Origin of the sequence: Mannheimia massilioguelmaensis (assembly GCF_000940515.1) — a bacterium.
In the GTDB taxonomy this organism is placed as follows: domain Bacteria; phylum Pseudomonadota; class Gammaproteobacteria; order Enterobacterales; family Pasteurellaceae; genus Basfia; species Basfia bettyae.
Genome location: NZ_CDQL01000003.1, coordinates 57672 through 115342 on the forward strand (window position 1 = coordinate 57672; position 57671 = coordinate 115342).

50 protein-coding genes and 1 pseudogene (2 of these 51 cut by a window edge) are annotated in these 57671 nt (G+C 36.6%); 27 read left to right on the forward strand and 24 right to left on the reverse strand.

What is annotated here, in order from left to right; translation table 11 throughout:
- On the reverse strand, positions 1-172 hold the start of the coding sequence (locus BN1226_RS00565) for an MlaA family lipoprotein (RefSeq protein WP_044469565.1). The gene continues 575 nt to the left of window position 1, outside the view; the window shows 172 of its 747 coding nt (coding positions 1-172); its start codon is at positions 170-172; the stop codon falls past the left edge of the window.
- Between the two features lie 385 nt (positions 173-557).
- Here BN1226_RS00565 and carA point away from each other — a divergent pair, with 385 nt between their 5' ends.
- On the forward strand, positions 558-1685 hold the full coding sequence (gene carA / locus BN1226_RS00570; protein ID WP_044469566.1) for a glutamine-hydrolyzing carbamoyl-phosphate synthase small subunit: 1128 nt from the start codon (positions 558-560) through the stop codon (positions 1683-1685).
- A gap of 83 nt (positions 1686-1768) precedes the next feature.
- Complete coding sequence (gene carB / locus BN1226_RS00575; protein WP_044469567.1) at positions 1769-4981, forward strand: carbamoyl-phosphate synthase large subunit; 3213 nt, start codon at positions 1769-1771, stop codon at positions 4979-4981.
- A 92-nt stretch (positions 4982-5073) separates the two neighbouring features.
- Here carB and BN1226_RS00580 read toward each other — a convergent pair whose 3' ends face one another.
- The 4 genes from BN1226_RS00580 to BN1226_RS00595 all read right to left on the reverse strand — a co-directional run bounded on the left by BN1226_RS00580 (position 5074) and on the right by BN1226_RS00595 (position 10454).
- Positions 5074-6147 (reverse strand): tartrate dehydrogenase, encoded by a 1074-nt coding sequence (locus BN1226_RS00580; protein ID WP_044469568.1) that lies wholly within the window; start codon positions 6145-6147, stop codon positions 5074-5076.
- 140 nt (positions 6148-6287) lie between these two features.
- A complete protein-coding gene (gene metE / locus BN1226_RS00585; protein ID WP_044469569.1) occupies positions 6288-8561 on the reverse strand; it encodes a 5-methyltetrahydropteroyltriglutamate--homocysteine S-methyltransferase in 2274 nt (757 codons plus the stop codon).
- A gap of 26 nt (positions 8562-8587) precedes the next feature.
- Positions 8588-9469: a methylenetetrahydrofolate reductase gene (gene metF, locus BN1226_RS00590; protein WP_044469570.1), complete on the reverse strand. Its 882-nt coding sequence runs from the start codon at positions 9467-9469 to the stop codon at positions 8588-8590.
- Positions 9470-9638: 169 nt separating this feature from the next.
- Positions 9639-10454: a Cof-type HAD-IIB family hydrolase gene (locus BN1226_RS00595; RefSeq protein ID WP_044469571.1), complete on the reverse strand. Its 816-nt coding sequence runs from the start codon at positions 10452-10454 to the stop codon at positions 9639-9641.
- 131 nt (positions 10455-10585) lie between these two features.
- Here BN1226_RS00595 and BN1226_RS00600 point away from each other — a divergent pair, with 131 nt between their 5' ends.
- Both BN1226_RS00600 and nfuA read left to right on the forward strand, forming a co-directional pair.
- Positions 10586-11263 carry a DNA utilization protein GntX gene (locus BN1226_RS00600; RefSeq protein ID WP_044469572.1) on the forward strand — a complete coding sequence of 226 codons (678 nt, stop codon included), beginning with the start codon at positions 10586-10588 and terminating at the stop codon, positions 11261-11263.
- Between the two features lie 92 nt (positions 11264-11355).
- Positions 11356-11940: a Fe-S biogenesis protein NfuA gene (nfuA, locus tag BN1226_RS00605; RefSeq protein ID WP_005760893.1), complete on the forward strand. Its 585-nt coding sequence runs from the start codon at positions 11356-11358 to the stop codon at positions 11938-11940.
- Here the strand turns inward: nfuA and BN1226_RS00610 are convergent.
- The 7 genes from BN1226_RS00610 to BN1226_RS00640 all read right to left on the reverse strand — a co-directional run bounded on the left by BN1226_RS00610 (position 11937) and on the right by BN1226_RS00640 (position 16217).
- Complete coding sequence (locus BN1226_RS00610; RefSeq protein WP_044469573.1) at positions 11937-12371, reverse strand: SoxR reducing system RseC family protein; 435 nt, start codon at positions 12369-12371, stop codon at positions 11937-11939. The genes nfuA and BN1226_RS00610 overlap by 4 nt on opposite strands.
- Before the next feature lie 7 nt (positions 12372-12378).
- Positions 12379-13317: a sigma-E factor regulatory protein RseB gene (gene rseB, locus BN1226_RS00615; protein ID WP_044469574.1), complete on the reverse strand. Its 939-nt coding sequence runs from the start codon at positions 13315-13317 to the stop codon at positions 12379-12381.
- Between the two features lie 83 nt (positions 13318-13400).
- Positions 13401-13958, reverse strand: a complete 558-nt coding sequence (locus BN1226_RS00620) for a sigma-E factor negative regulatory protein (protein ID WP_044469575.1) — start codon at positions 13956-13958, stop codon at positions 13401-13403.
- 27 nt (positions 13959-13985) lie between these two features.
- A complete protein-coding gene (gene rpoE / locus BN1226_RS00625; protein ID WP_044469576.1) occupies positions 13986-14561 on the reverse strand; it encodes an RNA polymerase sigma factor RpoE in 576 nt (191 codons plus the stop codon).
- A 123-nt stretch (positions 14562-14684) separates the two neighbouring features.
- Positions 14685-14945, reverse strand: coding sequence for an FAD assembly factor SdhE (locus tag BN1226_RS00630; RefSeq protein ID WP_044469664.1), 261 nt, complete (start codon positions 14943-14945; stop codon positions 14685-14687).
- Between the two features lie 72 nt (positions 14946-15017).
- On the reverse strand, positions 15018-15398 hold the full coding sequence (crcB, locus tag BN1226_RS00635) for a fluoride efflux transporter CrcB (protein ID WP_044469577.1): 381 nt from the start codon (positions 15396-15398) through the stop codon (positions 15018-15020).
- Positions 15399-16217 (reverse strand): Cof-type HAD-IIB family hydrolase, encoded by an 819-nt coding sequence (locus BN1226_RS00640; RefSeq protein WP_044469578.1) that lies wholly within the window; start codon positions 16215-16217, stop codon positions 15399-15401. It lies immediately after the preceding gene.
- A 251-nt stretch (positions 16218-16468) separates the two neighbouring features.
- On the opposite strand from BN1226_RS00640, the gene ilvG reads away from it, so the two are divergent.
- The 7 genes from ilvG (at position 16469) to BN1226_RS00675 (ending at position 25978) form a co-directional block, all read left to right on the forward strand.
- Positions 16469-18121, forward strand: a complete 1653-nt coding sequence (ilvG, locus tag BN1226_RS00645; RefSeq protein ID WP_044469579.1) for an acetolactate synthase 2 catalytic subunit — start codon at positions 16469-16471, stop codon at positions 18119-18121.
- A 62-nt stretch (positions 18122-18183) separates the two neighbouring features.
- Positions 18184-18462, forward strand: coding sequence for an acetolactate synthase 2 small subunit (gene ilvM / locus BN1226_RS00650; protein WP_044469580.1), 279 nt, complete (start codon positions 18184-18186; stop codon positions 18460-18462).
- Positions 18463-18518: 56 nt separating this feature from the next.
- Entirely contained in the window at positions 18519-20366 is a 1848-nt protein-coding gene (ilvD, locus tag BN1226_RS00655; protein ID WP_044469581.1) for a dihydroxy-acid dehydratase, read from the forward strand.
- A 72-nt stretch (positions 20367-20438) separates the two neighbouring features.
- Positions 20439-21986 carry a threonine ammonia-lyase, biosynthetic gene (ilvA, locus tag BN1226_RS00660; protein ID WP_044469665.1) on the forward strand — a complete coding sequence of 516 codons (1548 nt, stop codon included), beginning with the start codon at positions 20439-20441 and terminating at the stop codon, positions 21984-21986.
- A 374-nt stretch (positions 21987-22360) separates the two neighbouring features.
- Positions 22361-23902, forward strand: coding sequence for a YjjI family glycine radical enzyme (locus BN1226_RS00665; RefSeq protein ID WP_005760747.1), 1542 nt, complete (start codon positions 22361-22363; stop codon positions 23900-23902).
- Between the two features lie 11 nt (positions 23903-23913).
- Positions 23914-24702, forward strand: a complete 789-nt coding sequence (locus BN1226_RS00670) for a 4Fe-4S cluster-binding domain-containing protein (protein ID WP_044469582.1) — start codon at positions 23914-23916, stop codon at positions 24700-24702.
- A 19-nt stretch (positions 24703-24721) separates the two neighbouring features.
- On the forward strand, positions 24722-25978 hold the full coding sequence (locus BN1226_RS00675; protein WP_044469583.1) for a NupC/NupG family nucleoside CNT transporter: 1257 nt from the start codon (positions 24722-24724) through the stop codon (positions 25976-25978).
- 125 nt (positions 25979-26103) lie between these two features.
- Here the strand turns inward: BN1226_RS00675 and BN1226_RS00680 are convergent, their stop codons facing one another.
- Positions 26104-27156 (reverse strand): ABC transporter substrate-binding protein, encoded by a 1053-nt coding sequence (locus BN1226_RS00680; protein ID WP_044469584.1) that lies wholly within the window; start codon positions 27154-27156, stop codon positions 26104-26106.
- 221 nt (positions 27157-27377) lie between these two features.
- Between BN1226_RS00680 and BN1226_RS00685 the strand changes: the two genes are divergently transcribed.
- The 4 genes from BN1226_RS00685 to nadE all read left to right on the forward strand — a co-directional run bounded on the left by BN1226_RS00685 (position 27378) and on the right by nadE (position 34665).
- Positions 27378-28673 (forward strand): NAD(P)/FAD-dependent oxidoreductase, encoded by a 1296-nt coding sequence (locus BN1226_RS00685; protein WP_044469585.1) that lies wholly within the window; start codon positions 27378-27380, stop codon positions 28671-28673.
- Positions 28674-29047: 374 nt separating this feature from the next.
- A complete protein-coding gene (locus BN1226_RS00690; protein ID WP_052506664.1) occupies positions 29048-32203 on the forward strand; it encodes a TonB-dependent hemoglobin/transferrin/lactoferrin family receptor in 3156 nt (1051 codons plus the stop codon).
- A gap of 270 nt (positions 32204-32473) precedes the next feature.
- On the forward strand, positions 32474-33913 hold the full coding sequence (locus BN1226_RS00695; protein ID WP_044469586.1) for a nicotinate phosphoribosyltransferase: 1440 nt from the start codon (positions 32474-32476) through the stop codon (positions 33911-33913).
- Positions 33910-34665, forward strand: coding sequence for an NAD(+) synthase (gene nadE, locus BN1226_RS00700; RefSeq protein WP_044469587.1), 756 nt, complete (start codon positions 33910-33912; stop codon positions 34663-34665). Before BN1226_RS00695 ends, nadE begins: the two co-directional genes overlap by 4 nt.
- A gap of 54 nt (positions 34666-34719) precedes the next feature.
- On the opposite strand, the gene greB is transcribed toward nadE, so the two are convergent.
- Positions 34720-35196, reverse strand: a complete 477-nt coding sequence (gene greB, locus BN1226_RS00705; RefSeq protein ID WP_044469588.1) for a transcription elongation factor GreB — start codon at positions 35194-35196, stop codon at positions 34720-34722.
- A gap of 124 nt (positions 35197-35320) precedes the next feature.
- Here greB and BN1226_RS00710 point away from each other — a divergent pair, with 124 nt between their 5' ends.
- Positions 35321-37657, forward strand: a complete 2337-nt coding sequence (locus BN1226_RS00710) for a Tex family protein (RefSeq protein WP_044469589.1) — start codon at positions 35321-35323, stop codon at positions 37655-37657.
- Between the two features lie 82 nt (positions 37658-37739).
- On the opposite strand, the gene BN1226_RS00715 is transcribed toward BN1226_RS00710, so the two are convergent.
- Genes BN1226_RS00715 through BN1226_RS00730 form a run of 4 tightly spaced genes read right to left on the reverse strand, consistent with a single transcriptional unit; the run spans position 37740 to position 40346 of the window.
- Positions 37740-38225 (reverse strand): YbaK/prolyl-tRNA synthetase associated domain-containing protein, encoded by a 486-nt coding sequence (locus tag BN1226_RS00715; protein WP_044469590.1) that lies wholly within the window; start codon positions 38223-38225, stop codon positions 37740-37742.
- Positions 38226-38235: 10 nt separating this feature from the next.
- On the reverse strand, positions 38236-39330 hold the full coding sequence (locus tag BN1226_RS00720; RefSeq protein WP_044469591.1) for a threonine synthase: 1095 nt from the start codon (positions 39328-39330) through the stop codon (positions 38236-38238).
- Between the two features lie 9 nt (positions 39331-39339).
- Positions 39340-39708: a RidA family protein gene (locus tag BN1226_RS00725; RefSeq protein WP_044469592.1), complete on the reverse strand. Its 369-nt coding sequence runs from the start codon at positions 39706-39708 to the stop codon at positions 39340-39342.
- Positions 39708-40346 (reverse strand): helix-turn-helix transcriptional regulator, encoded by a 639-nt coding sequence (locus BN1226_RS00730; protein ID WP_044469593.1) that lies wholly within the window; start codon positions 40344-40346, stop codon positions 39708-39710. The genes BN1226_RS00725 and BN1226_RS00730 overlap by 1 nt, the downstream gene beginning before the upstream one ends.
- Before the next feature lie 203 nt (positions 40347-40549).
- Here BN1226_RS00730 and BN1226_RS00735 point away from each other — a divergent pair, with 203 nt between their 5' ends.
- Positions 40550-41323, forward strand: coding sequence for an alpha/beta hydrolase (locus BN1226_RS00735; protein WP_044469594.1), 774 nt, complete (start codon positions 40550-40552; stop codon positions 41321-41323).
- A 49-nt stretch (positions 41324-41372) separates the two neighbouring features.
- On the opposite strand, the gene BN1226_RS00740 is transcribed toward BN1226_RS00735, so the two are convergent.
- The 3 genes from BN1226_RS00740 to BN1226_RS00750 all read right to left on the reverse strand — a co-directional run bounded on the left by BN1226_RS00740 (position 41373) and on the right by BN1226_RS00750 (position 42461).
- On the reverse strand, positions 41373-41666 hold the full coding sequence (locus BN1226_RS00740) for a hypothetical protein (RefSeq protein WP_044469595.1): 294 nt from the start codon (positions 41664-41666) through the stop codon (positions 41373-41375).
- A 3-nt stretch (positions 41667-41669) separates the two neighbouring features.
- A complete protein-coding gene (locus BN1226_RS00745) occupies positions 41670-42068 on the reverse strand; it encodes a phage holin family protein (protein ID WP_420835333.1) in 399 nt (132 codons plus the stop codon).
- A gap of 81 nt (positions 42069-42149) precedes the next feature.
- Entirely contained in the window at positions 42150-42461 is a 312-nt protein-coding gene (locus BN1226_RS00750; RefSeq protein ID WP_044469597.1) for an ElaB/YgaM/YqjD family protein, read from the reverse strand.
- A 462-nt stretch (positions 42462-42923) separates the two neighbouring features.
- Here BN1226_RS00750 and bioB point away from each other — a divergent pair, with 462 nt between their 5' ends.
- Both bioB and modC read left to right on the forward strand, forming a co-directional pair.
- Positions 42924-44006: a biotin synthase BioB gene (gene bioB, locus BN1226_RS00755; RefSeq protein WP_044469598.1), complete on the forward strand. Its 1083-nt coding sequence runs from the start codon at positions 42924-42926 to the stop codon at positions 44004-44006.
- Between the two features lie 9 nt (positions 44007-44015).
- Positions 44016-44702: pseudogene (gene modC, locus BN1226_RS00760) on the forward strand (molybdenum ABC transporter ATP-binding protein); the annotation flags it as partial.
- A gap of 69 nt (positions 44703-44771) precedes the next feature.
- On the opposite strand, the gene BN1226_RS00765 reads toward modC, so the two are convergent.
- Together BN1226_RS00765 and BN1226_RS00770 are read right to left on the reverse strand one after the other, a co-directional pair.
- A complete protein-coding gene (locus tag BN1226_RS00765; protein ID WP_044469600.1) occupies positions 44772-45554 on the reverse strand; it encodes a triose-phosphate isomerase in 783 nt (260 codons plus the stop codon).
- A 25-nt stretch (positions 45555-45579) separates the two neighbouring features.
- Positions 45580-46341, reverse strand: coding sequence for a DeoR/GlpR family DNA-binding transcription regulator (locus BN1226_RS00770; RefSeq protein ID WP_044469601.1), 762 nt, complete (start codon positions 46339-46341; stop codon positions 45580-45582).
- 206 nt (positions 46342-46547) lie between these two features.
- On the opposite strand from BN1226_RS00770, the gene pdxA reads away from it, so the two are divergent.
- The 6 genes from pdxA (at position 46548) to tkt (ending at position 53615) form a co-directional block, all read left to right on the forward strand.
- Positions 46548-47558, forward strand: a complete 1011-nt coding sequence (pdxA, locus tag BN1226_RS00775) for a 4-hydroxythreonine-4-phosphate dehydrogenase PdxA (protein ID WP_044469602.1) — start codon at positions 46548-46550, stop codon at positions 47556-47558.
- Between the two features lie 30 nt (positions 47559-47588).
- A complete protein-coding gene (locus tag BN1226_RS00780; RefSeq protein WP_044469603.1) occupies positions 47589-48941 on the forward strand; it encodes a four-carbon acid sugar kinase family protein in 1353 nt (450 codons plus the stop codon).
- A 21-nt stretch (positions 48942-48962) separates the two neighbouring features.
- Positions 48963-49412, forward strand: coding sequence for a ribose 5-phosphate isomerase B (rpiB, locus tag BN1226_RS00785; RefSeq protein WP_044469604.1), 450 nt, complete (start codon positions 48963-48965; stop codon positions 49410-49412).
- A gap of 80 nt (positions 49413-49492) precedes the next feature.
- Entirely contained in the window at positions 49493-50524 is a 1032-nt protein-coding gene (locus BN1226_RS00790) for a 2-keto-3-deoxygluconate permease (protein WP_044469605.1), read from the forward strand.
- 79 nt (positions 50525-50603) lie between these two features.
- A complete protein-coding gene (gene tal, locus BN1226_RS00795; RefSeq protein WP_044469606.1) occupies positions 50604-51557 on the forward strand; it encodes a transaldolase in 954 nt (317 codons plus the stop codon).
- Positions 51558-51617: 60 nt separating this feature from the next.
- Complete coding sequence (tkt, locus tag BN1226_RS00800) at positions 51618-53615, forward strand: transketolase (RefSeq protein WP_044469607.1); 1998 nt, start codon at positions 51618-51620, stop codon at positions 53613-53615.
- 78 nt (positions 53616-53693) lie between these two features.
- Here the strand turns inward: tkt and BN1226_RS00805 are convergent, their stop codons facing one another.
- Entirely contained in the window at positions 53694-54635 is a 942-nt protein-coding gene (locus BN1226_RS00805; protein WP_005761162.1) for a Dyp-type peroxidase, read from the reverse strand.
- 206 nt (positions 54636-54841) lie between these two features.
- Between BN1226_RS00805 and BN1226_RS00810 the strand changes: the two genes are divergently transcribed.
- Complete coding sequence (locus tag BN1226_RS00810) at positions 54842-56176, forward strand: cation:proton antiporter (RefSeq protein WP_044469608.1); 1335 nt, start codon at positions 54842-54844, stop codon at positions 56174-56176.
- A gap of 247 nt (positions 56177-56423) precedes the next feature.
- Positions 56424-57671, forward strand: the 5' portion of a protein-coding gene (locus BN1226_RS00815) for a ShlB/FhaC/HecB family hemolysin secretion/activation protein (RefSeq protein ID WP_044469609.1). Its footprint extends 498 nt past the window's final position; 1248 of the gene's 1746 nt are visible here — the first part of the coding sequence; the start codon lies at positions 56424-56426; the stop codon falls past the right edge of the window.

Sequence of the window (57671 nt, forward strand, 5' to 3'; positions counted from 1 at the left end):
CGGCAGGTTTTAATAGATAAGGGTCTAATACGTTATAATTGAAACCCCACATAGTGCGGTTAAAGCCTTCAAGTGGGTCTTGACGTTCACCTGTTTGTGCATCAAAGCTGGTACATCCAGTGAGTACCAATGATGCCAGAACAGAAGTCACCAGCAAGTGAGTTTTTTTCATTTTGTTAATCCTAAAATTAGAGGCTAAATAGTTTATAGATAACCACATTGTAAATGAGTTGAGAATAATCTACAAAAGAAATTCTATATGATTTTTAGTTCGATTAATTATGCAATAAGGCTTAATGCATAGGAAATTTGATATTAACTTAATTTACATGAATAAGGTTAATATAATTCACTCTAAAAAACACTTGTATATTCAATATATTTATGCAATATTTATGAATAAATATTTAATTTAGTGAATTTCATAATAAGAAAAATCTGGTATTTTCTATACGGCACCTGTCATTTCAGTTTAATCTGCGGTGAGTTTTTTTGAAATTTCTAACGAAAGAATATTGTTCCATACTCAATGATTAGTAATAAAGAGGTGATAGTTTATGTCTAAATCTGCAATTCTTGTTTTGGCCGATGGCAGCGTTTTCCATGGCACATCCATTGGTGCCGCTGGATACACCATTGGCGAAGTGGTGTTTAATACTGCAATGACTGGCTATCAAGAGGTGTTAACAGATCCGTCCTATTTTCAACAACTTATTACCTTAACCTATCCACATATTGGTAACACGGGGACCAATGAGGAGGATGTTGAATCTAATGCTGTATATGCTGCAGGTTTAATTATTCGAGATTTACCATTGACTCATAGTAATTTCCGTGCAAAACAAAGCCTATCCGAATATTTAAAAGCCAATAATGTTGTCGCCATTGCGGATATTGATACTCGTCGTTTAACCCGTTTATTGCGTGATAAAGGTGCGATGGCAGGTTGCATTTTAACCAGTGAAATTGATGAGAAAAAGGCTCTTGAACTTGCTTTAAGTTTTGGTTCTATGGCAGGCAAAGATTTAGCTCAGGAAGTAACCACTAAAGCCCCTTATCAGTGGACACAAGGTGAATGGAAATTAGGGCAAGGTTATGTGGAAGCCAGTCAGCCAGAATTTAACATTGTTGCCTATGATTTCGGAGTAAAACGTAATATTTTGCGTATGCTTGCTGAACGCGGTTGCAATATTACTGTTGTTCCTGCCAAAATGCCAGCCAAAGACGTGCTTGCCTTAAATCCAGACGGCATTTTCCTTTCTAATGGACCAGGGGATCCTGCGCCTTGTGATTACGCAATTAAATCAATTAAAACATTATTATCTACTAAAAAACCGATTTTCGGGATTTGTTTAGGTCACCAATTATTAGGGCTCGCTGTAGGCGGTAAAACCAAAAAAATGGCATTTGGACACCATGGTGCAAATCACCCTGTGCAAGATTTAAAAACTCAACAAGTCATTATTACTAGCCAAAACCATGGTTTTGAAGTGGATGAGAATAGTTTACCCGTGAATGTTAGCGTTACTCATCGTTCGTTATTTGACCATTCTGTGCAAGGTATCGAACTCACCGACCAAGTGGCATATTCCTTCCAAGGACACCCAGAAGCAAGTCCTGGTCCGCATGATGTTGCCTATTTGTTCGATAAATTTATCGCAGCCATGCGCGCGGCAAAAGCGTAAAGATGATTATAAGGGCGTATTGTACGCCCAATTCAGACGGCAAAGTGCGGTCGAAATTGAAAGAATTTTAGAGAGATAAGAAAATGCCAAAACGCAACGATATAAAAACAATCCTCATTATTGGTGCTGGTCCGATTGTGATCGGTCAGGCTTGTGAATTTGACTATTCGGGGGCGCAGGCGTGTAAAGCCTTGCGCGAAGAAGGCTACAAAGTGGTATTGGTGAACTCCAACCCAGCCACTATTATGACTGACCCGAATATGGCGGATGTGACTTACATTGAGCCAATTCAATGGCAAACCGTGGAAAAAATCATTGAGAAAGAACGCCCAGATGCGATTTTGCCAACTATGGGTGGTCAAACAGCGTTGAACTGCGCATTGGATTTATCCAAACATGGCGTATTGAAAAAATACAAGGTGGAATTGATTGGTGCCACAGAAGATGCCATCGACAAAGCGGAAGACCGTGGTCGTTTCAAAGAAGCCATGGCGAAAATTGGTTTAAATACGCCAAAATCTTTTGTCTGTCATAGTTTCGAAGAGGCTTGGGTTGCTCAAGTGGAGGTGGGTTTTCCAACTTTAATTCGTCCATCATTTACCATGGGCGGTTCTGGTGGTGGAATTGCTTATAATCGTGATGAGTTTCAAGCAATTTGTGAACGTGGTTTCGAAGCTTCGCCAACTCATGAATTACTCATTGAGCAATCTGTATTAGGTTGGAAAGAATATGAAATGGAAGTGGTGCGTGACAAAGTAGATAATTGTATTATCGTGTGTTCCATTGAAAACTTTGACCCAATGGGCGTGCATACGGGCGACTCTATTACAGTCGCACCAGCGCAAACTTTAACGGATAAAGAATACCAAATCATGCGTAATGCATCCCTTGCAGTATTGCGTGAAATTGGTGTGGATACTGGTGGTTCAAACGTACAATTTGCGATTAATCCTGAAAATGGCGAAATGATCGTGATTGAGATGAATCCTCGTGTAAGTCGTTCTTCGGCATTAGCCTCAAAAGCAACAGGTTTCCCAATTGCTAAGGTAGCTGCAAAATTAGCCGTGGGTTATACCTTAAACGAATTGCGCAATGACATCACAGGTGGTTTGATTCCCGCCTCATTTGAGCCTTCTATCGACTATGTGGTAACTAAAGTGCCACGTTTTGCCTTTGAAAAATTCCCGAAAGCCGATGACCGTTTAACTACCCAAATGAAATCTGTGGGTGAAGTGATGGCGATGGGGCGTACTTTCCAAGAATCTATTCAAAAAGCTCTACGTGGTTTGGAAACAGGTATCTGTGGTTTTAATTTAAAAACTGAAGATATGGAAAAATTACGCCATGAAATTTCCAATCCTGGTCCTGAACGGTTGCTTTATGTGGCGGATGCTTTTGGTATTGGTTGGTCCATCAAAGAAGTACATCACTATAGCAAAATTGACCCTTGGTTCTTAATCCAAATTCAAGATTTAGTGTTAGAAGAACTTGCTCTTGAGAAGAAAACCCTTGCTGATTTGAACCGTGATGAAATTTATCGCTTGAAACGCAAAGGTTTCTCTGACAAACGTATTGCGCAATTGGTGAAATCTGATGAAACTTCAGTGCGTAGCTTGCGTAATGCATTTAATGTTCATCCTGTGTATAAACGCGTAGATACTTGTGCGGGCGAATTTAATTCTGACACGGCTTATCTTTATTCAACGTATGAAGAAGAATGCGAAGCCAACCCAACCAATCGCAAAAAAGTGATGATTTTAGGTGGAGGTCCAAACCGTATCGGACAAGGTATTGAATTTGATTACTGCTGTGTACATGCCGCACTTGCTTTACGTGAAAGTGGTTTTGAAACCATTATGGTGAACTGCAATCCAGAAACCGTTTCTACTGATTTTGATACTTCTGATCGTTTGTATTTCGAACCTTTAACCTTGGAAGATGTGTTAGAAATTATTTATGTAGAACAACCTTGGGGCGTGATTGTGCATTACGGTGGTCAAACTCCATTAAAATTAGCTAATGCATTACATGCTAATGGAGTAAATATTATTGGAACTTCTGCAGACAGCATTGATGCGGCAGAAGACCGTGAACGCTTCCAAAAAATCCTTAATGATTTGCAATTAAGACAACCTGCAAACCGTACCGCACGTAATGCACAAGAGGCGGTTGGTTTGGCAAATGAAGTGGGTTATCCATTGGTGGTGCGTCCATCTTATGTACTCGGCGGTCGGGCAATGCAAATCGTGTATAACGATGAAGAACTCAATCGTTATATGCGCGAAGCTGTGTCGGTTTCCAATGACAGCCCAATTTTACTGGATCACTTCTTAAATAATGCCATTGAAGTGGATGTAGACTGTATTTGTGATGGTGAACAAGTGATTATCGGCGGCATTATGCAACATATTGAACAGGCAGGGATTCACTCAGGTGATTCTGCTTGCTCATTACCGCCATATTCCTTGAGTAAACCAATTCAAGATGAAATTCGTCGTCAAACTGTGGCAATGGCACATGCACTAAATGTTGTTGGTTTAATGAACGTTCAGTTTGCTGTACAAAAAGATGTGATTTATGTGCTTGAAGTGAACCCTCGCGCCAGCCGTACCGTGCCATTTGTTAGCAAAGCTACCAGCCAACCATTGGCGAAAATTGCTGCACGTGTGATGGCGGGCATGAGCTTAAAAGAACAAGGCATTCAAGGTGAAATAATTCCACAAGATTTCTTTGCGGTGAAAGAAGCGGTATTCCCATTCATTAAATTCCCTGGTGTGGACACTATCCTTGGGCCTGAAATGCGTTCAACAGGTGAAGTGATGGGTGTCGGTAAAACCTTTGCCGAAGCCTTCTTGAAAGCCCAAATTGGTGCTGGTGAGCGTATTCCTCGTACAGGTAAAGTGTTTGTCTCAGTGGATAATGATGATAAACCACGTTTATTACCAATTGTGAAACGCTTGCAAGAACAAGGTTATGGCTTGTGTGCGACTTTCGGTACCGCAAAATTCTTACATGAACATGGCATTACTGTACAAACCGTGAATAAAGTGCGTGAAGGGCGTCCACATATTGTTGATGCAATTAAGAATAATGAAATTGCACTCATTATCAATACGCTGGGAGGCATGTCAGAAAGTGTAGCAGATAGTGCATCAATCCGATCAAATGCGTTGAAACAAGGCTTGCCAATTTATACAACGATAGCCAGTGCTGATGCGATTAGTTTAAGTGTAGCAAATTTGCATATGCACGCGGTTTGTTCACTACAAAACTTGCATGCGAGCTTGCTCGTATAAGTTCAGTTAAATAAAAAGTGCGGTTAGAATTTTAAAAATTTTAACCGCACTTTGGGGTGTAAGGAACAGGCACGAGAGTTGTCTAGGTGAAATTATTTAGCGTAATGGTCAATCAGATATTTCACAATGGCATCACCGACTTGTGCCGTTTTTGCATTGCCACCTAAATCTGGGGTAAGTGTAGTTTTTTCTACCAGTAAATATTCAATCGCTTCAATTAAGTGTTCTGCCCATTGTTTATGTCCAAAGAATTCCAGTAATTGACTCGCTGACCACAGGGTGGCTAATGGGTTAGCAAGTTGTTTACCTGCAATATCTGGTGCTGAACCATGAATAGGTTCGAACATAGATGGATATTGGCGTTCAGGATTTAAGTTTGCTCCAGCGGCTAATCCCATACCACCAGAAATTGCCGCACCTAAATCAGTGAGAATATCGCCAAATAAGTTACTGGTGACAACCACTTCAAAACGTTCAGGATGGGTTACCATTAACATCGCTGCGGCATCGACTAAATAGGTTGCAGTTTTTACATCAGGGTAATCGGCTTTTACTTCATTAAAGATTTGATCCCAGAAAACCATGGAATAGTTTAAGGCATTAGATTTGCTGATGCTGGTAACTGATTTATTTTGTTTACGAGCTAATTCGAAAGCATAGCGAATAATGCGTTCACAACCTACTCGAGAGAATACGCTATCTTGAATAACTACTTCATGTGGTTTATTTTTGAATAACCAACTTCCTGTGCCTGAATATTCTCCTTCACTGTTTTCACGAATGAAGATCATATCAATATCTTTTTCAGTTTTCTCTTTAATGGGACAAGGCGCACCTTTTAATAATTTAACGGGGCGAACATTTACATATTGTTCAAAGTTTTTACGAATAGCTAATAACAACCCCCAAAGTGAAATATGGTCTGGTACGCCAGGATAACCTACAGCACCTAAAAATATGGCATCAAATTGACTCAGTTGTTCAATACCATCATCGTCCATCATTTTGCCAGTTTGAGAATAAAACTCACATCCCCAAGGAAAGTGTGTGAAGTCGAATTGAATGTTTGAATCCAGTTGAGAAATGCAGTTGAGTACTTTGACACCTTCAGTAAGCACTTCAGGTCCGATTCCATCACCTGCGATAACCGCAATTTTGTGTGCCATAGTCGGGCTCCTTATGTAAATTGATAACTCATAGTACTGCGAATAAGTTAGTTGGGCAAAAGGTTTGTTGCAAAAGTGCGGTATGATTTTAGAAAATTTTATATGAATGAAAAAGGCACGTATTGTTACGTGCCTAAGGTTTAATTTGTTAATTCTTGTCTAAGTTGTTTAGTAACTTTCACCATGACTTTTAATGCTTCAATGGTTTCTGACCAACCCCGAGTTTTTAAACCACAATCGGGGTTTACCCATAAACGTTCCGCAGGAATCACTTTTAATGCTTTACGTAACAGGTGTTCAATTTCATCGGTAGTCGGTATACGAGGGCTATGAATATCATAAACACCAGGACCGATATCATTAGGATAATGAAAATCTGCAAAAGCATTGAGTAGTTCCATATCCGAACGTGAGGTTTCGATAGTGATGACATCTGCATCTAGAGCTGCAATAGCAGGCAAAATATCATTAAACTCGGAATAACACATGTGAGTGTGAATTTGGGTACTATCTTCACAGCCAGATGAGGCAAGACGGAAAGCCTCCCCAGCCCATTGTAGATATTGTTGCCAATCAGCACGTTTTAGAGGTAACCCTTCACGAATTGCTGGTTCGTCAATTTGAATCACTTTAATACCTGCTTTTTCTAGATCTAATACTTCATCATTTAAGGCTAAAGCAATTTGTTTGCACACTGTAGCACGGCTAATATCATTACGTACAAATGACCATTGTAGAATTGTCACTGGCCCTGTGAGCATCCCTTTCATTGGTCGATGAGTGAGGCTCTGTGCATATTGCGACCAAGCTACAGTCATCGGTTGAGAACGCTGTACATCACCATAAATAATAGGTGGTTTTACACAACGAGAACCATAACTTTGTACCCAGCCGAATTTGGTGAAAGCAAAGCCTTCTAATAATTCACCGAAATATTCCACCATGTCATTTCGTTCAGGTTCACCATGCACTAATACATCAAGATCTAATTCTTCTTGTGCTTTTACTACCAGAGCAATTTCTTTTTTCATTGCAGCTTCATATTCACTAACCGAAATTTCTCCTTTTTTGAATTTAGCCCGAGCTTGACGAATATTTAAGGTTTGTGGGAATGAACCAATTGTGGTTGTTGGTAAATTTGGCAATTTTAACCAGGCCTGCTGTGCCTTAATTCGTTGTTGATAAGGTGATTTTCGTTGATCAGCATTTGCGGGTAAATTCGCAAGTCGTTCTGCAACCTCACAACGATGAATTAACTGGCTATGAGTACGTGCTTCAGCAGCACATTGGCTTTCGTTTAGTTCGGTTTGAACGCTACTCGGGCTTTCCACCAAGGCTTTTTTCAAAATGCTCAATTCTTGTACTTTTTGCAACCCGAAAGCGAGCCATTGGTATAGTTCAGGTTGTTTTTCCTGTAGTTGCGTTTCTATTGATAAATCATAAGGGCAATGAAGCAAAGAACAGGAACTAGAAATCCATAAACGTTCGCCTAATAATGCTTTAGCATCTTGTAAATGATCCAATATATGTGGCAGATTTGTTCGCCAGATATTACGACCATCAATAACACCAAGGGAAAGGATTTTTGGGTAATCCGCAAAAGCACTAAATTGTTTATGATCTCTAACCAAATCAATATGCAACCCTTCTACAGGTAAACTTTTTAGCAGTGGTGCATGTTCTGCAACTGAACCAAAGTAAGTAGCAAAAATTTTATTAATTTTGACCGCACTTAATTGTGCATAGGCTGTTTCATAAGCCTGTAACCATTCTGCGGGTAAATCTTGAGTGAGTGCTGGTTCATCAAACTGTACCCATTGTACACCTGCTTGGAGGAAAGCATTTAGTAAACTTTCATATACAGGTAATAGTTTATTCAATAAATCAAGACGATTAAAAGTCGCGCCTTTTTCCTTGCCTAACCATAGAAATGTGATAGGCCCGACTAAAGTTGGTTTGACTTGATAACCTAGCTGTTGAGCTTCATGAACTTGCTCAAGGTAATGGTTTGGATTCGCTTTAAATTGAGTGTCGGCATAGAATTCGGGTACTAAATAATGATAGTTAGTATCGAACCATTTGGTCATTTCAATGGCAAATTGTTGCTGATTGCCTCGGGCTAATTGGAAGTATTGATCTAAACTAAGTTGTTGGCTATCGAAACCAAAACGACCAGGAATCGCACCCGTAGCCACTTGTAAATCAAGCATATGATCATAAAAACTGAAGTCCCCTACAGTAACAAAATTTGCATTAGCTTGAGCTTGATGATACCAATTTTTCTCACGGATACTTTTTGCCACATAGCGTAAATCTTGTTCTGATAATTCTTTACGCCAATAACGTTCTTGCGCAAATTTAAGTTCACGTTTTGCTCCTACTCTAGGGAAACCTAGAAAATGTAATGTAGTCATTGTTTTTCCTCTATAAATATAATCAATTAATGTGGGCGAACACCTAAGGTATGGCAAATAGCATAGGTTAATTCACTACGGTTTAAGGTGTAAAAATGAAAGTCTTTAACGCCTTCTTGGGACAGGACTTTCACCATATCAATGGCAATACTTGCTGCAACTAAATTTCGTGTGGCAGGGTCGTTATCTAAACCCTCATACATTTTTGCAAGCCAATGGGGAATTCTGACATTAGTGGATTTCGCCATTTTGCCTAGTTGTTTAAAGTTAGTCACAGGTAAAATGCCAGGCACAATTTCAGCATCAATGCCAATGGTTACACAGCGATCACGAAAGCGTAGATAACTTTCTACATCAAAGAAAAATTGGGTAATAACATGATTCGCACCCGCATCAATTTTTCGTTTGAGATTGATTAAATCTGCTTGTGCGGATTTTGCATCAGGATGTACCTCTGGATAAGCAGCCACCGAAATATCAAAATCTGCAACAGAACGTAATAGTGCCACGAGATCTGCTGCATAAAAGGATTTTTTCTGATAGCCAGAGGGTTCATCACCACGTAATGCGACAATATGACGAATCCCATTATTCCAATAATCTTGAGCAATTTCTTTTAACTGTTCCGGACTTGCATCAATACCTGTTAAATGAGGAGCTGCTTCAATTCCTGCTTGTTGCTTAATGGATTTCACAACTTGATGAGTACGTTCTCGTTCTCCTGAATTTGCGCCATAGGTAACAGAAACAAATTTCGGTGATAAGGTTTTTAACCGATGAATTGAATTCCACAATAGTGTTTCCATTTCTGCATTTTTAGGTGGAAAGAATTCAAATGAAACATTAATATTGCCGTTTAGTTCAGAAATACATTGATTAAGAGTATTAATTTCCTTTGCATAACTCATTGAGGACCTCCATAGCGAATCAATGGTTATACAATAAGATGAACTTTATTATGCGTCAAATTCAACTTTTTCGAGTTTATTATGAATTTTATTAATGATAAAAGTGCGGTGATATTGACAAAAATTTAGAAAAATGGATATGAGATCGTCTCATATCCAATTAAAGTGATTATTCAGAAATAAGATTAGATTTTATCAGAAAATTATAAATGCCATCATTTTCAATGCGATCTGTAACATAATTAGCCACTTTTTTCAGATCTTCGTGTGCATTGCCCATAGCCACACCAACGCCAACCGTACTCAGCATTTCGAGATCATTTAAGCCATCACCAAATGCCATGACATTTTCCATTTGAAAGCCTAATTTTTTAATTGCAGCAGCAATACCACGAGCTTTTGAGCCTTCGGCATCAAACAGATCTACGGAGTCTTTATCCCAACGAACTACACGTAAGCCATCTAAAATGCCAGCGTTGGTCACTAATTCATCTTGGCTTTCATCATAGAAAGGTAATAATTGAAAGACTTCATGATGTTTAAAATAATCTTTATCCACAATGTAATCGGTTAAAATGGGATTAAGTGCGGATTGCTGTTTAGGATTAATCTCTGATACGGCGACATCATCGTCAGATACAAAGGCATAACTGATATTATGTGCATCAAAGAAATCTACTAATTTTTGCACTTTAGCTGTTGGAATGGGATGTTTTTCTATTTTTTGATCTTTAAAAACAGCCAATTGCCCATTCATAGTGACAAATAATTCAATGGGTTCTTCAGCAATTAACTGTTTAATTTTTGTGGGTAAACTACAACGTGAACGTCCCGTTGCGATAGCAGGAATAATGCCATTTTGTTTGAGTTTGCGAATAGCGGGAAGCACTGTATCAGGCAAAATATCCTCAAATTTCATAATCAATGTTTCATCAATATCAAAAAATACAATTTTAATTTGGTCACGTAAATTTGCTATTGTCATTATTTATCCTTTTTAATTAAAAATTTTTTTAGATTCTAACATCATTGTGATAGAGATCGAAAAAATTGTACATAAATTATGATGTTGCTCTCATTTTCACTATGCTTTAAATATTTCTTCTGGGAGTTTATATGAATTGGTTTGGATTTCGTTGTATTGTCTGTCATCGTTCCTTAGCCATTCCTTCGCATGGAATATGCAGTTATTGTCATCGTGAAATTAAACGTTTTAATTATTGTGGATGCTGTGGAGCACAATTGCCGATCAATACATTACATTGTGGTAATTGTTTAAGAAATATGCCGAGTTGGCATAGAATGGTCATTATTGGTAGTTATCAGCCACCATTATCAATACTTATTCATCAATTTAAATTTCAAGATTCTTTTCATTTTGACCGCACTTTAGTTCGCTTGTTATTTTTAGCAATCAGGGAAGCAAGATGTTCTCATGCTCTTCCCATGCCAGAAGTTATTTTACCCGTTCCATTACATCACTTACGACAATGGCAGCGTGGCTATAATCAAGCAGATCTATTGGCACAGCAATTAGCTAAATGGTTATCTATTCCCTATGATAATCAGTTACTTAAACGCATTAAACATACTCACACACAACGTGGTTTAACTGCGATAGCGCGGCGAAAAAATTTACTTAATGCGTTTTGTATAAATAAAGTTTGCCACTATAAATCGGTGGCATTAGTTGATGATGTTATTACTACTGGTGCAACACTAAATGAAATTGCAAAATTATTAAAGGGATACGGTGTTGAGCATATTCAAGTATGGGGATTAGCACGAGTATAAAAATTTGCATAAAAATGGATCTAAGCGTATTATTTCCGACTATGTTAGTCAGTTATAATGACTCGTGAGTGATTAATTTTGGGAATAATTTTATGCAACAAATTCAAATTACAGATGCGGCACAAGCACATTTTCGTAAATTATTAGATCAGCAAGAAGAAGGAACTAATATCCGTATTTTTGTGGTTAATCCTGGGACACCTAATGCGGAATGTGGGGTTTCGTATTGTCCAGCTAATGCAGTTGAAGAAACTGATACTGAAATGAAATATTCTACTTTTTCTGCTTTTGTAGATGAAGTGAGTTTACCTTTTTTAGAAGATGCGGAAATTGATTACGTAACGGAAGAATTAGGCACTCAATTAACTTTAAAAGCACCTAACGCTAAAATGCGTAAAGTGGCTGATGATGCACCGTTAATTGAACGTGTTGATTATGTCATTCAAACCCAAATTAATCCACAATTAGCTAGCCATGGTGGACGAATTACTTTAATTGAGATTACTGAACAAGGTGAGGCAATTTTACAATTTGGTGGTGGTTGTAATGGCTGTTCTATGGTGGATGTTACCTTGAAAGATGGTGTAGAAAAACAATTAATTAGTATGTTCCCTGGTGAATTGACTGCTGCGAAAGACGTGACTGAACACCAACGTGGAGAGCATTCTTATTACTAATTTATAACTCTCAGTAAAATCGGCTTAAATGCCGATTTTTTATTGATTTTTTTTGAATAGATGCTGACTGCAAAGAATGAAAGTGCGGTTAAAATAAAAATAAATAATGCACTTATCCATTCCTGGGTAAATAGTTGTTCGGCAATGAATGTGCTAAACAATAAAGTGATAAGCGGAACAACATAAACGAGTAACGCTGAAAAAATGAGTGAGCGTTCTTCTAAGCCTATTTCTACCTGTTGACCCACTTGTAATGGTGTAATGGTTTCTACGGTCAGAATATGTTCTGACATTTCTCCAGTAAGTTCAGAAAGTACTGAGGTTCCACAAGCCGTTTTTGCTGCACAGCTACCACAGGCACTTTTAGCCTGACATTTAACAGTGGCTTGGCCTGCTTGATAATTAATAACAATAGCACTTTCAGTTAGCATAATTTTCCTATTTGAGTTTAAGTTCTTCTACAATGCGTTTTGCTGTAGCAAGTGGAAGCTGACCAATAATCGTTACTTCTTTCGTATCAAGGTTCTCATTATAAATAGTAAAGGAACCTTGTTTCCACACCTGCTCTTTTTGTTCAGGCAAGGCATTATTAGACACATAAATTGTGAATGAGAATAACCCATCGCTATATAAACGACTTTCTATTTTGTCGTTATCGGTTTTCTCACTACTATAATTAATCACTTCAAAACCTTCTGGCAACCAACCGGTTTTCCAACTTAGTTTAGCTGTTGGTAATGGCGATTTATTCAAGGATTGAGGAATGGGTAATTTGTTTAAGAAAGCGAGTAATGGCTCTACTATTTGTTCACCAATATAGTAATTTACTACTCTGAACCGCTCTAATAAATTGCCATCCTGATCTAACATATCTGAACCTAATAGTAAATCAGTCTCTTCATCAATAAAGGCAATATATTGATAGCGGAAATTATCTTTAGGCATAATTCTGATGGTTTGGACTAATTTATCTGCAACACGATTACGACCCATATTCACAAAATCATAATATTGATTAATTTTATCGAAATTCGCATTAATTAAATTAGGTAAGTTATCAATAATTTGAGTGCCTTGAATAGAGAAAGGATGATAACTAGGATGAAAATAACTGATCATTCCATCACGCTGCACAATTTCTTCTTTACCGCCCTCAAGAGTCACTAAATGAGCATAAGATTTATCTTGAACGTTAATATGGCTGTAACGATAAGTATCAATATCTGCCCCGACTTTTTGCATATAAGAAAGTTCGTAATTTAGTTTATCTTTAGCTTGTTGCATATTAATGAGCCATTGTTGAGGAGTAATCCCCTGCGCCCAAGTTGTAAATGATAAACTGGAAGCAAACAAAAGTGCGGTAAGTTTTTTAAACATATTGACAGAACCCTTTCTGAAGAGAATAAATAAATTCACCACCTTGAAGGTGGTGAATTATTTGTATCATATATGAATATGGATTATTTATGGTTTTGAACTGAGTCTGCATACACACGACGTTGTAGTTCATAACTTTGTAACATCGCACCAATGCGTTTATTTTTTTGTTCAAGTTGCTCTTGTGTCACCGCATCTTTATTTGGTGCGTTATAACTTACTTCTTGTACATTATTGCTAAATGGTAAGGTTTGTAACACAGGCGTATCGTTAGCAGTTTGAGAAGGCGCTGAATTGAAGGATTGAACTCCTAATACGGCAACTAAACAAACACCTGCTGCAACAGCGACTTGAACCATTGGAGCAAATAACGTTTTGAATTTTTGCATAAATGGTAAGTTTTCAACTTCTTCTGGTGTCGGTTGTGAAACTTTTATTTCTGCTTCTTCAGCAATCAATGATTCCATTTTTGCAGTAAAATCAGCACCTAAGAAAATATTGCTTTCTTCACGCATCACTGAACGAATAACATGATAATTAGACCAACTTTGTTGTAACTCATTATCATTACATAATTCTACTGTGATATCCTGATCAACTTGTTCACCATCAATATATGCTGAAAGTAACTCTTTTTGCATTTTAAACTCCAACTCGTTTTTATTCATTTACCGTTGAATGAGTGGTTGAATTTTGCTTTCAAGGATTTCACGAGCTCGGAAAATACGTGAACGTACAGTTCCTACGGGGCAATCCATGATCTCAGCAATTTCTTCGTAACTTAACCCTTCCATTTCACGTAATGTTATGACAGTTTTTAATTCTTCTTGTAAACTGTTAATTGTTTCAAAAACAACACGTTTTAACTCTGCCGATAGCATTTCATTTTCGGGACTATCAATATCCCTTAAATTACTACCTATATCATAGGTTTCTGCTTCATCAGCCAAAATATCTTCAGTTGGCGGACGACGACCTTGAGCAGTTAAGTAATTCTTTGCAGTATTTACTGCGATTCTATACAGCCATGTGTAGAAAGCACTCTCGCCACGAAACGACTCAATAGAGCGATATGCTTTAATGAATGATTCTTGTACGACATCGGGAATATCATTGCGTGACACATAACGGGTTAATAAACCTGCCACTTTATTCTGATAACGAGAAACCAATAAATTAAAGGCTTTCTTATCCCCTTGCTGCACTCTTTCTACCAAAGCCTGATCTGTTAGCTGTTCAGCCATATAACCTCTTGTTAATAACAAGCTCTAATATCAAGACAGCAAGCTTAAGTATTAGGTTAGAGCTTGTGAAAATAGAAAAGTTCACAGAAATCTAAAAAAAGCTAAATATTCTTTAGCTATAAGTTAGCTTTCTATGACAACTCCTTGTTTTTCAAGGATTAAATTAATCATATTTTGTAATTCTGAATCTGTTGCTTGAGCACGTTTAAACAGCCAAGAAAATAGTTGTAAATCAGTACAACCAAGCAAGCGAACAAATGTTGCTTTTTGTTGCGCTGTTAACTGCTCAAATTGGTCCAGATAAAATGGCATAATAATTTTATCGAGTTCAAGCATTCCTCGACGACAATCCCATTCTAATCTTAATTTATCGTATTCAGCCATATTTTTCTCACCAAATAAAAATCGCAGCATTATAGCCTTAAATGGGTTTAAAACACTAGCATTTGACTAGTTTTAGTTTAACCAACGGACAATTAATATCCCAATACTTGTACAAATTAAACAACCTAAAAGATGCGATGATATTACTGCTAGTCCGATTAACCATTTGTGTTGAAAGAAGTTTTCAATAACTTCAGAGGAAAAAGAAGAAAAAGTGGTTAAGCTACCTAGAAAGCCAGTAATGATAAAAAGTCGCCATTCTTGGCTAAATTGTGGATATTGCCAAATCATTGCAATCAGTAAGCCGATAATAAAACAACCAAGATAATTAGCTATCAAGGTTCCAAAAGCAAAATCTACAAATAGTGGATTGAGTAGTAAACCGATTATCCAACGTAAAGATGCCCCTAATGCAGCACCTGAACTAATTAGTAATAAGGATTGCCAAATCATTTAAGAAATCCCGAAGATTGCACGGATATAGCTTGCTACCGATTCATTACTATTTGAACCGATGCGTTCATGATCAGGTAACTCACTGAATAATCTTGGATCGGCATTTTGCATAATACAGCCTTTGCCCACTTCACTGAGCATTTCTACATCATTCATACCATCGCCAAAAGCGATACAATCAGCTAGTTGATAATCACGTTGTTCAATTAAATGTGAAAGTGCGGTAGCTTTTGAGACATTTTTATTCATCACTTCTAAGCAAGTTGGTGTGGAATATACAATAGAAGTGAATTGACCAAAACGCATTTTCAATTCTTGCTCTAGTTCAGCCAAATCTTCAGCATTTTTCCCAATAAAGAAAACTTTTTCTGTATCCTGTCCGTGGTGTTTGCTGAAATCCACAATTTCATACATAAAACCAGAGGCTTGATGATATTTATGTAACATTGGAACATCTTTATTAATAAACCAATTATTATTTTGATAGCTATTTAAACATATGCGTGAAGTATCAAATTCCGTTTGCATTACTTCAAATGCTATGTCCTCTGGTAAGAAATTACTGTAGAGGCGGTTTCCTTGTAAATCATGGATTTGAGCACCGTTAGAGGTAATCATCGCTGCATTTTTAATTTTCATTCGGCTAAGAGTTGAAGCCACATCTGTGTAACCTCGTCCAGTGGCCATTACAATATCTATACCTTTCTTAGCCACTTTTTCAAGGGTATCTACAGTAAAATCGCCGACAATATGATTTGTATTAAGTAAAGTACCATCCATATCAGACACAATGGCACGAAATGGAAATTGTTGCATAATCCTAGCCTAAATTAATAATATTTTTTCTATCATAACAGAATAATGGTATTGAGTTTACTGTTATCTATTGAAATAAATCAGAATGAAATTGTGTAAAAACCTAACAATAATAAAATTTTCTAAAAAATGACCGCACTTTGATTAATAAAAGCACAACTAAATACTAGATTAAAGGTTAAATCTCGTTATAATGAAAAATCACACAACATAAAAAATACAACAATTAAAAAAATAAAATAGGAAGTAAAATGAATGGAGCAAATCTTGTAATTGAGTGTTTGAAAAAACATGGTGTTGATACCGTCTTTGGTTATCCTGGTGGGGCAATTATGCCGATCTATGATGCACTTTATGATGGCGGTATTAATCATTTATTATGTCGTAATGAGCAAGGCGCATCTATGGCAGCCATTGGTTATGCACGAGCTTCTGGTAAAACGGGCGTTTGTATTGCAACTTCTGGTCCTGGAGCCACTAATTTAATCACTGGATTAGGCGATGCGTTAATGGACTCAGTTCCTGTCGTTGCTATTACTGGCCAGGTTGCTAGTGCATTAATTGGCACTGATGCCTTTCAAGAAGCTGATGTATTAGGGCTTTCATTGGCTTGTACGAAACATAGTTTCATTGTACAAAATGTTGAAGAATTACCTAAAATTATTGCAAAAGCATTTAAAATTGCCCAAAGCGGCCGTCCTGGCCCTGTACTTATCGATATTCCTAAAGATGTGCAATTTGCTGAATCTTTAGCTCTTCCCGTTGTTTATGCTGTGGATAAACCCGCAGTACTTTCAAAACAAGATCTAGAAAGTGCGGTAGCTTTATTAAAAAATGCTAAACGTCCCGTGGCTTATATTGGCGGTGGTGTAGGTATGGCAAAAGCTGTTCCCGCGTTACGTGAATTTTTAAATATAACAAAAATGCCAAGTGTTTCAACTTTGAAAGGTTTGGGGGCAGTGCCTGCAGATAATCCTTATTATTTAGGGATGATAGGTATGCATGGTACTAAAGCTGCTAATTATGCTACTCAAGAAGCAGACTTGTTAGTGGTTCTCGGTGCTCGTTTTGATGATCGAGTAACAGGTAAATTATCTACTTTTGCAACAAATGCAAAAGTGATTCACGTGGATATTGACGCAGCAGAAATTAATAAATTACGTACTGCAACTGTTGCATTAAGAGGTAATTTGAATCAAGCCTTGAAAGCATTCAGCTTTGCTCTAGATATTGCACCTTGGTGTAAAGATGTTGAACGCTTAAAACAAGATTTTGGTTTTCAGTATGGTGAGAATGAAGGTGATCAAGATATTAATCCCTTATTCTTACTTCATCGTGTATCCCGTTTAAAAGATGAGAATGCGGTTGTCGTTACTGATGTGGGACAACACCAAATGTGGACAGCACAACATATGCAATTTACAAATCCTGAGAATTTTATTACTTCTGCTGGGTTTGGCACTATGGGATTTGGTTTGCCAGCTGCGATAGGTGCTCAAAAATCACGTTTACAGGATCAAGTGATTCTTGTTTCTGGTGATGGCTCTATTATGATGAATGTGCAGGAATTAGGAACAATTAAACGTGCACAAACCCCAGTAAAAATTCTATTAATGGATAATCAACGTCTGGGTATGGTTCGGCAATGGCAATCTTTATTCTTCCGTGGTCGTCATAGCTCAACAATTTTAGATGATAATCCTGATTTTGTAACTTTAGCCGCTGCCTTTGGCATTAAAGCCGAGCGGATTGAAAAGGCGAGCGATGTGAATGGGGCAATTGATCGTCTATTAGCAAGCAAAGAAGCCTATTTATTACATGTTTGCATCCATGAAGATGAAAATGTATGGCCTTTAGTTCCACCAGGTGCTTGTAATGCTGAAATGATCGAAGAAATGATCTAACCCTATTACTTAATTAAGAATTTTCTTTTTATTTACTGAATGGAATCAAGTTGGAGAAATCTATGAAAAATGAAATGACTATTGTTGCCAATCATTCCCCTGAAACTTTAGAACGTATTCTACGCGTCGTTCGTCATCGAGGCTTTACTGTAACAAATATGAGAATGAGTTTAGAGAGCGGTAAAATCTGGTTAGATTTGAGTATTCAAGGTGATCGCGATATGTGTTTATTAGCTCATCAGTTAGCTAAATTAGAGGATGTAATTGATGTGACTGCTGATGAAGAATGTGCTTTCGATGATGTTAACCATTCAGAGGTTAACTATAAAGACGTTGGATAAGTTTTTATTTTCCAGTTGAACTGGAATTACCTAACAAATTTACTTGGAGATTTTTTATGCCTAAATTACGTTCAGCGACCAGTACACAAGGTCGTAATATGGCAGGTGCACGAGCTTTATGGCGTGCAACAGGAATGAAAGAAAATGATTTTGGTAAACCTATTATTGCAGTGGTTAACTCATTTACTCAATTTGTACCTGGTCATGTACATTTGAAAGATATCGGGCAATTGGTGGCTCGAGAAATTGAAAAAGCAGGTGGTGTAGCTAAAGAGTTTAATACGATAGCAGTGGATGATGGTATTGCTATGGGGCATGGTGGCATGCTTTATTCATTGCCTAGTCGAGATTTAATTGCTGATAGTGTGGAATATATGGTAAATGCACATTGTGCTGATGCTATGGTATGTATTTCTAATTGTGACAAAATTACTCCAGGTATGTTAATGGCAGCAATGCGTTTAAATATTCCGACTATCTTTGTCTCAGGTGGACCAATGGAAGCGGGTAAAACTAAGCTTTCAGATAAATTAGTGAAATTAGATTTAATTGATGCAATGATTCAAAGTGCTGATGCGAATGTATCAGATGCTGATGTTGATGCTATTGAAAAATCAGCTTGCCCGACTTGTGGTGCTTGTTCTGGTATGTTTACTGCAAACTCAATGAACTGTTTAACAGAAGCACTAGGTTTAAGCTTGCCTGGTAATGGCTCAATGCTTGCTACTCATGCAGACCGTAAAGAATTATTCTTAAGAGCAGGTCGTGAAATTGTAGATATTTGTCGTCGTCATTATGAACAAGATGATTACAGCTTATTACCTCGTTCAATTGCGACTTTTGAAGCTTTTGAAAATGCTATGAGCTTGGATATTGCTATGGGGGGCTCAAGTAATACAGTTCTTCATTTGTTAGCTGTGGCCCAAGAGGCAGGTGTAAATTTCAAAATGGCGGATATTGACCGTTTATCTCGTGTAGTGCCTTGTTTAAGTAAAATTGCACCAAACACTAACAAATATCATATGGAAGATGTTCATCGTGCTGGTGGCATTATGGGTATTGTGGGTGAATTAGATCGTGCAGGGTTAATCCATAATCAAGTAAAAACTATTCTCGGGTTAACGATGGAAGAACAGTTAAATCAATATGATATTATGCGTAATAAAGATGCTGATTTACATAAATTCTTCCGTGCGGGTCCCGCAGGTATTCGTACCACAGAAGCTTTCTCACAAGATTGTCGTTGGGATACTGTGGATGATGATCGCCAGTCTGGTTGTATTCGTGATCGAGCACATGCCGTTACTGAAGAAGGGGGCTTAGCTGTATTATTCGGTAATATCGCAAAAGATGGTTGTATTGTTAAAACTGCGGGTGTGGATGAATCAATTTGGAAATTTACAGGTAAAGCGATTGTATTTGAAAGCCAAGAGGATGCTGTTGCGGGGATTTTAGGTGGTAAGGTGAAGGAAGGATATGTAGTGGTTATTCGTTACGAAGGCCCTAAAGGTGGTCCAGGTATGCAAGAAATGTTATATCCAACTAGCTACTTAAAATCCATGGGTTTAGGTAAAAAATGTGCCCTATTAACAGATGGTCGTTTCTCTGGTGGAACATCAGGATTATCAATTGGACATGCTTCTCCAGAGGCTGCTTCTGGTGGTGCGATTGGTTTAGTCAATGATGGCGATATTATTCAAATAGATATTCCAAATCGTTCAATTAACTTAGCAATTTCAGAGGAAGAAATGGTAGCACGCTACGCAGCAATGAAAGCTCGTGGTGATAAAGCATGGCAACCATTAAGTCGTAATCGTGAAGTTTCATTCGCCTTAAAAGTATTTGGGCATTTTGCCACTTCTGCGGATAAAGGTGCGGTACGAGATAAAACAATGTTGAAATAATCAACAAGAAAGGCAGGCTATGATGTCTGCCTTTATTATCGGAGATTTATGAATTTTAAAGGCTATATTGAAATGAAAAATTTATTAAGTAATCCTCAACCTAGTAATAGCGAATATGTGAACGCTATTGTTAAACTTGGCTCAAAAGTTTATGAAGCGGCAGTAGTTACGCCGCTACAAAAAATGGAAAAATTATCTGCACGCTTAAATAATCAGATTTGGATTAAACGTGAAGACCGTCAACCAGTTAATAGTTTTAAATTACGTGGTGCTTACGCCATGATTTCAAGTTTAACAGAAGCACAAAAACAAGCTGGGGTAATTACTGCTTCGGCTGGTAATCATGCACAAGGTGTGGCACTTTCTGCAAGTAAAATGGGGGTTAAAGCCTTAATTGTGATGCCACAAAATACCCCAAGTATTAAAGTTGATGCTGTGCGTGGTTTTGGTGGTGAAGTATTATTATACGGTGCTAACTTTGATGAAGCGAAAGCTAAAGCTATTGAGCTTTCCGACACTAAAAAAATGACCTTTATTCCCCCTTTTGATCACCCTTTAGTCATTGCTGGTCAAGGTACTCTTGCCATGGAAATGCTCCAACAAAATTCAGAATTGGATTATGTCTTTGTACAAGTCGGTGGTGGTGGTTTGGCTGCTGGGGTTGCCGTATTACTTAAACAGTTTTGTCCAGAAATTAAGGTCATTGGCGTAGAATCAAAAGATTCAGCTTGTTTAAAAGCTGCTTTAGAGAGCGGTCAGCCAACTAATTTAACGCATGTGGGCTTATTCGCAGATGGTGTTGCAGTTAAACGTATTGGTGATGAAACCTTCCGTGTATTACAAAAAAATCTTGATGATGTGGTACTCGTGGATAACGATGAAATTTGTGCGGCGATGAAAGATGCTTTTGAAAATGTGCGTGCCGTGTCAGAGCCTTCAGGTTCACTTAGCATTGCTGGAGCGAAAAAATATCTTAAACAGCATAATATTGAAGGTAAAAATGTTGCTGTAATTCTTTCAGGTGCAAACCTAAATTTCCATACGTTGCGTTATGTATCAGAACGTTGTGAAATTGGTGAAAATCACGAAGCTTTATTAGCGGTAACTATGCCTGAAAAAGCAGGAAGTTTCCTTGCTTTTCGTAAATTATTAGGTGATCGTGCAGTAACCGAATTTAGTTATCGTTATTCAGAACAACAAAAAGATGCTTGTATGTTTGTTGGGGTTCGCACAGCCAATGAAGCGGAGAAAGTGGAATTAGTAAAAGAACTTAGCCAACAAGGTTATAACGTAGAAGATATGTCAGATGACGATATTGCAAAAACTCATGTTCGTTATATGATGGGCGGGCGTGTTTCTCAAGCGGCTAATGAACATTTATATAGTTTTGAGTTTCCTGAACAAAAAGGTGCTTTGTTGAAATTTCTAGAAATTCTAGGAACAAGATGGAATATTTCATTGTTCCATTATCGAGCTCATGGGGCAGATTATGGAAATATTCTTGCAGGCTTTCAATTATTAGAACATGAGATTCATGCTTTTCAACAAGCATTAACTGAATTAGGCTATGTTTATCAGGATGTTTCCCATAGTAAGGCTTATCGCTATTTCCTAAGTTAATTATTTTTATAATATAAAAAATGTTCTGTGCCTTAGGTTACTACTATTATAGCAACCTAAGGCATAGATTTTTTATGCGTATTTATAGTAACTATCATCATTTTATTCTGAATAATTCCAAAATATTAATCAATTAGCACAAGCATTATACAAACATATTTGTTATCATAGCGCGCTAATCTGGGAAAATAAGTAGTCATATAAACAAGCGAATTTTTGCAGATTTTGAGTTCGATTATATTTGTGAAGTGAAGTAATCGTTTGCGTTATTCGCTTGATATATAAAGACCTAAAAATGTGATCTATGTCACAGTAATTAAAGAACAATTTAGATACAACTACACGACCAGAAAGCTAATTAAGGAGATTCCACTATGCAAGCTTCGTTACAAGATATTCTTGATGTGGTAAAAGCAAAAAATTTAACCTATCAACAAAAATTAATGAGTTTAGGAAATATTGCTGAACGTTTATTTAATCCAATTGAATTACTCGGCTATACAAAAGAAGAATGGGAATATATTGAAAATCAAATGATTTGTGATTTAAATGAGGGTTATGCGATTTATCGTCCTCGTTATATTCTTCCTGACTATAATGTTTATATGAAAAAAGGTTGTAAATTTCTAGATTTACCTCCTCCAACTAATTTAGATGAAGCCTTAGATGGTTTATTAATTATTTATTCACATGTTCCATCCATCACAACTTTCCCTGTTTATATTGGCCGCCTAGATGTATTGCTTGACCCGTTTATCACCGATGAAGAGCAAGATTACATCAAAATCAAACGTTTCTTAAATCATATTGATAAAACCATTGCAGATTCATTCTGCCATGCTAATGTTGGTCCTTATGATACCAAAGCGGGTCGCTTAATTTTAAAAGCCGTAATTGAGCTAGAAAATACCACACCAAATATGTCCATTCGTTATGATAAACAAAAAACTTCCCGTGAATTTGCTGAACTTGCAGCAAAAGCTTGCTTGCTAGTTTCTAAACCATCTTTTGCTAATGATGCTTACTATACTCAAGATTTAGGCGAAGAATATGGTATTGCTAGTTGCTATAATGCGTTACCAGAATGTGGCGGCGCTTATACTTTAACGCGTTTACGTTTAGGAACCATTGGACGTGCTTGTTCAAGTTTAGATGAAATGGTCAATGAATTATTACCTAAAGTGGCAAATCTAGCCCTTTCTACTATGGATAAACGTCATAAATTCTTAGTAGAACAAAGTAATTTCTTCGAAAGTAGCTTCTTAGTGCAAGAAGGTTTTATTAAGCGTACTAACTTTACTAGTATGATTGCTATTGTTGGGCTTGCTGATGCAGTTAATCACCTTCTTAAACAAGAGGGTTTGGATGAAACCTTTGGACAAAGCAAACGTGGTGATGAAATGGCAACCTTAATCATGGATAAGTTGCAATCCCTCAATGATGCTCACAAAGGACTTTATGTTGAACGCACCAATAATCAATATTTGTTACATGCTCAAGTCGGTGCTAATAATCATGAAGAAGATAAACTCAATACACCTGCCCACCGTATTCGTGTTGGTCAAGAGCCGACATTATTAGCGCATTTAAAACAATCTGCACCATTCCACAAATATTTCCCATCTGGTACAGGTGATTTATTTGCTTTCGATCAAACTTACACGGATCACTTAGATGCTGTGGTTGATATTATTGATGGTTCTTTTGCACAAGGTTATCGCTATATTACAACCTACCTAAAAAATACTGATTTGATTCGTGTAACAGGTTATCTCGTGAAGAAAAGCGAGGTAGAACGTTATCGTAAAGGCGAAGCAGTATTACGTGATACTACTTGGTATGGTGCGGGTACTGATGATTGTGCGAAAGTATTCGATCGTCAATTGCGTGACGAAGAAAATGTGAATGCGAAATAATTGAGCACATAATGACCGCACTTTCGGACATTTTTGTGCCACTACATCGTATTATTCCTTTTTCCAATGTGGAAGGACAAGGAAATCGCACAAGCATTTTTCTACAAGGTTGTAAGCTGAATTGCCTTTATTGCCATAATCCAGAAACGATTCCTCGTCATACGGAGGAGGCGAAACAAGTCAGCTTACAATATTTATACGATCAAGTGATGGAGGCTGTTCCCTTTATTCGAGGTGTTACCGTTTCAGGTGGCGAGCCAACCATCCATCACAAAAAATTAGTGCCATTATTTGAAGCCCTTCATCAGCAAGGGCTAACTTGCTATCTTGATAGCAGTGGCTTTTTTGAGTATGAGGTTATTAAACCACTCATTGAGGTGACGGATAAATTCCTATTTGATTTAAAAGGAGATGGTATTGGTTTACAAAGCCTTTGTTTTGATCGCAAAAATCAGCAAGGCAAAGTGCCCATCCAAGTTATTCCAACCCTTGAACGTATGAAACCTGAAAATTTGGCTCGCAATTTACAAAATTTATCGCAATTATTACCGCTCGGTAAAGTAGAAGAGGTGCGTTTAGTCTACCTAAACGACTTTTATGATGCGCATCATTTGATTCAAAAAGTGGCAAATTTACTCACTCCATATCCTCATGTATTACTCAAAATTATTCGAGTACATACTAAAGGGGCAAGGGATGAAGAAGGGCTGAAGCCTTTTGTGCCTACTATTGAACAGACAGATCAGTTAGCCACTTTTGCTAAACAGTGTGGAATTAGAAAAATCACTACTATTTATTAATTACTTATGGAGACCATATATGGATATATTGATCAGCGTTATCGGTATTTTCGTTCTACTTGCCCTCGGTGCATTATTATCAAATAATCGTCGAGCGATTAATTTTCGTACTGTATTTGGTGCATTAGCTATCCAAATCGGATTTGCAGCACTGATTCTTTATGTACCCGCAGGACGAGATGCATTGCTTGCAACGGCTAACGGCGTAAGCAAAGTGATCAATTACGGTAATGAAGGGATTTCTTTTGTGTTTGGTAATTTAGCCGATCCAACTAATAGCAGCATTGGCTTTGTTTTTGCAGTGAAAGTATTGCCTATTATTATTTTCTTTTCTGCATTAATTTCAATGCTCTATTATATCGGTGTGATGCAATGGGTAATCAAAATTATTGGTGGGGCTTTACAAAAAGTATTAGGAACTTCAAAAGCCGAGTCTATGTCAGCTGCCGCCAATATCTTCGTTGGGCAAACTGAAGCGCCTTTAGTCGTTAAGCCTTACATTAGTCGTATGACTGCATCTGAACTTTTTGCAATTATGGTTGGTGGGACAGCTTCTATCGCAGGTTCAGTAATGGCAGGTTATGCAGGAATGGGCGTTCCTCTCACTTATCTTATTGCAGCATCTTTTATGGCAGCACCCGCGGGCTTGTTGTTTGCGAAATTAATGTATCCACAAACTGAAAAGTTGGTGAGTGAAGTAGATGATAATATTGAGTTAGAAAAACCAAACAATATTGTTGAAGCTTTGGCAAATGGCGCAAGTTCAGGCGTCACATTAGCTATTAATGTTGGTGGTATGTTAATTGCTTTTATTGCAGTTATTGCTCTTCTTAATGGTTTAATTGGAGGCATTGGTAGTTGGTTCGGTTATGAAGATTTAACGTTGCAAATTTTACTTGGCTATCTCTTCCAACCATTAGCCTTTGTGATTGGTGTGCCATGGCAAGATGCAGATATTGCTGGCCAAATGATTGGTATGAAATTAGCGGTAAATGAGTTTGTTGGTTACCTTGAATTTGCAAAATATTTGCAACCTGATGCCATTGTACAATTAAGTGATAAAACTAAAGCAATTATTACCTTTGCATTATGTGGTTTCTCTAACTTTAGTGCGATAGCGATTCTCATCGGTGGTATTGGTAGTATGGCGCCTAATCGTCGTTCAGATATCGCTCGTCTTGGATTAAAATCAGTTATTGCAGGTACTTTAGCGAATTTAATGAGTGCAACTATTGCTGGTATCTTTATTGGTTTAAGTGGTGCTGCATTAGGTTAATGAAAGCATAATCAGAATTAATAAGATCCAAGTTTAGATAAAGATAAAAGTGCGGTAATAATTTTTAAAATTGTTACCGCACTTTTTCGTTATCGAGAGGTAAGAATAGTTTCTTTATCGAGAAGTTAATTAGTTTTTAATTGATTCCAATATTTTTCATAAATCTCTGTTGCATTGCCCACATCTGATTGAAAAATACCTTTTTCAATTTCTGTTGCAGGTGGAAAGAGTAAAGGATTATTTGCATTTTCAGCACTTAATAAAGCTTTTACACCTTCATTTGGCATTGAGAATCCCATTCTTTCTATAATCACTTTGGCATGTTCAGGGCGTAACATAAAGTCGATAAATTTATGTGCACCCTCAATATTACGTGCATTTTTAGGAATCGCATAGTTATCCATCCAGAAAATTGCGCCTTCTTTTGGATAGATAAATTTAATATCAGGGTTTTCTTTAGCTGCCATATAAGCAGAACCATTCCAAATCATCCCTAAATCAACTTCGCCTTGAATATAAGGCAATTCAGGCGTATCTGAATTAAATGCGGCAACATTTGGTAAAATTTTAGTTAATCGTTCATAAGCCGTTTTAATTTCATCTTCACTTTGTGTGTTAGGAGATTTTCCATCTAATAATAAAGCGATGTGGAACACCTCACGTGAATCAGCAGTTAATAACACTTTACCTTTAAATTGTTCTTTCCATAAATCGCCCCAGCTGGTGATTTGTTTTGGATCAATTACCGAAGTATTTACGGCAATACCCGTTAGACCATAAACGTAAGGTAAGGAAAATTTATTTTCAGGATCAAAATCTTTATGTAATAAGTTGGTTGGGATTTGTTTAACATTTTTCAATTTACTCTGATCAATTGGAGCAAGCATATTCTCTTTTATCATTTTACTGATGTAGTAACTTGAAGGAAAAACTAAATCGTATCCTGGTTTATCAGCCATTAATTTCAGTTTTGAAAACATTTCTTCATTGCTTTCAAAAGTTGAATAGTTGACTTTAATACCAGTTTCTTGGGTAAATTCGGCGACTAAATCTGATGGAATATAGTCTGTCCAGTTATAGATATACAACTCTTCTTGAGCTGCAAAGAGGGAAGTTGAGAAAAACGTTGCTGCAGTTACAAGCCATGCTCGGATTGAACGAGTGAATTGTTTTGTCATTTAAATGCCCTTATAGTGCGGTAACCAAAATAAAAATTTTTTAATTTCTCCTACTCTCTGTTCTCTAAAACATAATAAATCGGATTTTTACCGATCTAGAGTAAAATCGCGGCGAACTATAGCATACTTTACCTGTTTATGCCCCTAATTTATGAGCTATTGATTGACATCTGATCAGAGGATAGTAAGATTGCCGCAAAATTTATGGAGAATATGACTTTATGTTGGAATTTGCACATCAAGAACACATCAAAACTTATTATTATGATTCTCGTAATCAAGACATTAAGCAGCCTGCATTAACGGATCATCAATTGGCTGATGTTTGTGTGATCGGTGCGGGGTTTGGTGGGCTTTCCGCTGCATTAGAACTCGCTGAGCGTGGTAAAACGGTTATTGTGTTAGAGGGGGCTCGTATTGGCTTTGGTGCTTCAGGTCGAAGCGGTGGGCAAGCAATTAATGGCTTTGAAGATGGTATTGATGAATATGTGAAAGAACTCGGTTTGGAGCAAACTCGCAAATTATGGGAAATGTCTTTAGAAGCTATCGATATTATCGATGAGCGAGTGGCGAAATATAACATTCAATGTGATTGGAAAAAAGGTTATGCAACCCTGGCGTTAAATAATCGCCGTATGGATGATTTGATTGCTATTGAAAAAGCCAGCCATGAAACTTTTGGCTATAGCAATATGCAACTATGGGATAAAGCTCAACTTCAGCAACATCTTGGTAGTGATATTTATGTGGGTGGATTATATGACACCAATTCAGGTCATTTACACCCTCTCAATTATTGCTTAGGTTTGGCTAAAGCTTGTTTAGATCTTGGCGTACAAATCTATGAACAATCTCCTGTAATTGATTTAGAGATTAGCCCATCAAAAGTGGTGGTTAAAACAGATCGAGGAGTTGTCACTGCGGCTAATGTGGTTATTGCTACGAATGCTTATGTGGCTGATTTACCTTATCGTATTCAACATGGTACGGCACGAAAAATTCTTCCAGTTGAAAGTTTTATTATTGCTACTGAGCCTTTATCGCCATCCTTAGCTGATAGTGTTATTAATAATGGTATGTCAGTGTGTGATAACAATCTTTTATTAGATTATTACCGTTTAAGTGCGGATAATCGTTTATTATTTGGTAGTGACTCTAGTACTAATGTGGATATGGTGCAGGTCATGAGACAAAATATGCTACATGTCTTCCCACAATTAGAAAATGTCAAAATTGATTATGGTTGGGCGGGCCCCATTGATATGACTATAAACTCAAAACCTTGTTTTGGTCGTATTTCGCCAAATGTTTTTTATGCTCATGGTTACTCTGGTCATGGCGTTGCTTTAACGGGAATTGCAGGACGTGTGATTGCAGAAGCAATTGAGGGTGATGATACACGTTTTTCTGTTTTTGAAAGCTTAAAAGTACCTTCTATTTATGGCGGACGCATAATAAAAAATCTCGCTACTAAAATTGGTGTGAAATACTACAAATTATTAGATAAATATCGCTAGTGTTGTGTGTTTTTCAACCTTAAACAGTGAATAAAAACCTTATTAGTTTGATTAATAAGGTTTTTTATTTATCAATTGATTAATAATAGCTAGATTTCACGGTTCTTTTTCTTCTTTTTATATAAACTCTAGTTCTATTTAATAAAATCTTATAGATAAAATGAATAAAAAAATTTTTAATTTTTTTACCGCACTTTTAAAAAGTTCCCATTGTTTTTGTGATTAAGATCACGATTTGAATGATTTCTTATAACATTTCTTGCCTTATTTTTATAAATACATATGATTAGTATCGATAATTAATAGTGATATTGAGAATCGTTATATTTAAATATAACTAAATGGAATTTAAAAAGCGTTAAAAGGAATTATTTATGTTGATGAAGGGTAAACTTTCAACAATTACATTATGCATATTCAGTTATTGTCAATTTAGCTATGCAGACCATAGCACTTCAACAAGTTTAGATACCATTCAAGTTTCTGCCGAAGCACAATCCATACATGATGAAGTACAATCTCATAAAGTGGGTGAAACCGTAAAAACCGCAAAAACCTTGGCAAAACAACAAGTTGGTGATGCCAAAGATTTAGTACGTTATGATCCAGGCGTTACAGTGGTAGAAGCTGGGCGTTTTGGGCAAAGCGGTTTTGCGGTGCGCGGTGTAGAAGAAAACCGTGTTGCCATTCAAATTGATGGCTTAACACAAGCGGAAACCATTTCATCTCAAGGCTTTAAAGAATTATTTGAAGGTTATGGCAACTTTAATAACACCCGTAATAGTGCAGAAATAGAAACATTAAAACAAGTTACCATTCATAAAGGGGCGAATTCTATTAAAGCAGGTAGTGGAGCATTAGGGGGTTCTGTGGTTTTCGAAACTAAGGATGCACGTGATTTTTTAACAGAAAAGAATTATCACTTCTCTTATAAACGTGGTTATCAGTCAGCCTCTAATCAAAACCTCAATACCTTTACCGCCGCAGGGCGCTATAAATGGTTTGATTTTCTTGTGGTTCGCACAGAGCGTAAAGGCCATGAAGAAGAAAACTATGGCTATCGTTATTATGATGGCAATGTTCAAGGAAGACAACGAGAAAAAGCCGATCCTTATCGTCGTAAACTAGAAAGTACATTACTTAAATTATCATTTCAACCGAATGAAAATAACCGCTTAACCGTTGCCGCAGATTTATATGATGCCACCTCAAAAGGGCATGATTTTTCTTATACCTTAAAAAGTTCTAATCTCATCAAAGATTGTAAGGATGCGCATTGTATCGAAAAAGAATTGCGCCATACCAATGATCAAGTAAAACGTAAAAATTATTCATTTGTTTACGAAAATTATTCAAGCAATCCTTTCTATGACACACTACGGGTAGCTTATTCTAACCAACATATCCGCACACGTGCGAGAACAGATGATTATTGCGATGGTAATACCAATTGCCAAGGATTTAGTAACCCGTTAGGTTTACATTTTAATGAAAATAATCAATTAGTTGGCAATGATAATAAACCTGTAGAATATAAAAATACACCTGCAGTTATAAAGAAAGAAACGACCGTTGTAGAAAAAGTGTTTAAAGCAACGAGCCGTGATCGCTATTGGCATTTCGGATTACGTTCTGAAATTAGTGCATATCAAGAACTCTTAAAAAAACAATATAATACAAAACAAGTATCTTATGAAGCGTTACCCGTTAATGAAAAAGGTGAAGGTATCATTAAATATGAAGTAACTCAAAGTAAAGAAACTGCTCCAGCGGATAAGCATTTGACCATCAATGGTAAGACATATAAAGATGATGCGCTTCAATTTAGCCCAGTTCAATTTAATTCCACTTATACCTCTTTAATTTTAGCCTGTGATCAGGCTGGAGGAGTAAATTGTCAAAAAGATACGGTTGAAGCATTTGGATCAGATGGCACGATTAAACACTTGCCTTTTACCGTAGAAACCTTAGCTTCTGGAGAGAAAGTGGCTAAAATTACTGCTCAAAATGAAGAGAGTGCAGATACTGCACCAAGTTTAATCCTGCCTGTTGGAAAAGGTTATTTAGAAAATATTTGGACAGAACGTGATTTAAATACCATGACTCAACAAGTTAATCTAGATCTGACGAAATATCTTCAAATAGGTAGTACAGAACATAATTTATCTTATGGTGGGTTATGGTCTAACTCGAAAAAAGAAATGGTGAATCATTCAGGTGATAGCGTCATTACTAAAGGCTGGTGGGCGCTTTATCCAACTGATTGCCAAAATAGTACAGATAAATATAATTCTCTCTGTAATAATCGCAATACCTACTCTTTCTTGATTCCAGTGAAAACCAAAACCGTGGCATTGTATTTTGCTGATGATGCTCAAGTAAATCAATATTGGGGTTTTGATTGGGCATATCGTTATGACCGAATTAAACATTCACCTGAATATATTCCAGGGGTGACACCAAAAATTCCTGATGGCATGGTCAATGATTTATATACAAGAGAACCGAATTTTAATCGTTTAAACTATACCGATCCTGCAAATGATACCTTAAGAACAGCAAATGCCAATGCCAATATTCGTGAAATTGCGAAGCGGAAGAAATTTTCTGCTAGTTCTTATTCATTGGGGTTAACCCTCGATCCATTAGATTGGTTAAAAATTCAAGCAAAATATAGCAAAGGCTTCCGAGCCCCTGCTGGTGATGAAATTTATTTCACCTTCTTGCACCCTGATTTCTCTATTGAACCGAATAGAGACTTAGAAGCAGAAACTGCGAAAACCAAAGAATTAGCCTTTACTTTCTATAAACCTTTTGGTTATTTAATGGCAAGCGTGTTTCGTACAGATTATAACAACTACATTGATTTAGCCTTTAAATGTCGTAGTGGTGAAAATGGTTGTCGTCAATTAAGTGGGCGCGGTCTTGGTTATCCATTGTATAAAAATGTGAATAGACCAAGTGCCAAAGTGACGGGTTTTGAATTACAAAGTAAATTATTGCTAGGTGAAATTACACCAAGATTAACAGGTTTTAGTGTAGGTTATAAATTTACTTACCAAAAAGGCAAAATGGCATATGATCCAAACATTGACAAATATCGCCCAACGGATGGTTATATTCCGATGAATGCAATTCAGCCACCAACTTCGGTAATTAATTTAAGTTATGTTCATCCAGATAATTATTTTGGTGTGGATTTTTATATGACTCATGTAAGTCATAAAAAAGAAAAAGACACCTATAACCGTTATCACGGCGAACAGCAGGCTGCGAACAGTTATATGAAATGGCGTAGTGATGCATATACTTTATTTGATGTCGTCAGTTTTGTAAAACCAATTAAGAATCTTACTTTACAAGCGGGATTATATAATTTAACCAACCAAAAATACGCAACTTGGGATTCAATTCGTTCCATTAAACCGTTCGGTACCTCTAATTTGATTAATCAAAATACAGGTGCGGGAATAAATCGTTTTTATTCACCAGGCCGTAATTTCCGCTTAAGTGCAGAGATAACTTTCTAATAAAATTTTAGAAAAAGAGACCGCAGTTTATATAAGCCATTTGGAATGTTATTTCAAATGGCTTTTTAATTTATATCCGTAACATGTTGATTCATTAACTTATGAGCTAAGGCCATTTTCTGCTCTTTTTAGTCCGGAGCATAATTCTATTTTTGTATAATAATAAATTGATTTATTTTTACTATTAAGGTTTAATGTAGCGTATATGCTTTAATTTAGCGTATTAACTATATGTTCTCATAAAATAAATATACGTGCTAAGGAGGTGCTATGCAAAATAGCGCATTGATGATGGATTTTTATGCCCTCACCATGGCGAACAGTTATTTTGAGCAAGGTAGAAAAGATGAAATGGCTTACTTTGATTATTTCTTTCGCCGCGTACCTGATGAAGGTGGTTATGCCGTATTTGCAGGTTTAGAACAAGTCCTCTCTTATCTTGAGCAATTGCGTTTCACCGCTCAAGAAATTGATTTTTTACGTCATAAAAATCTCTTTTCCGAAAGTTTTCTTGATTATCTCAAGCAATTCCAGTTTCGTGGTGATGTTTGGGCGGTTAAAGAAGGCACGGTAGTTTTTCCACATGAACCTTTAGTCATTATCCGTGCGCCCATTATCCATTGTGCATTGATTGAAGCCTTTTTGTTATTTACCCTTAATCATCAAACGTTAATTGCGACCAAAGCAGCTCGTATTGTGAGTGTGGCACAAGGGCGTAAAGTTTTCGAACTCGGGGCAAGACGTGCACATGGTGGAGATGCAGCGCATTATGGTGCAAGAGCGGCTTATATTGCGGGGATAAATGGCACATCAAATGTGTATAGTGATTTTATCTGTGGTATTCCCTCATTAGGTACGATGGCACACGCTTATGTGCAAAGTTTTAATCATGAATACGACGCTTTTTTACAATATGTAAAAGATTATCCTGATAATAGCATATTGTTAGTAGATACTTATGATACCTTAAAACAAGGCATTCCTAATGCAATAAGAGTTCATAAAGAATATTTAGCTCCTCTTGGCTATTCTCTAAAAGGCATTCGTATTGATAGTGGTGACTTAGCTTACCTAAGTATTCAAGCACGTAAAATGTTAGATGAGGCAGGTTTAACCGAAACGCAAATTACCGTTTCCAATTCTCTAGATGAATATTCAATTAAAGACTTATTATCACAGGGCGCGAAAATTGATAATTTCGGTGTCGGTGAGCGTTTAATTACAGCGAAAAGCGAACCTGTATTTGGTGGTGTGTATAAAATTGTTGCTTTAGAAAAAGATGGAAAGCTTATCCCTAAAATTAAATTAAGCGAGACCTTGCAAAAAACTACAACTCCTGGGTTTAAAAATTTATGGCGTTTATATGATAAAAATCATAAAGCGATTGCTGATGTGATCACTTTACATGATGAAATGATTGAAGGCGGTCAACCTTATCGCTTATTTGACCCTGAATATACTTGGAAAACTAAGCAAGTCACCGATTTTGTTGCGGAACAAAAACTCTTACAGTGGTTTAGTCAAGGCAAGAGAATGATTGATTTTCCCACTTTAGAAGCCATCCGAACTTACTGTCAGCAAGAAATTCAATCTTTATGGGAAGAAGTGAGACGGCTAGAAAAACCTCATGGTTATTATGTGGATTTATCACAAGAACTCTGGACATTAAAACAAGAGCTTATTAAAAAACATTCAGGTAAACAAAAATGAAAACAGCAGCTTATGTAGATTATTTAGTCGCCTGGTTAGAAAACCAACGGACAGAACTTTATGGCATGGATGGTTATACTTTAGGCGTGAGTGGTGGTATTGATAGTGCGGTGTGTTTGCATTTATTAGCACGTACCAATGCCCCAATTCAAGCCTTAGTTTTACCCGCAGCGGTGAGCAGTCAAGAAGATGTAAATGATGCGCAAGCCGTCTTAAAAAGTGCGGGAGTTTCTGGGCAAATTATTTCCATTGCACCTTGGTATGATTTGATTATGGCACAATTACAACCTGCCTTATATGCAGAGCCTGAACGTGTAAACGTACTCAAAGGCAACTTAATGGCTCGTTTACGTATGATTGCTTTGTTTACCACGGCACAAAGTCATCGTTCTATCGTATTAGGCACAGATAATGCAGCGGAAATACTAACAGGATATTTTACCAAGTTTGGCGATGGTGCGGCGGATGTGTTACCTTTAGCAGAGTTACGCAAGGAACAAGTGTTTGAATTAGGGCGTTATCTTGGTGTGCCTAAATCAGTATTAGAGAAAAAGCCGAGTGCAGGCTTATGGGAAGGTCAAACCGATGAAGGTGAAATGGGCGTGACCTATGCAGAAATTGATGCTTATTTGCGTGGTGAACCTGTGAGTGAACAAGCCTTAAAACAAATCCAATTTTGGCATAATCGATCACATCATAAACGCATGTCACCCCCAAAACCCATGGGTTTAGATGAGTTTAAAGGTAAATAAATGATAAAAATGTCCCTTGTTTCCTAGGGACTTTTTTATGATTCTGACTAAGAATTATTTTTCATACCAAATCTTATTTACATACAATATCACCTTTCCTGAAGGTATTTCTACTCGCACTTCATCATCTATTTGTTTTCCAATTAATGCTCGAGCAACGGGCGAATCAATAGAAATCCAGTTTTTAGCAGGATCAAACTCATCACAACCAACAATGCGATATTGTTTCACTTCGCCTTCTTCATTTTCTAATTCAATCCAAGCGCCAAAGAACACTTTGCCCTCTTGTTTGGGATGATAATCTACAATCTGCAACACTTCTAAACGCTTAGAGAGAAAGCGAACTCGGCGATCAATTTCACGTAAACGACGTTTACCATAAATATATTCGGCATTTTCACTGCGATCCCCCATTGCTGCAGCTTCAGATACCGCTTGTGTAACTTTAGGCCGTTCATCTTTCCATAAATATTTCAGTTCTTGGTCGAGTACATTCCAGCCTGCTCGAGTAATGTAATTGGATTTAGCCATAATATTGATCAATTCCCTATAAAAGTGCGGTCAATTATACCTGAATTTTAATAAATATTTGAGCCACTCAGATAAAACCAGTATGCTATGCACAATTTTGTAACATGGAAATATTAGAAATACGATGTTAAACCAACAAATTAGTCAAATTATTGCAACAGAACTCACGGTTCAACCTCAACAAATTTTAGCCGCTATTCAATTACTTGATGATGGTAATACAATTCCATTTATTGCACGTTATCGTAAAGAGGTGACGGGGGGGTTAGATGATACCCAATTACGTCATTTTGAAACACGTTTAATTTATTTACGTGAATTGGAAGAGCGCCGCCAAACTATCCTGAAATCTATCAATGAGCAAGGTAAATTAACGGATGAATTGCGTGATAAAATTAATACCACACAAAGTAAAAATGAATTAGAAGATTTATATTTACCTTATAAACCCAAACGTCGTACTAAAGGTCAAGCCGCTATTGAAGCTGGGCTTGAACCTTTAGCAGATTTATTATGGACTGAGCCTAGTTGCGATCCTGAACAAGCAGCAGAAGGTTATATTGATGCAGATAAAGGCGTAATAGATAGTAAAGTTGCATTAGATGGCGCACGTTATATTTTGATGGAACGTTTTGCGGAAGATGCAGAATTATTGGCAAAAGTTCGTCAATATTTGCAAAAAAATGCGGTGATTGTTTCCAAAGTAATTGAAGGCAAAGAAACTGAAGGTGCAAAATTCCAAGATTATTTTGATCATCAAGAATTGCTAAAAAATGTGCCATCGCATCGAGCATTAGCTATGTTTCGTGGACGCAATGAGGGAATTTTACAACTTAGTCTAAATGCCGATCCTGATGCTGAGGAAGGCAGTCGTCATAGCTATTGTGAAGAAATTATTCGTGAACATTTAGCAGTACATTTAAGCAATCAGCCTGCGGATAAATGGCGTGAACAAGTGATAGCTTGGACATGGAAAATTAAAGTATCACTGCATTTAGAAACCGATTTGATGGGAGCATTACGTGATAAAGCAGAAGATGAGGCAATTGATGTTTTTGCTCGAAATCTGACTGCACTTTTAATGGCAGCTCCTGCGGGTGCGAAAACGACTATTGGTCTTGATCCGGGTTTACGTACAGGAGTTAAGGTTGCAGTGGTGGATAACACGGGTAAATTATTAGCAACAGACACCATTTATCCACATACAGGCCGTATGAATGAAGCTATGATTTCACTCTATCAATTAGGGAAAAAATATCAGGCTGAGTTAATCGCTATTGGTAATGGTACCGCTTCTCGTGAAACTGAACGCTTTGCTAAAGATGTGTTAAAACAATCCTCAGATTGGACCGCACAAACTGTGGTTGTCAGCGAAGCTGGAGCATCGGTTTATTCTGCTTCTGAATTTGCTGCAACAGAATTTCCTGAATTAGATGTCTCTTTACGAGGTGCAGTTTCAATTGCTCGTCGTTTACAAGATCCCCTTGCAGAGCTAGTGAAAATTGAACCCAAAGCAATTGGCGTGGGGCAATATCAACATGATGTGAACCAAACTCAATTAGCTCGTAAGCTTGATGCAGTGGTAGAGGATTGTGTAAATGCCGTAGGTGTCGATATTAACACGGCTTCTGCCCCCTTATTAACTCGTGTGGCGGGTATGAGCAAAGTGCTTGCACAAAATATTGTAGATTATCGAGATGAAAATGGTCGTTTTGATAGTCGCCAACAGCTTCTAAAAGTACCACGTTTAGGACCAAAAGCTTTTGAACAATGTGCTGGCTTTATGCGCATTGTTGATGGTAAAAATCCACTAGATGCTTCTGGTGTTCACCCTGAAGCTTATGCTGTGGTAGAAAAAATCCTACAAGCCACCGAACAATCTATTCAAGATTTAATGGGCAATGCCAATGCAGTTCGTCAGCTTGATGCAAAACAATTTACTGATGAACAATTTGGTTTGCCAACGGTTCAGGATATTTTTAAAGAACTTGAAAAACCAGGTCGTGACCCACGTGGTGAATTTAAAACAGCTACCTTTATGGACGGTGTAGAAGATATCACGGACTTAAAACCAGGTATGATTCTAGAAGGCACGATTACTAACGTGACTAACTTTGGTGCCTTTGTGGATATCGGTGTTCATCAAGATGGCTTAGTGCATATTTCGTCACTTTCCGATAAATTTGTGGAAGATCCTCATCAAGTAGTGAAAACCGGTGATGTGGTGAAGGTAAAAGTATTGGAAGTGGATGTGGCACGTCGTCGTATTGCCTTAACCATGCGTTTAGATGAAAGTGCGGTAAAAAATTCTGAAAAATCTGACCGCACTTTATCGGTTAAATCTCGCCAAAATGATAGTCAATCACGTACAAATACACAACGCCAAGAACGTGCTCTAGGTAATAACCAAAGGTTCGCTAATAATGCTTTTGCAGATGCGTTGAAAAACTGGAAAAAATAAGCTTTTTTACAAGGCGATGGTATTCATATGGATTGTTTAACTCACAATCCATATGTATTGCTGATATTATTTACAATAAACATTATTGTTTAGCAAATTGCACTAGTGTCGGTTTCACAATTTTTCCATAATCTTCCGTATTTAAAATGATAGAACGTTCTAAAGTGCCTGCATTAAAAGCGAGTTCGTCGTAACGTTCTAGCAAACTTGGATCAGCTATCAACATTAAACTTTCATGAAAGCTAAAAGGTGGGATAGCGCCAAATACGCAATCAGTCAATTCGGTTACTTCCGCGGGGCTTGCAAGTGAGGCTTTTGTGCCTCCTAAGTACTCAGCAATTTTGCTCAAATCAGCTTGACGATCTGCTGGCAGAATAGCAAGTACTGTTTGCTTTACGCCATTCCCTTTTATTTTACACACAAGGGCTTTTGCGCCTTGCCCTAATTCTGTGCCTCTGATTTTCGCTACTTCTTCTGATTTACCTGCTGTTGGGTGTTCTACTACTCGGTAGCGTGCTTGCTGTTGATTTAAAAGTGCGGTTAGTTTTTGAAAAATTTGTTCAGACATATGATATTCCTTAGTGATCTGATTTTAAACCTGCACCACACATGGTTATTAAGCAATCTGGTGTATCACCATAAAGTTCGCAATAGTGTAAATAAGCAGCATAATTTGCGGCAGTCGTGTGTTCGCAGTAAATCCCTTTTAATGCTAATTGTTGACGAGCTGCTAAAATTTTATCTTCAGGAGCATGAATAAAATGTATTGGGTATTTTTCTGCATAGTCTAAAATTTCTTCTGAACGCATTGGTTGACCGATTGCGATACCTTCAGCGATAGTTGGTTTTACATCTACCTTAACCGCAGTCTTTTTGGCCTGTTTATTTGCTTGTAATAATGGATCACAGAATTCACTTTGCAATGCAATAATAGTTGGGAATTGACTGATTACGCCACTTTCCAATAAATGTTCTAAACCTTTTATTACACCAAGAAATAATGTGCCATTACCTACAGGTACAACAATATGTTGTGGTATTCTGCCAAGTTGTTCAAAGGTTTCATAGATATAAGTTTTTGTTCCTTCGTAAAAAAATGGATTATAAACATGGTTGGCATAATATACGCCTTCTTGTTCTACCTTAGCTCGGCAGATGTCAGCGCAATGGTCACGGCTACCGGGTACAATATTTACTTTTGCACCATGTGCTTGGATCATATTGATTTTTTTGGGAGATGTGCCTTCAGGAACAAAAATTTCACATTGGATCCCTGCTTTTGCTGAATAAGCCGCTATACTATTGCCTGCATTTCCACTACTATCTTGTGCAACGCTATCTACACCAATAGATTTACAATGGCTTATCAATACTACCGCACCTCGGTCTTTGAATGATAAGGTTGGCATAAAATAATCCATTTTTAATAAGACATTATCATCTAAACGTACAATTGGTGTCATCCCTTCACCAAGTGAAATTGAGCGCCAGGTTTCGTCTTGTAATGCCATAAATTTGCGATAACGGAATAGACTCCATTCGTTTTTGTCAATTTCGTTAAGTGAGAATTTTGGTGGCTGGAAATCTAGTTTCCATAGCCCACCACATTCGCATTTTGCAAGACGAGTTGAAATATCTTCAGTTTTATTGCATTTTGCACAGATCAATTTCATATTCTTCTCCTAGTTAACTGATATTTCAGCAATTGCATCAATTTCAATTAATGCGTTGTAATGTAAGATTCCACAGGGAACAATGGTGCGAGCAGGTTTGTGTGTACCAAAAAAGGCAGCATATTCTTGGTTAACAGTATCCCAGTAAGATACATCGGGAATGTATAAACGGCATTGTACAACATCGTTTTTGTTAACACCTGCGGCATGTAATACAGTTGCCAAGTTTTGCAATGCCTGACGGGTTTGGTCAGCAATATCGCCTTTAATTTCTCCAGACTCATTTATTGGTAATTGTCCAGATACATATAGCATTCCATTGGATTCTACGGCAGGACTATAGTGTCCTTTACTTTGATTGGGAAGGATAATTTTCATTAGCGTTTTCCTTTAAGTTCATCTAAATAACTGTAAATTGTTACTTTGTTTACGCCTAGTTTTTCTGCTACTTTTTCAATACCACCTTTCATTAAGAATACGCCTTTTTCTTCCATAAAACGGACTTTTTCGATTTTCTCATCACGGCTCATCATTTGTGGAAGTTCATCTCCCATTACACTTTCGATTAAACGGTTCATCATTGCTGAAAGTGGCATTTCTTCATGTTTTACTTGTTGAGGTGGATTTAGATTTGGTAAAAATTCATTAAAATAGGCAATTTGAGTCGTAATTGGTGTGGTATCGATATTGATACATAAGGCACCAATTAATTTAGGTTCTGCTTGAGGGGTGCTATCTTCATCGAAAATAAGTTGTGTAGAAGAGCGAATAAGCTTGCCTTGGCTTTCAAAATAGTAATTTGCCACAAAATTGTTTTTTAGACGATCTGACATAATTACTTGAGTGACTAAATGGTCAAAATTTTGCCCAAGTTGGCGATTAGTCACATGACCTGCGACATATATGACAGAATGTTCTGGATTGGTAAGATCATGTAATACAACCTCGCAACTTTTACCAAATGTTTCTACTAGCATATCTGCCATTGAGATATAAGGGATTAATTTAGGGATCATATATTCCTCTATGATGTATAATTTATTCTATGATATAGAATAAATTATATATTATCAATAGTAAAATAGAAAAACTTATATAAGTAAAAAGTATTGTTGGTATCTAGCTTCAAAGAGGAAGAGAGATGATTAATGGCATTTGATATTTAGAATAATAACGGTATCATTTATGATAAATTGTTATACCGTAAAAGAAACTCAACATGGAAAAACTATTTGATATTAATGAGCAAGGATTAAGCGTTCGCTGTAAGTTATATTTTGAAAAAGATATTCAGCACATTGAGAATGTAGTGATTGTTTTACATGGTTTTGGTTCATCTAAAGATTTAAAATCAAACACAAAATTTGGTGAACGTTTGATTTCAAAATATAAAACTTATGCAGCACTTGCCTTTGATTTACCTTGTCATGGAACTGATGCTCGTAAGAAGCTATCAGTGGCAGATTGTTTAGTCTATCTACAATTAGTGATCAATTATGCTACCACTAAACTTAATGCTAAAAACCTTGATGTTTATGCAACCAGTTTTGGTGGTTATTTGGCATTGAAGTATATTGCTGAAAATGGCAACCCCTTTCATAAAATTGTTTTACGTGCCCCTGCGATTAAAATATTTCGTACTTTGATAGACAATTTGTCTGATGAGGAACGGAATAAACTCGCTAAAGGCAAGGAAGTGATGTTGGGATTTGAACGTAAAATGAAAATTAGTAAGGATTTTTTCGACGAACTGGAACAAGGTGATATCAGCAAAAACGATTATCTGGATTATGCCGATGATATATTAATTTTACATGGTACAGATGATGAAATGGTGGCGTTGAGCATATCGCAAGAATTTGCTGAAAATAATGTGATTGAACTTGTTGCGATAGAAGGTGCAGATCACCCCTTCTCTAACCCAAAATTGATGGACTTAGCTATTGGAAAAGCTGTAGATTTTTTGGGAAATATTAATTCTGGGCATGGTTGATTGCTCTTTTTCTTAAAAGTGCGGTAGATTTTGAAAAAATTTCAGGTCATCAATGGGATTCTTTATACTGATGATCTTTTTTGTTTCCTAATGCCAATAAAGTACTGAGACCTAATACAGAATATATTAATCCTTTTTTTGTCAGTAAGTGTTTGCCTAGCACATTCAACGCAAATGTTTTTACCACTGGAGAAGCCAGTAAAGCGATACTGGTTTCTTTTGTGATTTTTAGAGGTTGCATTATTTCACGCTTAGTTTGTTGGGTTTGTGCTTGGAATTTCATGCGTAAAGCATTACCTTTCAAAATCAGTAATTCTTTTTCATTAAGCGGGCGAGATTCCATAACTTACTCCTTAATATTATCTTGTTTCAATTGCGTGGCTTTTTTCATCGCTTCAATATCTAATTTTACTTCTTGTAATGTGGCTTTCATGAAATGTCGTTGTTTTTTTAATGATGACATTACGATGCCACCCAAAATAAAGACGAATAGGATGCCAATACCACTAATCAAGAAAAACACCCAAACTTTTTGTTCTTCGGAGAGGATAGTATTTAAGCCAAATAATAAGCTAATAAAAGAGATGAGTAAGAAAATAGAAGACAATAACACTAATGCTAATGTTAATATAAGTTGATTTTTTTGCTCATTTAATTCAATACGAGCCATTTCAAGACGAACTTGTGCCAGCTCAAGTAGCGTAAATGCGCTGTTTTTAATTCCTGATTTTAAATTTTGTAACATGTGCATAGTGATGCCCTCATAATAAGAAGAACAATAGGCTACATCAAAATGAGAGGTAGCCATCTGTTAGATTATTAGGGACTATCTTCTGCTAATTAATACACCAAGTAATAGTCCAACCACACCAGCTACACCAATAGCTTTATATGGATTTTCTTGAACAAGTATATCTGTTTGTTTTACTACTTGTTTTGCACTTTCAACGGTTTCTTCTTTTAAATTTGAAAGCTGTCCTTTGACATCATCAATTTGTTTGTTTAATTGCGTTCTGAGTCGTTTTAGCTCTGTTGTAGAGGTTTCACTTTTTTCATCTAAAAGTGCTTCTGCACTTTTTAAGATTTCTTTGATTTCATTGGTTAACTCTTCACGTTTTGCATCTAAGTCTTTGCTCATAATATCCTCCTTGGTTTAAATTTAAGGGATAAAGCAAAAATATTTTGGAGCTATAAACTAAATTTTAAGCTCACTTTCAGCATACACATTTAAATAAAAATGTCAAATTTGTGTAAGAAAAATGTGAAATAGCATATAAAACAATTTGTTTTTCCTATCAATATAATGATTTTTAAGAGAAGATAAATTTAAATTTTTAAGTCTTATTTAATCCGTTTTTATTGATTTATTTCGTTATCTTCTTCTCGGAATTTGTAGTATTAATTCCATAAAAAATAAAATTTAGTAATTAATTTATATACTTATAATAACTGGTATGATGTGGAATGATTATTAGAAATGATATTATGAAGAAAAAATTAAGTGCTAAGTAATAACTTTTTGAAATTTTATTTTGTTAAAAATATGTTACATAGTATGATCTTGATATATTGTAAATGATGATTGTAAAAGGAAATTTATATGACCATTTTAGATATAGAAGCAGTTAAAAATCGTATTATTCAAGGTGAAGAATTGAATAAGCAAGATGCGTTAGAACTAGCTTTACATGCCCCATTGCAGGCACTTTGTCACGCTGCAAATGAAATTCGTGAACAGCTTTGTGGGAAAAAATTTAACCTTTGTAGCATTATTAATGTGAAATCAGGGCGTTGTCCTGAAAATTGTAGTTATTGTGCACAGTCAGCCAGATTTGAAACGGATTGTGAAACTTATGATGTGCTCAGTCAAGAAGCCGTTTTACAGTTCGCACAATCTCATGAAGCAGAAGATACCCATCGTTTTTCATTAGTTGCAAGTGGGCGAGGTATTAAAGAAAATAGCCGAGATTTGAATAAATATTGTGCTATTTATGAAGCTTTAGAAGATAAAACATCACTGCATCTTTGTGCTTCACTGGGTTTAGCTGATGTGCCTGCTCTCAAACAATTAAAAGCAAGTGGCGTGCAAACTTACCATCATAATTTAGAATCTTCTCGACGATTTTATGCCAAAATTTGTACGACTCATACTTATGAAGATCGTGTACAAACTTGTAAAAATGCACTTGCGGTGGGCATGGATATATGTAGTGGGGGAATTTTTGGTTTAGGTGAAAATATGGAAGATCGTATTGACATGGCACTAGAACTACGTTCGCTTGGCGTAACCAGCGTGCCAATTAATATCTTGACACCAATTAAAGGTACACCGCTAGAAAATGCACCACCTCTAACAACTGAAGAAATTTTACGTTCTATTGCGATTTATCGATTTTTATTGCCAAAAGCCTATTTGCGTTTTGCTGGAGGACGCAATAATTTAGGTTCAGAGGTAAAAACTGCATTAAAAAGTGGGATAAATTCTGCTTTAACGGGTAATTTTCTTACGACGCAAGGCGATACCATTGATAGTGATAAAAAAATGATAAAATCTTTAGGTTTTGATCTTGAATTAGGGGATGATCGCCGAAGTAAACTCACTCCTCTCCATAATCGTTATAAATCTAATTTTACAACTTACTATAAGCAAGGCATAATACCTACGATTAATCGATCCAAGTAGGATGAAGGAATGTTAGAAATCAATGTAGAAAAGCAACTTGGTGAAATGCATTTACAAGCGAATATCATGATTCCATCGCAAGGGGTAACGGCATTATTTGGTTTATCAGGTTCGGGAAAATCTTCATTAATTAATTTAGTCAGTGGTTTATTGACGCCAGATCAAGGTTATATACGGCTAAATGGAAAAACCTTAGTGGATATTTCACAAAAAATGGATTTACCCATTCATCAGCGTAAAATGGGCTATGTTTTTCAAGATGCTCGCCTATTTCCTCATTACACCGTAAAAGGCAATTTACGTTATGGAATGCCTAAAGCTCATGGAGAAAATTTTGAACGGATAGTTCAATTATTAGGCATTGAAGCCTTGCTAAAACGTTATCCTATGACTTTATCTGGTGGTGAAAAACAGCGAGTTGCCATTGGACGTGCTTTATTAACCGCTCCTGATATGCTATTGATGGATGAGCCTTTATCGGCTTTAGATGCACCTCGCAAGCTCGAGTTAATGCATTATCTACAAAAACTTTCTAAAGAAATCGAAATTCCTATTTTATATGTCACTCATAGTTTGGAAGAGCTGAAAGCTTTAGCACAGCGAGTTATCTTATTGGAGCAAGGTAACGTGATTGCCTATGATGAATTAGATAATATTCTTGAAAGTCCAGTATTTTCACCTTGGATAAACTCATCTATAGCATAAAACTGCGGTAGGATTTTGGGAAATTTTTCGAAAATCTACCGCAGTTTTTACAGAAGAATATTATTTTAATAATGTATTCATCAAGTTATAAAAATTTTCTGCTTCCCATGCACTACGTCCTATAAATAATCCATCAATATTAGGCTTGATAAATAATTTAGGTGCATTTTCAGGGTTGACACTTCCTCCGTAAAATACAGGAATTTCTTTTCCCGCAGAGCCAAATAGTTCTTGTAGACAAGCTTTAATAACAGCATGCTTTTCATCAGCATATTCGGCTGAAGCTGGTTTGCCAGCCGTTCCAATTGCCCATACTGGTTCATAGGCAATACGTAACAAGGATAATTGTTCTTTATTTACTCCAGATAATCCAATTTTTAATTGTGTTCTTAAAACTTCATTTGAGATATTGTAATCTTTTTGCTCTAGGGTTTCTCCAATACAAAGGAGAGTAATAAAATTATGCTTTAAAGCTGATAATACTTTAGCATTTTCTTCTTGATCAGCTTCATTGAATATATGTCGTCGCTCAGAATGTCCAATCATTACTAATTGAACCCCGAGCTCTTTCAACATCAATGGGGAAATATCACCAGTGAATTGCCCTTCATCATTGGGGTTCATATTTTGAGCTCCAATTATAATTGGATTAGGCGAATTGAGAGACTTAATTGTATTTACTGCATCACTAAGAGTGGTATAAGAAGGAATAACAAATAATTCAAAATTATGTTGCTGATGCAATTTATCGGCGTAATGAGATAACTTTGTTAGATAATCAATGACAGCTAGATTACCCTTATACATTTTTAGATTTGTGCCAAAAAAGATTTTTTTAGTCATTTTATTGCCTCTATTTTTCAATGTGTTATTTGACTATATCAAGAGAAGTCACTTCTTTTATGATAGATTGATATTTAGAAGATAATCCTCGATCTGTGATAATTTTATGTACCTTATTTAATGGTGCGGTAACTAATAAATGCTCAGTAACAAATTTATTACTACAAGTTAATACATATACTTCTTTAGATATTTCGAAAATTAAGCGTTTTATTTGCATTTGATCATTCGCAATAGAGGTAATACCTATTTCTGGATTAATTCCATGAACTCCAATGAATGCTTTTGTTGCTTTAAAGTTTTTTAACATATTTAATGCAGTTTCTCCCATTGTTGCAGGGATTTTTCCTGCCATTAATCCTCCAATAAACATAATTTCTATATTGCTTAAATTTGCTAGTTCACAAGCTACATAAAGTGAATTAGTAATCACAATCAGATATTTATTGGCATATTTTTTTATGGTTTGAGCCAAATGGAAGCTGTTTGAAGAGTCATCTAAGATTATCGTATCTCGTTCATTAATATATTGATAAGCCTGTTCAGCAATTTTTTCTTTATTTTCACGATCTTTAAAAATATTACCAGGCAATAAATTCAACTTCAGTATTTCAGGAACGGGTTCTATTCCACCATGTGTACGTATCACTAAGCCTGCTTTTTCTAAATTTCTTACCGCAGTTCTTATGGTGACTACAGAACAATTTAACAGCTCACTGAGTTCTAAATTATTTAAGTATTGGTGTTTTTCTAACAGAGATAAAATATTTTCTTCTCTTCTATTCATTGAATATACCTTCATTATTTAAATTTCTTTTAGGTTGGTATTTATATTACCTTAAATATCAAAATATTTTCGTTTTTTTTCTTTAAAAGTTTGATCTATATCTCATTTTAGAAAAAATACTATTAATAATAATGACAGTACAAAAAAAGAGCGTATCATAAATTTATCTTTTTAATTAAACGAAAAAAAACGAAAGGAGTTTATAAATGAATAAAAAACCTATTATTGCATTAACTATGGGAGATCCTGCGGGTATAGGCCCTGAAATTACGGTTGATACAATGTTGAGCAAAGAAATTCATAATATATGTAAACCATTTGTTATTGGTAGTATTGCTATTTTAGAAAGAGCTGCAAAAGTTCGTGGTGTTTCAATCCAATTCAATAAAATTCAAGATCCCTCCGAAGCTAAATATGAATTAGGTACATTTGATGTATTAGAAACAGGAAATTACGATATTGATTCGATCAAATGGGGAGAAGTTCAAAAATTAGCAGGGCAAATGTCCTACGATTGGGTATTAAAGTCTATTGAATTAGGCATGGCAAAAAAAATTGATGCTGTATCAACTGCCCCTATTCATAAAATCGCCATTAAATTAGCTGGTGTTAAAGAGCCAGGTCATACAGAAATTTATCAAAATGAAACACATTCAGATTATGGGCTAACTATGTTTAGTTGCCATAAATTACGTGTATTTTTTGTTAGCCGTCATATGTCAGTGATTGATGCATGTAAATATGCAACTAAAGAACGTGTGCTACAGGATGTGAAAAATATCGATAAAGAATTACGCAATATTGGGATTGAAAAACCATTGATAGCTGTTGCCGCTTTAAATCCACATGGTGGGGATAATGGATTATTTGGACGTGAAGAAATTGATGAATTAATTCCAGCAGTAGAAGCAGCAAAAGCAGCAGGTATTAATGCAACAGGCCCAGTACCAGCAGATTCAGTCTTTCATATCGGTAAATCTGGTAAATATGATGCCATTCTTTCTTTATATCATGACCAAGGTCATATTGCATGTAAAACATTAGATTTTGAAAAATCTGTCACTATTACATTTGGTTTACCATTTATGCGCAGTTCTGTAGATCATGGAACTGCATTTGATATTGCAGGTAAAAATATTGCTAACGGTGTGAGTATGATTGAGTCCACTAAAGTGTTGGCTGAATATACTGCTAAATATATGAATAAAAAAAGCTAATAATTATTAGTTCAATGTGAGGAGTCTATTATGCCTATAATTGGAGTTGTCGCAGATGATTTAACTGGAGCCACAACTACAGGAGTTTTATTAGCTCGTTCTGGTTCTAAAACAACGGTATTTTTTAATACTGAAGCAGCTCAAAGATTAAATGCTGAAACGGATTCAGAATCTTTATTAATTAGTACAAGTAGTCGTCCATTACCTAAGCATGAAGCCTATAAAAATGTGCAAAAAGCTACCGCACTTTTAAAAGAAATGGGTGTGCAATATTTTAGCAAAAGAACTGATACAACAATGCGAGGCAGTATTGGTGTAGAAATTGATGCAATGTTAGATATTCTACCTGAAAAGACGATTGCTGTAGTTGTTCCAGCAATGCCTCAATCTCGTCGTATTTTAGTGGGGGGATTTTCAGTAATTGATGGTGTTGCGTTAACTAATACTCCTGTTGCCCGAGATGTTCGTACACCCGTGAGAGAAGGATATATCCCAGCACTATTAGCTAGTCAAACTCGTCGTAAAGTTGGCTCTGTGACCTTAACAGATGTGATGCATGGTGTATATGAAATTCGGATTGCCTTAATGGAACAAATTAATCAAGGCAAAGAGGTTATTGTTATAGATGCTATTACTTTGGAAGATGTATCAAATATTGCACAAGCATGTTTAATGCTTGATAACCCTATTTTAGCAGTTGATCCTGGCCCATTTACAGCAGCATTAGGCTACCAACGGGGATTAATTCATAGAGAAGAAGAAAATATTCCACGAACAGTGGGTAAAAATGTTGAAGGCAAAACGGCTTTGGTTATTGCAGGTAGTGCTACACCAGTAACTAAATTACAGATGGACGTCCTTTGTCAAGATAAACGTAATGTCTCAATTTCAGTTGACCCTTCACTATTAATAGATGGAGGCGATGTTGCAGACACGGAAGCGAAGCGAGTAGTTAATCTTGTTAAAGATTATATGGCAAGAGATATTCCTCCAAGAGCTATTTTATTAGAAACCGCTTTACATGGACCTTTATTAAATTTAGATGCAGAAGATGCAAAACGTAAATTTGTTCATGGTGAAAGTGCAGAACGTATTAATGCAGGATTAGGCATGATTGTTGCTGATATTTTTAAACAAGTAGGTAATGAGCGTTTTGCGGGTATTTTTGCAACCGGGGGCGACACAATGGTCAATGTATGTAACCAATTGAATGTGTCTGCTATTGAAATGATTGATTATGTTATTCCCCAATCAGATGTTGGACGTTTAGTTGGTATATTCGATAACAAAATGCCAATTATAGGTAAAGGTGGTTTAACAGGAGATGAAAATACCGCTTGTAAGATTGTAGAACGTCTTTTCTTAGAAGCTTGTAGAGATTAATAACTGAAGGAGTAATTATAAATGAAAATTGCAATTGGATGTGATGAAGCTGCATATCGTTTGAAAGTTGAGATTATGAAGCATCTTGATACATTAGGTATTGAATATGATGATTTTGGTGCAGCAGAGGGTGACATAGTGCTTTACCCTGATGTGGCTGAAGCAGTAGCTAAAGCCGTAGCTGATGGTAAATATGAACGAGCAATCTTGACTTGTGGTACAGGTATTGGAATGTGTATTACAGCAAATAAAGTGCCTGGTGTACGTGCAGCAGTTTGCCATGATTTATTTTCAACTGAAAGATCAAGAAAAAGTAATAATGCACAGATTATGTGCCTCGGAGAACGTGTTATTGGTGTTGAATTAGCTAAATCTTTAATTGATGTTTGGTTTAAATGTGATTTTGCTGGGGGCGGTTCTACGCCTAAAGTTGCTCGCATTAATGAAATTGATAAAAAATATCATAAATAAAGCATCGCAATAATGAGCCATCATTATTAATGATGAAATAATGGTGGCTCTTATATACAAAAACTTATAGGAGAGAATCTATGGCAATACGTAACGAAGATGGTAACATTGACCTCAAACTTATTGAAAGAATGATGAAAATTCCCGGTGGGTTAGTCATTATTCCATTATTATTAGCTGTTGCAATTAAAACATTTTTTCCTGGTTTCTTTGAAATCGGTGGTTTTACAAGTGGTTTATTCCAAAAAGGTCAGCCTGCAATGATGGGGATTTTCCTTATTTTATGTGGCGCTTCTATTAATGTCAGACAAGTTGGTATGCCACTTTATAAAGGTGTTGTGTTAACCAGTATAAAATTCTTTTTAGGGGTTGCTTTAGGTCTTTTAGTTGGTAATGTTTTTGGTGCTGAAGGTATTTGGGGGCTTTCTCCTATAGTTTTAATTGCTGCAATTACTAACTCAAATAGCTCACTTTATATTTCTCTTTCATCTCAATTTGGTAATTCTACTGATACTGGTGCAATATCAATTCTTTCTTTAAATGATGGTCCATTCTTTACTTTAATTGCTTTGGGAGCGAGTGGTTTAGCTAATATTCCATTTATGGCTGTTGTGGCAACATTAATTCCATTATTAATTGGTTTTATATGGGGAAATATTGATATTAAATTCCGAGAATTATGTGGTAAAGCACAGCCAATCATTATTTTCTTTATGACTATTGCAATTGGTTCAGGTACTGATGTGACTACTATTTTAAAAGCTGGGGCTTCAGGTATCATCTTGGGTTTACTTTCAACAGTGACTGCTGTTGTATTTTTTTATGTATTTAATATTTTGTTACCTAAGAAAGAACGTAATGCAATGGGAGCGGCTATTGGTACGACCGCATTAAATTCTGCTATGACTCCAGCAGCTGTAGCAGATGCCGATCCTACATTTACTCCACATGTTCCTTTGGCTACAGCCCAATGTGCTACCGCATCAATTATTACTTTATTTTTATGTCCATTTGTAGTGGCATTTTTTGATAGACAAATGCGTAAAAAACAACTAGGCATCTATTCGCCTGAAGGTTGGGCAGGACAAGCAATGTCTGTTGAAAAAAACTGATCTTACCTAATAACATTAATAAAAAGAGAGAGCGTCTCTCTTTTTATTTTATCCTTATCAATAAAATTGGAGAATGATAATGACAACACAATTAGAAACATTACGTAGTATGACCGTTGTAGTGGCTGATACTGGGGATATCGAAGCTATCAAAAAATATCAACCACAAGATGCCACAACTAACCCTTCATTAATTTTAAGTGCTTCTGCTTTGCCTCAATATGCCACTTTAATTGATGAAGCTATTGCCTATGCTAAGCAACAAACCCATGACAAAGCACAACAAATTATTGAGGCTGAAGATATCTTAGCCGTTAAAATTGGTTTAGAAATTTTAAAAATTGTTCCTGGACGTATTTCTACTGAAGTGGATGCTCGTCTTTCTTACGATACTCAAGGAACCATTGAAAAAGCACGTAAACTAATTCGTCTTTATAATGAAGCTGGCATTTCAAATGACCGTATCTTAATTAAAGTAGCTTCAACTTGGCAAGGTATTCGTGCTGCTGAAGTACTTGAAAAAGAAGGAATTAACTGTAACTTAACCTTATTATTCTCTCAAGCTCAAGCTCGTGCCTGTGCAGAGGCGGGAGTTTATTTAATTTCTCCTTTCGTTGGTCGTATTTTAGACTGGTACAAAGCAAATACAGATAAGAAAGAATATCTTCCTTCTGAAGATCCTGGTGTTATTTCGGTTACTAGTATCTATCACTATTACAAACAATATGGTTACCAAACAGTAGTAATGGGAGCAAGTTTCCGTAATATTGGTGAAATCACTGAATTAGCAGGGTGTGATCGCTTAACTATCGCACCAAGCTTATTACAACAATTACAGGAGAGTACAACAGCGCTACCTCGTAAATTAGCTTATACAGGTGAAGTGAAGGCTCGTCCAGCACCAATGACAGAAGCAGAATTCTATTGGGAACATAATCAAGATCCAATGGCAGTAGAAAAATTAGCGGAAGGTATTCGTAAATTTGCGGTTGATATTGAAAAATTAGAAGCAATGTTAAGTGCTAAATTATAATTATTACTCAGTAACTATATAAAATTAAACATAGTATATTTTAATAGTCAGGAGAACAAAATGGCAGATCATAAAAGACTGGCGAATGCGATACGAGCACTCAGTATGGATGCAGTGCAAAAAGCGAAATCAGGTCACCCAGGAGCGCCAATGGGTATGGCAGATATTGCAGAAGTATTATGGCGTAAATTTTTAAAACATAATCCGAATAATCCGAAATGGGCAGATAGAGACCGTTTTGTACTTTCTAATGGACACGGCTCGATGTTAATTTATAGCTTGTTACATTTAACAGGTTATGACCTTTCAATAGAAGATTTAAAAAACTTCCGTCAATTACATTCTAAAACCCCAGGGCACCCAGAATACGGTTATGCCCCAGGAGTTGAAACCACGACAGGGCCTTTAGGGCAAGGGATAACCAATGCAGTGGGAATGGCGATAGCAGAGAAAACCTTAGCGGGTCAATTTAACCGAGAAGGACATGAAATTGTTGACCACAACACTTATGTATTTTTAGGTGATGGTTGCTTAATGGAAGGGGTTTCTCATGAAGCTTGTTCATTAGCGGGGACATTAGGTTTAGGCAAATTAATTGCATTTTATGATGACAACAACATCTCTATCGATGGTCATGTTGATGGTTGGTTTACCGATGACACCGCAAAACGATTTGAAGCTTATGGTTGGCAAGTGATACGCAACATTGATGGACATGACCCACGCCAAATCAAATCCGCCATTGTACTGGCGAAAGCAGAACAAGCGAAACCGACCTTAATCATCTGTAAAACTATCATAGGTTACGGCTCACCGAATAAATCTGCCTCTCACGACTGCCATGGAGCACCGCTAGGTGATGAAGAAATCGCCTTAACGCGTAAAGCCTTAGGTTGGGAGTACGCTCCTTTTGAAATTCCTGCAGATGTTTATGAGAAATGGGATGCCAAAGTGGCGGGACAATTAGCGGAACAAGCTTGGAATGAAAAATTTGCGGCTTATGCAAAAGCTTATCCTGAATTAGCGACAGAATTTACCAGACGAATCAATGGTGAATTACCAGCGAACTGGGCGACAGAATCAAAAGCATTTATAGAGAAATTACAAGCGAATCCGGCAGCAATAGCAAGCCGTAAAGCTTCTCAAAATGCCATTGAAGCCTATGCCCACCTATTACCTGAATTTTTAGGCGGTTCAGCAGACTTAGCGAGCTCAAACTTAACCTTATGGTCAGGCTCAAAACCGATACGAGCGAAAACCAACCTTGATGGCAACTACATCAACTACGGGGTAAGAGAATTTGGCATGTCAGCCATCATGAATGGTATCGCCTTGCATGGCGGGTTCATTCCTTACGGAGCGACCTTCTTAATGTTTTACGAATATGCCCATAATGCCGTACGTATGGCAGCCTTAATGAAACAACGTTCATTATTTGTGTACACACATGATTCTATCGGCTTAGGAGAAGATGGACCGACACACCAACCTGTAGAACAAACCGCTTCTTTACGATTAATCCCTAATTTAAACACCTGGCGCCCAGCAGACCAAGTGGAATCAGCTATTGCATGGCAACAAGCGGTGGAACGCAAAGAAGGACCAAGTGCCTTAATATTCACTCGTCAAAATCTGGCTCAACAAACGAGAACGTCAGAACAACTGGCGAACGTGGCACGTGGTGGTTACATCTTAAAAGAAAGTGCAGGCACAGCAGATTTAATCCTGATTGCAACGGGTTCAGAAGTGGATTTGGCAATGAAAGCGGCAGAAGAATTAGAGAGTGAAAGCATCAAAGTACGAGTTGTTTCCATGCCAAGTACGAACGTATTTGATAAACAAGAAGAAGCTTACCGAGAATCCGTGTTACCAAGTTCAGTGACAAAACGAGTAGCAATAGAAGCGCAAATTGCGGACTTCTGGTACAAATATGTCGGAACTCAAGGACGGATTATTGGAATGAATAGTTTTGGTGAATCAGCACCGGCAGAGCAATTGTTCAAACTCTTTGGATTTACCGTTGAGAATGTAGTTGCGAAAGCGAAAGAAATCCTTTAATGAAATAGAAGGATAGTTAAATAAAACTGCGGTAGGATTTTGGAAAATTTTTCGAAAATCTACCGCAGTTTTTATTGATTAATATTCACCATCAGCAATTTTATTTAAGGTGGTAATGGAAGGAATAAAAAATAATTGACCTGACATCACCGTTGAGAAAGTGAGTAAATAGTCACTCTGTTCAACCATTTGAATTAACATTTGTTTCATGACGGTCCAATGATTTGCATAGCCAATGAAGTATGTCCCGGTTTTTCCTGATGATGGGTCAGAAAAAGGTACATTCATACGAATGATTTGTTTTTCTTCACCATTTACCTCATATTTGGAAACTACGCTATGAGCATTGGTAAATTTTTCATCATCTTCTAGTTCGAGATCATTAAACTTTTTACGACCGATAGCTTTTTCTTGTGTTTCTGTTGGTAGGGTATCCCAGTAATCCATATCATGGCGCCATTTTTGTGCAAAGGCATAAGAGCCATTAATAAATTCAGGATCTTCTTCCCCAATTAATGAGCATTCAAGTTGTTCAACACCTGTTGGAACCTCTGTTCCATCAATAAAGCCGATAATCGAACGCCCTTCAAAATAACGAAAACCTTTGGTTTCATCGATGACTTTACTCACATCTTTCAAGGATTTACGGAATAATGAGAGAACTTCATAAATCACCATTTCATCATTCGCACGGATATGTAGAAAAATATCCCCTTTGGTACCAGGCATTTTATATTCAGGCCCAGCTAATCCTTCAAAAATTTCCAATTCAGCGGGAACGGGAGCATCGGGGAATAAATAATCCCAAGCTTTACGGCTAAAGCCAAGCGTTGCTTTTAAATTAGAATCTTCTGCTCTAATGCGTAATGAGCGAAGGATAGCTTGATAACGATCCGCAAATTCAATAATGGCTTCTTTTTCAACCGCTTGATCTTCACGCTTAAGTTCTAAGATAGTGAATTGTACGTTTTTACCAATATCTTTCCACACATCTTGAGCAAGTAGAGTATTAATTGTCATAGTTGTTCCTTTTTATAGAGTAGAGGATAAGACAAGTATACACTTTTTATACTAGGGGTGCGAATTTGTACTTTATGGTATAAAAGTGCGGTTATATTGAGGAAAATTTTATTAACGTAATGTTGGTATTTTGATGATTTTAACTTTCTAATTTGTTGCATATTATTTATACTTTCCACTCATTTTTTATTTAAAGGTTAGCTGTCATGGGTGTGTATGCTTATATTTGCTTACTGTTTAGCATCTCCATTTTTCTCGCTTTTTTAACTAGCAAATTAAGCGATCGTATTCAATCTACTATTGCCATTACCGCCTCTGCCATGGTGAGTTCACTAATTTTAATTGGGCTTGGATTATTAGATTGGTTTCATCTTGATCACATGGCGGCTCACATTATGCAAGAATTGGATTTTAAAAATTTCTTGCTAAACGGTATGCTAGGTTTCTTATTATTTGCTGGTTCTTTAGGAATTAAATTACCTTTAATGAAAGAACAACGCCGTGAAATTGCGGTGTTCGCTCTATTTTCCACCTTAGCCTCAACCTTTCTAATCGGTGGCTTAATTTATATGGCTGCTGATTTAATTGGTTTTCACATCAACTTTATTTATTGTTTATTGTTTGGGGCTTTAATTTCACCTACAGACCCTATTGCCGTATTAGCGATTATTAAAAATTTAAAAGCACCTAAACGCTTATCTATGCAGGTAGAAGGTGAGTCATTATTTAATGATGGTGTTGGCTTAGTGATTTTTACGACAGTATTTTCCGTTGCTTTTAGTGGCGAAGAACCTAGTCTCATGTCCGTACTTGGATTGTTTTTACATGAAGCCGTTGGAGGCATTTTATTTGGGTTATGCATTGGTTTTATTGCCCATGTATTGATTTCTGCAACAGATGATGGAAGTTTAGAAATTTTATTGACTTTAACCATTCCTACCGCTGGCTTTATTTTAGCTAACTGGTTGCATATTTCTGGTGCATTGGCGATGGTTACTGCTGGGATTATGATTGGTAACTGGACACGCCGACAAGGCTTTTCTGAGCAAAGTAAACAACACCTCGATCACTTCTGGGAAATGATTGATCATTCTTTAAATTCTTTATTATTTTTATTAATTGGATTAGCGCTTTTGTTAGTTGAGTTTAATGCTGAAAGTTCAATTTTAATGTTAGTTGCCATTCCAGTTTGTTTACTGGCTCGTTACGTTAGTTTATGGGTTCCTTATCAAATAATGTTACGTTTTCGTACTTATAATCCTTATACCTTACGGATTTTAACATGGGGTGGTTTACGTGGAGGCTTAGCATTGGCGATGGCGTTATCAATTCCTGATAAGCTTGTCACTATTCAAGGCGAGGGCATTACTGCGGATTTACGAGATGTAATTATTCTTATGACTTATGCGGTGGTGACTTTTTCTATTTTAATACAAGGAATGACGGTGGAAAATATGATTGAGCGAGCTAAAGTCGTGGATCCTAAACGTGATGCTTATGTAAAATTAGGTGGAACACGAGATTATCCACCACATATCTAAAACAAAAAGTGCGGTATGATATTCAAAAATTTTTGTACTATGCCACTGTTGCCAAATACAATTTAACTAAAATTGATAAAATCCTGATTAATTAATTTGATCAGGATTTTTATTATGGCAGAATGATGACCAAACTAGTTATAGCTTAGTATTAAAAACATTGTCATTGTTAAGATTGATTCTTATTTGCAAAAGAATCAGTAATCTTATAGACTACCGAAACCCATCAGCTCTTTTTTAATAATTTATGAATAATTATCAACGTGTTATTTTAAGTATTATATTGTTTGCTACTTCTGCAATATCTCATGCAGAGCCATTGGATCGAACTCAGCAGAAAATTGATGCGGACCAGCAACAGCGCCAGCAACAATATCAACGACATCAGGCTAAAGTGCTACAACCTCAAGCAGATGTACGGTTAGATACCGAACTAAATGAATCACTTAGCTTATCGAATAAAGAATCTCCTTGCTATCCTATCCATCAAATTACTTTAATTGATTACGGTTCCTCCATCCCCAAAAGCCAATTCCAATGGGCATTAGATAAAGCAGCTGAACACCTTCATTTTACCTTGCCCCATTGTTTTGGTAGTCAGGGATTAGGCATTTTGATAAAACAAATTCAAAATGAAATTATTGAGCAAGGTTATGTAACGACTCGTGTTGTGACACAAGAACAAGACTTAAATTCGGGTAAATTAGCCTTAACGGTGATTATAGGTAAAGTTCGTAATACAATTATTACAGATAGTAGCCTAGTTCCACGTTTTACTCGATTACATGCATTCACAGGGTTAACATTTGATTCAGGTGATGTGCTGAATGTACGAGATATTGAACAATCTTTAGAAAACCTCAAACGTGTGCCAACCGTTGATGCTAATATTGAAATTATTCCTAGCGAAACTGATAACGCAGAGATTGGTGAGAGTGATTTAAAAATTACCTACAATCAAGCTTTCCCATTTCGTTTCAATTTAGGGCTTGATGATGCTGGTTCAAAAGCTACAGGTAAATGGCAAGCAAGTGGTACACTTTCTATTGATAATATTTTTTCAGCAAATGATTTGTTTTATAGCTCATTTACTCATTCTATTAAGCAAAAAGGTGATGATAAAGGCAGTCGTGAATCCAAAAACTTCACTCTTTATTACTCTATTCCATTCGGTTATTGGCAATTAGCGTTGTCACATACTCAAAATCGTTATCATCAACAAGTTTTTGAGGCTTTTGATAATAATTATATTTATTCAGGTGAAAGTGACACTGACAAGCTGATGCTTTCTTATCTTCTTTATCGAGATAGTCGAAGAAAAACGACGATTTCTACCGCACTTTGGTCTCGTCAATCACAAAATTATATTGATGGTTCCGAAATTACAGTACAAAAACGCCGAATGGCAGGTTGGGAAGTTGGTATTTCACATAAAGAATATTTAGATTCTGCAAGCCTTGAATTTTCGGTGAATTTTAAACGAGGTACAGCAGCT

Bases quoted from the DNA above. Each gene is read 5' to 3' on its own strand.
- carA (WP_044469566.1), top strand. From the start codon at position 558: ATGTCTAAATCTGCAATTCTTGTTTTGGCCGATGGCAGCGTTTTCCAT.
- carB (WP_044469567.1), top strand. From the start codon at position 1,769: ATGCCAAAACGCAACGATATAAAAACAATCCTCATTATTGGTGCTGGT.
- BN1226_RS00580 (WP_044469568.1), bottom strand. From the start codon at position 6,147: ATGGCACACAAAATTGCGGTTATCGCAGGTGATGGAATCGGACCTGAA.
- metE (WP_044469569.1), bottom strand. From the start codon at position 8,561: ATGACTACATTACATTTTCTAGGTTTCCCTAGAGTAGGAGCAAAACGT.
- metF (WP_044469570.1), bottom strand. From the start codon at position 9,469: ATGAGTTATGCAAAGGAAATTAATACTCTTAATCAATGTATTTCTGAA.
- BN1226_RS00595 (WP_044469571.1), bottom strand. From the start codon at position 10,454: ATGACAATAGCAAATTTACGTGACCAAATTAAAATTGTATTTTTTGAT.
- BN1226_RS00600 (WP_044469572.1), top strand. From the start codon at position 10,586: ATGAATTGGTTTGGATTTCGTTGTATTGTCTGTCATCGTTCCTTAGCC.
- nfuA (WP_005760893.1), top strand. From the start codon at position 11,356: ATGCAACAAATTCAAATTACAGATGCGGCACAAGCACATTTTCGTAAA.
- BN1226_RS00610 (WP_044469573.1), bottom strand. From the start codon at position 12,371: ATGCTAACTGAAAGTGCTATTGTTATTAATTATCAAGCAGGCCAAGCC.
- rseB (WP_044469574.1), bottom strand. From the start codon at position 13,317: ATGTTTAAAAAACTTACCGCACTTTTGTTTGCTTCCAGTTTATCATTT.
- BN1226_RS00620 (WP_044469575.1), bottom strand. From the start codon at position 13,958: ATGCAAAAAGAGTTACTTTCAGCATATATTGATGGTGAACAAGTTGAT.
- rpoE (WP_044469576.1), bottom strand. From the start codon at position 14,561: ATGGCTGAACAGCTAACAGATCAGGCTTTGGTAGAAAGAGTGCAGCAA.
- BN1226_RS00630 (WP_044469664.1), bottom strand. From the start codon at position 14,945: ATGGCTGAATACGATAAATTAAGATTAGAATGGGATTGTCGTCGAGGA.
- crcB (WP_044469577.1), bottom strand. From the start codon at position 15,398: ATGATTTGGCAATCCTTATTACTAATTAGTTCAGGTGCTGCATTAGGG.
- BN1226_RS00640 (WP_044469578.1), bottom strand. From the start codon at position 16,217: ATGCAACAATTTCCATTTCGTGCCATTGTGTCTGATATGGATGGTACT.
- ilvG (WP_044469579.1), top strand. From the start codon at position 16,469: ATGAATGGAGCAAATCTTGTAATTGAGTGTTTGAAAAAACATGGTGTT.
- ilvM (WP_044469580.1), top strand. From the start codon at position 18,184: ATGAAAAATGAAATGACTATTGTTGCCAATCATTCCCCTGAAACTTTA.
- ilvD (WP_044469581.1), top strand. From the start codon at position 18,519: ATGCCTAAATTACGTTCAGCGACCAGTACACAAGGTCGTAATATGGCA.
- ilvA (WP_044469665.1), top strand. From the start codon at position 20,439: ATGAAAAATTTATTAAGTAATCCTCAACCTAGTAATAGCGAATATGTG.
- BN1226_RS00665 (WP_005760747.1), top strand. From the start codon at position 22,361: ATGCAAGCTTCGTTACAAGATATTCTTGATGTGGTAAAAGCAAAAAAT.
- BN1226_RS00670 (WP_044469582.1), top strand. From the start codon at position 23,914: ATGACCGCACTTTCGGACATTTTTGTGCCACTACATCGTATTATTCCT.
- BN1226_RS00675 (WP_044469583.1), top strand. From the start codon at position 24,722: ATGGATATATTGATCAGCGTTATCGGTATTTTCGTTCTACTTGCCCTC.
- BN1226_RS00680 (WP_044469584.1), bottom strand. From the start codon at position 27,156: ATGACAAAACAATTCACTCGTTCAATCCGAGCATGGCTTGTAACTGCA.
- BN1226_RS00685 (WP_044469585.1), top strand. From the start codon at position 27,378: ATGTTGGAATTTGCACATCAAGAACACATCAAAACTTATTATTATGAT.
- BN1226_RS00690 (WP_052506664.1), top strand. From the start codon at position 29,048: ATGTTGATGAAGGGTAAACTTTCAACAATTACATTATGCATATTCAGT.
- BN1226_RS00695 (WP_044469586.1), top strand. From the start codon at position 32,474: ATGCAAAATAGCGCATTGATGATGGATTTTTATGCCCTCACCATGGCG.
- nadE (WP_044469587.1), top strand. From the start codon at position 33,910: ATGAAAACAGCAGCTTATGTAGATTATTTAGTCGCCTGGTTAGAAAAC.
- greB (WP_044469588.1), bottom strand. From the start codon at position 35,196: ATGGCTAAATCCAATTACATTACTCGAGCAGGCTGGAATGTACTCGAC.
- BN1226_RS00710 (WP_044469589.1), top strand. From the start codon at position 35,321: ATGTTAAACCAACAAATTAGTCAAATTATTGCAACAGAACTCACGGTT.
- BN1226_RS00715 (WP_044469590.1), bottom strand. From the start codon at position 38,225: ATGTCTGAACAAATTTTTCAAAAACTAACCGCACTTTTAAATCAACAG.
- BN1226_RS00720 (WP_044469591.1), bottom strand. From the start codon at position 39,330: ATGAAATTGATCTGTGCAAAATGCAATAAAACTGAAGATATTTCAACT.
- BN1226_RS00725 (WP_044469592.1), bottom strand. From the start codon at position 39,708: ATGAAAATTATCCTTCCCAATCAAAGTAAAGGACACTATAGTCCTGCC.
- BN1226_RS00730 (WP_044469593.1), bottom strand. From the start codon at position 40,346: ATGATCCCTAAATTAATCCCTTATATCTCAATGGCAGATATGCTAGTA.
- BN1226_RS00735 (WP_044469594.1), top strand. From the start codon at position 40,550: ATGGAAAAACTATTTGATATTAATGAGCAAGGATTAAGCGTTCGCTGT.
- BN1226_RS00740 (WP_044469595.1), bottom strand. From the start codon at position 41,666: ATGGAATCTCGCCCGCTTAATGAAAAAGAATTACTGATTTTGAAAGGT.
- BN1226_RS00745 (WP_420835333.1), bottom strand. From the start codon at position 42,068: ATGTTACAAAATTTAAAATCAGGAATTAAAAACAGCGCATTTACGCTA.
- BN1226_RS00750 (WP_044469597.1), bottom strand. From the start codon at position 42,461: ATGAGCAAAGACTTAGATGCAAAACGTGAAGAGTTAACCAATGAAATC.
- bioB (WP_044469598.1), top strand. From the start codon at position 42,924: ATGACCATTTTAGATATAGAAGCAGTTAAAAATCGTATTATTCAAGGT.
- BN1226_RS00765 (WP_044469600.1), bottom strand. From the start codon at position 45,554: ATGACTAAAAAAATCTTTTTTGGCACAAATCTAAAAATGTATAAGGGT.
- BN1226_RS00770 (WP_044469601.1), bottom strand. From the start codon at position 46,341: ATGAATAGAAGAGAAGAAAATATTTTATCTCTGTTAGAAAAACACCAA.
- pdxA (WP_044469602.1), top strand. From the start codon at position 46,548: ATGAATAAAAAACCTATTATTGCATTAACTATGGGAGATCCTGCGGGT.
- BN1226_RS00780 (WP_044469603.1), top strand. From the start codon at position 47,589: ATGCCTATAATTGGAGTTGTCGCAGATGATTTAACTGGAGCCACAACT.
- rpiB (WP_044469604.1), top strand. From the start codon at position 48,963: ATGAAAATTGCAATTGGATGTGATGAAGCTGCATATCGTTTGAAAGTT.
- BN1226_RS00790 (WP_044469605.1), top strand. From the start codon at position 49,493: ATGGCAATACGTAACGAAGATGGTAACATTGACCTCAAACTTATTGAA.
- tal (WP_044469606.1), top strand. From the start codon at position 50,604: ATGACAACACAATTAGAAACATTACGTAGTATGACCGTTGTAGTGGCT.
- tkt (WP_044469607.1), top strand. From the start codon at position 51,618: ATGGCAGATCATAAAAGACTGGCGAATGCGATACGAGCACTCAGTATG.
- BN1226_RS00805 (WP_005761162.1), bottom strand. From the start codon at position 54,635: ATGACAATTAATACTCTACTTGCTCAAGATGTGTGGAAAGATATTGGT.
- BN1226_RS00810 (WP_044469608.1), top strand. From the start codon at position 54,842: ATGGGTGTGTATGCTTATATTTGCTTACTGTTTAGCATCTCCATTTTT.